The organism is Erwinia sp. MYb375 (assembly GCF_037479175.1).
GTDB classification, from domain to species: Bacteria; Pseudomonadota; Gammaproteobacteria; order Enterobacterales; family Enterobacteriaceae; genus Erwinia; species Erwinia rhapontici.
The window spans coordinates 627,176-683,392 of sequence record NZ_JBBGZS010000014.1; the positions used below are offsets into that span (position 1 = coordinate 627,176).

The 56,217-nt window shown below is 53.4% G+C and carries 57 protein-coding genes, 1 tRNA gene and 3 pseudogenes (2 of these 61 only partly in view); 26 read left to right on the top strand and 35 right to left on the bottom strand.

What is annotated here, in order from left to right; all coding sequences use genetic code 11:
• A protein-coding gene (locus WH279_RS09555; RefSeq protein ID WP_200641612.1) for an inosine/guanosine kinase crosses the window boundary here: on the top strand, positions 1-1,175 show its 3' portion. 130 nt of this gene lie to the left of the window's left edge; only the last 1,175 of its 1,305 coding nucleotides appear in the window; its start codon lies beyond the left edge, outside the window; it ends in the stop codon at positions 1,173-1,175.
• A gap of 69 nt (positions 1,176-1,244) precedes the next feature.
• On the opposite strand, the gene ybaL is transcribed toward WH279_RS09555, so the two are convergent.
• Positions 1,245-2,927, bottom strand: a complete 1,683-nt coding sequence (ybaL, locus tag WH279_RS09560) for a YbaL family putative K(+) efflux transporter (RefSeq protein WP_200641398.1) — start codon at positions 2,925-2,927, stop codon at positions 1,245-1,247.
• A 335-nt stretch (positions 2,928-3,262) separates the two neighbouring features.
• On the bottom strand, positions 3,263-4,462 hold the full coding sequence (locus tag WH279_RS09565; protein WP_200641399.1) for an MFS transporter: 1,200 nt from the start codon (positions 4,460-4,462) through the stop codon (positions 3,263-3,265).
• Positions 4,463-4,654: 192 nt separating this feature from the next.
• Here WH279_RS09565 and ushA point away from each other — a divergent pair, with 192 nt between their 5' ends.
• Entirely contained in the window at positions 4,655-6,406 is a 1,752-nt protein-coding gene (ushA, locus tag WH279_RS09570; protein ID WP_421507898.1) for a bifunctional UDP-sugar hydrolase/5'-nucleotidase UshA, read from the top strand.
• Between the two features lie 87 nt (positions 6,407-6,493).
• Here ushA and WH279_RS09575 read toward each other — a convergent pair whose 3' ends face one another.
• Entirely contained in the window at positions 6,494-6,943 is a 450-nt protein-coding gene (locus WH279_RS09575; RefSeq protein WP_339456092.1) for a multidrug/biocide efflux PACE transporter, read from the bottom strand.
• Between the two features lie 88 nt (positions 6,944-7,031).
• Between WH279_RS09575 and WH279_RS09580 the strand changes: the two genes are divergently transcribed.
• Positions 7,032-7,898 (top strand): LysR family transcriptional regulator, encoded by an 867-nt coding sequence (locus WH279_RS09580; protein WP_339456094.1) that lies wholly within the window; start codon positions 7,032-7,034, stop codon positions 7,896-7,898.
• 7 nt (positions 7,899-7,905) lie between these two features.
• Here the strand turns inward: WH279_RS09580 and ybaK are convergent, their stop codons facing one another.
• From ybaK to copA, 3 genes are all read right to left on the bottom strand, one after another.
• A complete protein-coding gene (gene ybaK / locus WH279_RS09585; protein ID WP_200641403.1) occupies positions 7,906-8,388 on the bottom strand; it encodes a Cys-tRNA(Pro)/Cys-tRNA(Cys) deacylase YbaK in 483 nt (160 codons plus the stop codon).
• A 177-nt stretch (positions 8,389-8,565) separates the two neighbouring features.
• On the bottom strand, positions 8,566-9,369 hold the full coding sequence (locus WH279_RS09590) for a TraB/GumN family protein (protein ID WP_339456096.1): 804 nt from the start codon (positions 9,367-9,369) through the stop codon (positions 8,566-8,568).
• 87 nt (positions 9,370-9,456) lie between these two features.
• The gene (gene copA, locus WH279_RS09595; protein WP_339456098.1) at positions 9,457-11,979 is read right to left on the bottom strand and encodes a copper-exporting P-type ATPase CopA; all 2,523 of its coding nucleotides are present in this window, start codon (positions 11,977-11,979) and stop codon (positions 9,457-9,459) included.
• 219 nt (positions 11,980-12,198) lie between these two features.
• Here copA and WH279_RS09600 point away from each other — a divergent pair, with 219 nt between their 5' ends.
• The gene (locus tag WH279_RS09600; RefSeq protein ID WP_339456100.1) at positions 12,199-12,834 is read left to right on the top strand and encodes an OB-fold-containig protein; all 636 of its coding nucleotides are present in this window, start codon (positions 12,199-12,201) and stop codon (positions 12,832-12,834) included.
• 38 nt (positions 12,835-12,872) lie between these two features.
• Positions 12,873-14,510: pseudogene (locus WH279_RS09605) on the top strand (flotillin family protein); the annotation flags it as partial.
• Positions 14,511-14,685: 175 nt separating this feature from the next.
• On the opposite strand, the gene WH279_RS09610 reads toward WH279_RS09605, so the two are convergent.
• A complete protein-coding gene (locus WH279_RS09610) occupies positions 14,686-15,165 on the bottom strand; it encodes a DUF2938 domain-containing protein (RefSeq protein ID WP_227535806.1) in 480 nt (159 codons plus the stop codon).
• 186 nt (positions 15,166-15,351) lie between these two features.
• Between WH279_RS09610 and cueR the strand changes: the two genes are divergently transcribed.
• On the top strand, positions 15,352-15,762 hold the full coding sequence (gene cueR, locus WH279_RS09615; RefSeq protein WP_171148773.1) for a Cu(I)-responsive transcriptional regulator: 411 nt from the start codon (positions 15,352-15,354) through the stop codon (positions 15,760-15,762).
• On the opposite strand, the gene WH279_RS09620 is transcribed toward cueR, so the two are convergent.
• The 8 genes from WH279_RS09620 to tesA form a co-directional block, all read right to left on the bottom strand.
• The gene (locus WH279_RS09620) at positions 15,759-16,211 is read right to left on the bottom strand and encodes an NfeD family protein (protein ID WP_339456106.1); all 453 of its coding nucleotides are present in this window, start codon (positions 16,209-16,211) and stop codon (positions 15,759-15,761) included. The two genes, cueR and WH279_RS09620, sit on opposite strands and share 4 nt — an antisense overlap.
• Entirely contained in the window at positions 16,208-17,125 is a 918-nt protein-coding gene (locus tag WH279_RS09625) for an SPFH domain-containing protein (RefSeq protein ID WP_133845719.1), read from the bottom strand. Before WH279_RS09625 ends, WH279_RS09620 begins: the two co-directional genes overlap by 4 nt.
• 176 nt (positions 17,126-17,301) lie before the next feature.
• Complete coding sequence (locus WH279_RS09630) at positions 17,302-18,165, bottom strand: hypothetical protein (RefSeq protein WP_339456109.1); 864 nt, start codon at positions 18,163-18,165, stop codon at positions 17,302-17,304.
• A gap of 124 nt (positions 18,166-18,289) precedes the next feature.
• Positions 18,290-18,535, bottom strand: coding sequence for a hypothetical protein (locus WH279_RS09635; RefSeq protein WP_339456111.1), 246 nt, complete (start codon positions 18,533-18,535; stop codon positions 18,290-18,292).
• Between the two features lie 338 nt (positions 18,536-18,873).
• Positions 18,874-19,440 (bottom strand): hypothetical protein, encoded by a 567-nt coding sequence (locus WH279_RS09640; protein WP_339456113.1) that lies wholly within the window; start codon positions 19,438-19,440, stop codon positions 18,874-18,876.
• 509 nt (positions 19,441-19,949) lie between these two features.
• Positions 19,950-20,807, bottom strand: a complete 858-nt coding sequence (locus tag WH279_RS09645) for a co-chaperone YbbN (RefSeq protein ID WP_200641410.1) — start codon at positions 20,805-20,807, stop codon at positions 19,950-19,952.
• A gap of 69 nt (positions 20,808-20,876) precedes the next feature.
• Entirely contained in the window at positions 20,877-21,647 is a 771-nt protein-coding gene (locus WH279_RS09650; protein ID WP_339456116.1) for an SDR family oxidoreductase, read from the bottom strand.
• A gap of 31 nt (positions 21,648-21,678) precedes the next feature.
• Positions 21,679-22,302: a multifunctional acyl-CoA thioesterase I/protease I/lysophospholipase L1 gene (gene tesA / locus WH279_RS09655; protein WP_200641412.1), complete on the bottom strand. Its 624-nt coding sequence runs from the start codon at positions 22,300-22,302 to the stop codon at positions 21,679-21,681.
• Here tesA and ybbA point away from each other — a divergent pair.
• Positions 22,273-22,959: a putative ABC transporter ATP-binding protein YbbA gene (ybbA, locus tag WH279_RS09660; RefSeq protein ID WP_339456118.1), complete on the top strand. Its 687-nt coding sequence runs from the start codon at positions 22,273-22,275 to the stop codon at positions 22,957-22,959. The genes tesA and ybbA overlap by 30 nt on opposite strands.
• Positions 22,956-25,373 carry a putative ABC transporter permease subunit YbbP gene (gene ybbP, locus WH279_RS09665; protein WP_339456120.1) on the top strand — a complete coding sequence of 806 codons (2,418 nt, stop codon included), beginning with the start codon at positions 22,956-22,958 and terminating at the stop codon, positions 25,371-25,373. Before ybbA ends, ybbP begins: the two co-directional genes overlap by 4 nt.
• A 41-nt stretch (positions 25,374-25,414) precedes the next feature.
• On the opposite strand, the gene WH279_RS09670 is transcribed toward ybbP, so the two are convergent.
• From WH279_RS09670 to ppiB, 5 genes are all read right to left on the bottom strand, one after another.
• Positions 25,415-26,167 carry a helix-turn-helix transcriptional regulator gene (locus tag WH279_RS09670; RefSeq protein WP_339456122.1) on the bottom strand — a complete coding sequence of 251 codons (753 nt, stop codon included), beginning with the start codon at positions 26,165-26,167 and terminating at the stop codon, positions 25,415-25,417.
• Positions 26,168-26,537: 370 nt separating this feature from the next.
• Entirely contained in the window at positions 26,538-27,605 is a 1,068-nt protein-coding gene (purK, locus tag WH279_RS09675) for a 5-(carboxyamino)imidazole ribonucleotide synthase (protein ID WP_339456124.1), read from the bottom strand.
• Entirely contained in the window at positions 27,602-28,111 is a 510-nt protein-coding gene (gene purE / locus WH279_RS09680; protein ID WP_339456126.1) for a 5-(carboxyamino)imidazole ribonucleotide mutase, read from the bottom strand. Before purE ends, purK begins: the two co-directional genes overlap by 4 nt.
• Before the next feature lie 148 nt (positions 28,112-28,259).
• Positions 28,260-28,976 carry a UDP-2,3-diacylglucosamine diphosphatase gene (gene lpxH, locus WH279_RS09685; protein WP_339456128.1) on the bottom strand — a complete coding sequence of 239 codons (717 nt, stop codon included), beginning with the start codon at positions 28,974-28,976 and terminating at the stop codon, positions 28,260-28,262.
• Positions 28,976-29,470 (bottom strand): peptidylprolyl isomerase B, encoded by a 495-nt coding sequence (ppiB, locus tag WH279_RS09690; RefSeq protein ID WP_200641421.1) that lies wholly within the window; start codon positions 29,468-29,470, stop codon positions 28,976-28,978. Before ppiB ends, lpxH begins: the two co-directional genes overlap by 1 nt.
• Positions 29,471-29,705: 235 nt before the next feature.
• Between ppiB and cysS the strand changes: the two genes are divergently transcribed.
• Positions 29,706-31,094 (top strand): cysteine--tRNA ligase, encoded by a 1,389-nt coding sequence (cysS, locus tag WH279_RS09695; RefSeq protein ID WP_339456131.1) that lies wholly within the window; start codon positions 29,706-29,708, stop codon positions 31,092-31,094.
• Positions 31,095-31,179: 85 nt separating this feature from the next.
• Here the strand turns inward: cysS and ybcJ are convergent, their stop codons facing one another.
• Positions 31,180-31,392 carry a ribosome-associated protein YbcJ gene (gene ybcJ / locus WH279_RS09700; protein WP_133845703.1) on the bottom strand — a complete coding sequence of 71 codons (213 nt, stop codon included), beginning with the start codon at positions 31,390-31,392 and terminating at the stop codon, positions 31,180-31,182.
• Positions 31,392-32,258: pseudogene (gene folD / locus WH279_RS09705) on the bottom strand (bifunctional methylenetetrahydrofolate dehydrogenase/methenyltetrahydrofolate cyclohydrolase FolD). Before folD ends, ybcJ begins: the two are co-directional and overlap by 1 nt.
• A 244-nt stretch (positions 32,259-32,502) precedes the next feature.
• On the opposite strand from folD, the gene WH279_RS09710 reads away from it, so the two are divergent.
• From WH279_RS09710 to WH279_RS09720, 3 genes are all read left to right on the top strand, one after another.
• A complete protein-coding gene (locus WH279_RS09710) occupies positions 32,503-32,820 on the top strand; it encodes a hypothetical protein (protein ID WP_200641423.1) in 318 nt (105 codons plus the stop codon).
• Between the two features lie 234 nt (positions 32,821-33,054).
• Positions 33,055-33,131: transfer RNA gene (locus WH279_RS09715), tRNA-Arg, on the top strand.
• A gap of 706 nt (positions 33,132-33,837) precedes the next feature.
• Complete coding sequence (locus WH279_RS09720) at positions 33,838-34,002, top strand: YdcA family protein (protein ID WP_339456133.1); 165 nt, start codon at positions 33,838-33,840, stop codon at positions 34,000-34,002.
• Between the two features lie 102 nt (positions 34,003-34,104).
• Here WH279_RS09720 and WH279_RS09725 read toward each other — a convergent pair.
• From WH279_RS09725 to WH279_RS09765, 9 genes and pseudogenes are all read right to left on the bottom strand, one after another.
• A pseudogene (locus tag WH279_RS09725) lies at positions 34,105-34,218 on the bottom strand (IS3 family transposase); the annotation flags it as partial.
• A 957-nt stretch (positions 34,219-35,175) separates the two neighbouring features.
• Positions 35,176-35,520, bottom strand: coding sequence for a DUF1294 domain-containing protein (locus tag WH279_RS09730; RefSeq protein WP_339456135.1), 345 nt, complete (start codon positions 35,518-35,520; stop codon positions 35,176-35,178).
• 136 nt (positions 35,521-35,656) lie between these two features.
• Complete coding sequence (locus WH279_RS09735; protein WP_339456137.1) at positions 35,657-37,762, bottom strand: flagellar biosynthesis protein FlhA; 2,106 nt, start codon at positions 37,760-37,762, stop codon at positions 35,657-35,659.
• On the bottom strand, positions 37,749-38,882 hold the full coding sequence (gene flhB, locus WH279_RS09740) for a flagellar biosynthesis protein FlhB (protein ID WP_339456139.1): 1,134 nt from the start codon (positions 38,880-38,882) through the stop codon (positions 37,749-37,751). The genes WH279_RS09735 and flhB overlap by 14 nt, the downstream gene beginning before the upstream one ends.
• A complete protein-coding gene (fliR, locus tag WH279_RS09745) occupies positions 38,882-39,655 on the bottom strand; it encodes a flagellar biosynthetic protein FliR (protein ID WP_200641443.1) in 774 nt (257 codons plus the stop codon). The genes flhB and fliR overlap by 1 nt, the downstream gene beginning before the upstream one ends.
• 2 nt (positions 39,656-39,657) lie before the next feature.
• Positions 39,658-39,930 (bottom strand): flagellar biosynthesis protein FliQ, encoded by a 273-nt coding sequence (fliQ, locus tag WH279_RS09750; RefSeq protein ID WP_200641444.1) that lies wholly within the window; start codon positions 39,928-39,930, stop codon positions 39,658-39,660.
• Entirely contained in the window at positions 39,927-40,694 is a 768-nt protein-coding gene (fliP, locus tag WH279_RS09755; protein WP_339456144.1) for a flagellar type III secretion system pore protein FliP, read from the bottom strand. Before fliP ends, fliQ begins: the two co-directional genes overlap by 4 nt.
• On the bottom strand, positions 40,691-41,071 hold the full coding sequence (fliN, locus tag WH279_RS09760) for a flagellar motor switch protein FliN (RefSeq protein ID WP_339456146.1): 381 nt from the start codon (positions 41,069-41,071) through the stop codon (positions 40,691-40,693). Before fliN ends, fliP begins: the two co-directional genes overlap by 4 nt.
• Entirely contained in the window at positions 41,064-41,939 is an 876-nt protein-coding gene (locus WH279_RS09765; protein WP_339456148.1) for a FliM/FliN family flagellar motor switch protein, read from the bottom strand. Before WH279_RS09765 ends, fliN begins: the two co-directional genes overlap by 8 nt.
• 510 nt (positions 41,940-42,449) lie before the next feature.
• Here WH279_RS09765 and WH279_RS09770 point away from each other — a divergent pair.
• The 10 genes from WH279_RS09770 to WH279_RS09815 are packed head-to-tail and all read left to right on the top strand — an operon-like array spanning position 42,450 to position 51,746.
• Entirely contained in the window at positions 42,450-43,439 is a 990-nt protein-coding gene (locus WH279_RS09770) for a sigma-54 interaction domain-containing protein (protein ID WP_339456274.1), read from the top strand.
• Positions 43,440-43,463: 24 nt separating this feature from the next.
• Positions 43,464-43,823 carry a flagellar hook-basal body complex protein FliE gene (locus WH279_RS09775; protein ID WP_339456150.1) on the top strand — a complete coding sequence of 120 codons (360 nt, stop codon included), beginning with the start codon at positions 43,464-43,466 and terminating at the stop codon, positions 43,821-43,823.
• Between the two features lie 20 nt (positions 43,824-43,843).
• Positions 43,844-45,466: a flagellar basal-body MS-ring/collar protein FliF gene (gene fliF, locus WH279_RS09780; protein ID WP_445235241.1), complete on the top strand. Its 1,623-nt coding sequence runs from the start codon at positions 43,844-43,846 to the stop codon at positions 45,464-45,466.
• Positions 45,435-46,481, top strand: a complete 1,047-nt coding sequence (locus WH279_RS09785; RefSeq protein ID WP_339456154.1) for a flagellar motor switch protein FliG — start codon at positions 45,435-45,437, stop codon at positions 46,479-46,481. Before fliF ends, WH279_RS09785 begins: the two co-directional genes overlap by 32 nt.
• Positions 46,482-46,485: 4 nt before the next feature.
• Positions 46,486-47,205, top strand: a complete 720-nt coding sequence (gene fliH, locus WH279_RS09790) for a flagellar assembly protein FliH (RefSeq protein WP_339456156.1) — start codon at positions 46,486-46,488, stop codon at positions 47,203-47,205.
• Positions 47,202-48,521 carry a flagellar protein export ATPase FliI gene (gene fliI, locus WH279_RS09795; protein ID WP_339456158.1) on the top strand — a complete coding sequence of 440 codons (1,320 nt, stop codon included), beginning with the start codon at positions 47,202-47,204 and terminating at the stop codon, positions 48,519-48,521. Before fliH ends, fliI begins: the two co-directional genes overlap by 4 nt.
• Positions 48,522-48,559: 38 nt before the next feature.
• Positions 48,560-49,003 carry a flagellar export protein FliJ gene (locus WH279_RS09800; protein WP_339456160.1) on the top strand — a complete coding sequence of 148 codons (444 nt, stop codon included), beginning with the start codon at positions 48,560-48,562 and terminating at the stop codon, positions 49,001-49,003.
• Positions 49,004-49,013: 10 nt separating this feature from the next.
• The gene (locus WH279_RS09805; RefSeq protein ID WP_339456162.1) at positions 49,014-50,420 is read left to right on the top strand and encodes a glycosyltransferase family 2 protein; all 1,407 of its coding nucleotides are present in this window, start codon (positions 49,014-49,016) and stop codon (positions 50,418-50,420) included.
• An 18-nt stretch (positions 50,421-50,438) separates the two neighbouring features.
• Entirely contained in the window at positions 50,439-51,338 is a 900-nt protein-coding gene (locus WH279_RS09810) for a hypothetical protein (protein ID WP_339456164.1), read from the top strand.
• 6 nt (positions 51,339-51,344) lie between these two features.
• Positions 51,345-51,746, top strand: coding sequence for a pantoate--beta-alanine ligase (locus WH279_RS09815; protein ID WP_339456166.1), 402 nt, complete (start codon positions 51,345-51,347; stop codon positions 51,744-51,746).
• On the opposite strand, the gene WH279_RS09820 is transcribed toward WH279_RS09815, so the two are convergent.
• The 4 genes from WH279_RS09820 to flgA form a co-directional block, all read right to left on the bottom strand.
• Entirely contained in the window at positions 51,712-52,839 is a 1,128-nt protein-coding gene (locus WH279_RS09820; protein ID WP_339456168.1) for a CDP-glycerol glycerophosphotransferase family protein, read from the bottom strand. The genes WH279_RS09815 and WH279_RS09820 overlap by 35 nt on opposite strands.
• Positions 52,840-52,877: 38 nt before the next feature.
• Positions 52,878-53,309, bottom strand: a complete 432-nt coding sequence (locus tag WH279_RS09825; RefSeq protein ID WP_339456170.1) for a flagellar protein FlgN — start codon at positions 53,307-53,309, stop codon at positions 52,878-52,880.
• Complete coding sequence (flgM, locus tag WH279_RS09830; protein ID WP_339456172.1) at positions 53,306-53,569, bottom strand: flagellar biosynthesis anti-sigma factor FlgM; 264 nt, start codon at positions 53,567-53,569, stop codon at positions 53,306-53,308. Before flgM ends, WH279_RS09825 begins: the two co-directional genes overlap by 4 nt.
• 140 nt (positions 53,570-53,709) lie before the next feature.
• Positions 53,710-54,453: a flagellar basal body P-ring formation chaperone FlgA gene (gene flgA / locus WH279_RS09835; protein ID WP_339456174.1), complete on the bottom strand. Its 744-nt coding sequence runs from the start codon at positions 54,451-54,453 to the stop codon at positions 53,710-53,712.
• Between the two features lie 95 nt (positions 54,454-54,548).
• Between flgA and flgB the strand changes: the two genes are divergently transcribed.
• The 4 genes in view from flgB to flgE are tightly spaced (at most 9 nt apart) and all read left to right on the top strand, a layout consistent with a single transcriptional unit that may run on beyond the window.
• A complete protein-coding gene (gene flgB, locus WH279_RS09840) occupies positions 54,549-54,899 on the top strand; it encodes a flagellar basal body rod protein FlgB (protein WP_339456176.1) in 351 nt (116 codons plus the stop codon).
• Between the two features lie 2 nt (positions 54,900-54,901).
• Positions 54,902-55,327, top strand: coding sequence for a flagellar basal body rod protein FlgC (gene flgC / locus WH279_RS09845; RefSeq protein WP_339456178.1), 426 nt, complete (start codon positions 54,902-54,904; stop codon positions 55,325-55,327).
• The gene (gene flgD / locus WH279_RS09850; RefSeq protein WP_200641463.1) at positions 55,327-56,001 is read left to right on the top strand and encodes a flagellar hook assembly protein FlgD; all 675 of its coding nucleotides are present in this window, start codon (positions 55,327-55,329) and stop codon (positions 55,999-56,001) included. Before flgC ends, flgD begins: the two co-directional genes overlap by 1 nt.
• Before the next feature lie 9 nt (positions 56,002-56,010).
• Positions 56,011-56,217 carry the 5' portion of a flagellar hook protein FlgE gene (gene flgE / locus WH279_RS09855; RefSeq protein WP_339456181.1) on the top strand. Its footprint extends 987 nt past the window's final position, so 207 of the gene's 1,194 nt are visible here — the first part of the coding sequence; it begins with the start codon at positions 56,011-56,013; the stop codon falls past the right edge of the window.

Genomic DNA, 56,217 nt, shown 5'->3' on the forward strand with positions numbered 1-56,217 from the left:
TTGATATTGAAGCCAAAGTGGATGATGGCTTCGTGGCACGTTATGGCCTGAGCCTCGGGCATTCGCTGGTGATTGAGGATGATGTCGCCGAGGCGCTGTATGCCGAGCTGGTTGATAATAACCTGATTACCCATCAGTTTGCCGGTGGCACGATTGGCAATACGCTGCACAACTATTCGGTACTGGCGGATGACCGCTCAGTACTGCTGGGCGTGATGTGTAATAACGTGCAGATTGGCGGTTACGCTTACCGCTACCTGTGTAATACCTCCAGCCGAACCGATTTGAACTATTTGCAGGGCGTGGACGGGGCGATCGGCCGCTGTTTCACACTGATCGGCGATAACGGTGAACGTACCTTCGCCATCAGCCCGGGAATGATGAACCAGCTACGCCCACAAAGCATTCCCGAAGAGGTAATTGCCGGGGCATCTGCGCTGGTGCTGACTTCTTATCTGGTGCGCTGCAAGCCGGGTGAACCGATGCCGGAAGCGACCATGCAGGCAATCCACTGGGCGAAGAAACATAACGTCCCGGTGGTGCTGACGCTGGGAACCAAGTATGTGATTGCCGATAATCCGCAGTTCTGGCGTGATTTCCTGCGTGACCATGTCTCTGTGGTGGCCATGAATGAAGATGAAGCTTTCGAGCTGACCGGTGAGCGCGATCCGTTGCAGGCGGCGAATATTGCCCTCGACTGGGTGGATCTGGTCCTGTGTACTGCCGGACCAAACGGCCTGTATATGGCGGCCTTTACTGAGGAGTCTGGTAAGCGTACCACGCAGCATCCGCTGTTGCCGGGGGCGATCCCGGAGTTTAACCAGTATGAGTTCAGCCGCGCCATGCGCCATCAGGACTGCACCCAGCCGCTGCGTATTTTTTCCCATATCGCACCTTATATGGGCGGGCCGGAAAAGATCATGAATACCAATGGGGCAGGGGATGGCGCACTGGCGGCGCTGCTGCACGATATTACCGCCAACAATTTCCATCGTTCGAACGTACCGAACTCCAGCAAGCATGGACGGAGTTATCTTACCTACTCCTCGCTGGCACAGGTGTGTAAGTACGCTAATCGGGTGAGTTATCAGGTACTGAATCAGCATGCACCGCGTTTAACCCGTGGGTTGCCGGAGCGGGAAGACAGTCTGGAAGAGTCATACTGGGAACGATAAGGGAAGGGGAATACGCGTCACCGTATTATCGTCAGGGGCCGACCTGATTTCTCGGTCGGCCCTTAGCGTTTAAATCGGGCACTCAGCCGGGGTTTCCACCGGGCTCAACAGCAGCAAATTCAGCATACTGTTGGCAATTTCCCGCTCGCCCATCACCACACGGTCCGCGCCACGCTCCATAATATAATCCACCTCGTCGTCATAATGCGCCCGGGCGATAATCTCAATATTCGGGCGCGTCTCGCGAGCAGCAATGACAATCTCTCCGGCTTCATAGCCGTTAGGAATGGTCAGCAACAGCCAGCGTGCACAGTCCAGACGGGCCAGTTCCATAATATCGCCGCGCGCGGCATTGCCCAGTACCGCTTTGATTCCCTGCTCGCGCAATGCCTCGACGCGTGGGCGGCTGTTCTCCACCACCACAATCGGAATACCGGCTTCCATCAGGCGGCTGCCCAGCAGGCTGCCCACGCGACCAAAGCCAACAATGACCGCGTGATTACACAGATCCACCGGGATCTGCTTCTCTTCTTCGATGGCTTCTTCCATCGTCTGTTCTTCGATGGTCTCGGTTTTTTTCAGGTAGCGTTCCAGCAGCACAAACAGAATCGGATTCAGCATAATCGACAGGATTGCCCCTGCCAGCACCAGATTGCGCCCGCTGTCCGGCAGCAGGTTGAGGGAGATACCCAGACCGGCAAGAATAAAGGCGAATTCACCGATCTGCGCCAGGCTGACGGAGATGGTCAGCGCGGTGCGCTTGGAGTGACCGAACAGCATCACCAGGAACAGCGCCACTAATGACTTGCCTAAGACGATAATCGCCAGTGCACCCAGCACCGCCAGCGGCTGCTGGATCAGGATCATCGGGTCAAACAGCATGCCGACGGACACGAAGAACAGCACAGCGAAAGCGTCACGCAGGGGCAACGTGTCGTGCGCGGCCCGGTGGCTCAGTTCCGACTCGTTCAGCACCATACCGGCAAAGAAAGCCCCAAGCGCAAAGGAGACATCAAAGAACTCGACGGCACCGAAGGCAATACCCAGCGCCAGCGCCAGCACGGAAAGAGTGAACAGTTCGCGTGAACCGGTCGCAGCACTGCGCGCAAGGATCCACGGCACCACGCGTTTCCCCACCACCATCATCAGCACCATAAACGCCGCCACCTTGCCGATGGTAATCAGCAGGTCGAACAGCACCATCGTGACGCTGGCTTTACCTTCTTCAAACAGCCCGGCAATCGCAGGCAGCAGCACCAGTGCCAGCACCATCATCAGGTCTTCCACGATCAGCCAGCCGATAGCAATCTGCCCGCGCTGACTGTCAATTAACTGTCGCTCTTCCAACGCACGCAGCAGCACCACGGTACTGGCGGTTGAAAGGCAGAGTCCGAATACCAGACCCGTCATCATTGGCCACCCCAGTGCCCACGACAGCCCCATGCCTAAGAGTGTGGCAGCGGCGATTTGTGCAACGGCACCCGGGATGGCGATGGACTTTACAGCCATCAGATCTTTCAGGGAGAAGTGCAGACCCACACCGAACATCAGCAGGATCACACCCAGTTCGGCCAGTTCCGGTGCCAGATTGGTATCAGCAACAAAACCTGGGGTAAAGGGCCCGGCGAGCACGCCAGCTAACAGATAACCGACAAGAGGAGAGATGCGCAGGCGGTTAGCCAGCATACCGAAGAGGAAGGCCAGAACTAAGCCTCCTACAATGGTGGTGATAAGCGGGGTGGTGTGGTGCATGCCTGTCTCCTTTTGTGTGCATACTCAAGAGACTTCAAGTTGTAACGACGTTGGCAGTGCCGGCTCACAGGACTGACTATGCTCCAGGAGACCCGCAGGCTTGCCGTTTTTCAGCAACTTAAATTATCCAGAGTGTAAATGTGTCCAGTTGTAAGTTTTCAGTGTATGGCATATTACAGGATGACGCTTGTCATTATTGGTTATAACGGCAAAAAATCTGAATCATTGAGAGAAAGTTCGCACAGAGTGCGATTTTAGACAGTTATCAGTGTGCAGGTCAGACGTTACAAGCAGGTGACCCGGTGCCAATTGCATTGATTCGCACCGGGATGGGACTATTTATGTCGGTTATCAGGCAGGAAAGCCGTCAGAATTCCAAGAAGTGGCAGATAAGCGCAGATTTGATAGACCAGTTCAATGCCCTGATGATCGGCGACCACACCCAATACGGCGGCACCCAGCCCACCCATGCCAAAGGAAAAACCAAAAAATAGCCCGGAAACCATACCGATACGGCCCGGCATCAATTCCTGGGCGTAGACCAGAATGGCAGAAAACGCCGAAGCCAGTACAAAGCCAATCACGACTGACAGCGCACCGGTCCACCACAAGTTGGCATAAGGTAACATCAACGTGAAGGGGGCAACGCCAAGAATAGACACCCAAATCACTCTTTTTCGACCGATTTTATCGCCAATTGGGCCGCCAATGACCGTGCCCGCCGCGACGGCAAACAGGAAGATAAACAGATGTAGCTGGGCATTCTGCACGGAAAGCCCGAATTTATGCATCAGATAGAAGGTGTAGTAGCTGCTCAGGCTGGTGAGATAGAAATATTTTGAGAAAACCAGCACCAGCAAAATCGTGATGGCAAAGGCCACCTGACGACGCGGCAGCAGGCTCACTGCCGGGGCAGTCTGACTTTTGGCAACGCGGTTCTGGTTCTGATACCAGCGGCTAATTTGCAACAGTACGACAATCCCCAGCAGGGCGGCCAGCGAGAACCAGGCGACATTACCGCGACCATAAGGGGCGATAATCAATGCAGCCAGCAGCGGCCCAAGAGAACTGCCAAAGTTACCGCCTACCTGAAACAGTGACTGTGCAAGCCCATGGCGTCCACCGGAGGCCATTCTTGCCACGCGCGAAGATTCTGGATGGAACACCGAGGAGCCAGTGCCAACCAGCGCTGCTGCCACCAGGATCATCGGGAAAGTACTGGCCATCGACAGCAGCACCAGCCCACAAAGGGTGAATCCCATACCCACAGGCAACGACCAGGGTTGCGGGTGTTTATCGGTAAAGTGGCCAATCAGTGGCTGTAGCAGCGAGGCTGTCATTTGATAGGTCAGGGTGATCATACCGATCTGCACAAAACTGAGCGAAAAGTCTTCGCGTAACAGAGGATAAATCGCCAGAATCAATGACTGAATCATATCATTAAGCAAATGGGCCACGCTGATCGCGCCAAGTATGCCAAATGCGGTACGCCGGACCGGCGTTTTTGAGGATGAAAGGGTGTGATCGCTTGCCATTAAGTTAACCTGTCATTGTCATGTGTTTTTATAGGGTGCAGAAAGCCCTTAGCTTGCTAATAACATAAGGTACAGTAAATATCTTTTAGCGTTAAGCCTGCGGCATAATCATACCCGTCAACCATTTTGGGTATCAGCCATTCATTTTTCTGTTGTCAGAGTTGTTCAACAAGGAGGGTCACAGTGCCATTATTGAAAAGAAGTCTCGCCAGCGTGCTGACGGTGGCGTTATTAAGCACCCCATTGATAGCTCAGGCGTGGGTGAAAGACCGGACTTATAAGTTCACGGTGCTTCACACCAACGATCATCACGGGCGTTTCTGGAATAACGAACAGGGCGAATATGGGCTGGCGGCGCAAAAAACCATGATGGACCAGATCCGTTATGACGTGCAGGCGCACGGCGGTGCTGTCCTGATCCTCTCCGGCGGCGACATTAATACTGGCGTGCCGGAGTCTGATTTGCAGGACGCGGAACCCGATTTCCGCGGGATGAATCTGATTGGCTATGACGCCATGGCGATTGGAAACCATGAGTTCGATAATCCGCTCTCCGTGCTGCGTCAGCAGCAGAAATGGGCTAAATTCCCGCTGCTCTCCGCCAATATTTATCAGAAAAGCACCGGAAAGCGACTGTTCCAGCCTTACGCTCTGTTTAACCGGATGGGGCTGAAAATTGCCGTTATTGGCCTCACCACCGACGATACGGCGAAAATCGGCAATCCGGAAAACTTTACCGACATCCTGTTCCATAAACCGGCAACCGAAGCAAAAGCGGTGGTTGAACAGCTGCGGGCCAAAGAGAAGCCTGATGTGATTATTGCGGCCACACATATGGGCCATTACGACAACGGTCATCACGGATCGAATGCGCCGGGTGATGTGGAAATGGCGCGTGAACTGCCAGCCGGTTACCTCGATATGATCGTGGGAGGGCACTCGCAGGATCCGGTGTGCATGGCGAAAGAGAATGTGAAGCAGGCTGACTATGTGCCCGGAACACCCTGTACGCCCGATCGCCAGAACGGTACCTGGATTGTCCAGGCTCACGAGTGGGGGAAATACATCGGCCGTGCGGACTTCACCTTCCTGAACGGCAAGCTGACGCTGGACCACTATGAGCTGGTGCCGATTAACCTGAAGCATAAAGTGAAGAATGCTGACGGCAGCACCACCTGGGTCAATTACACTCCCGAGATCGCGAAAAACCCGGCCATGCAAAAACTGCTCACCCCGTTCCAGAAAAAAGGTGAGGCGCAACTGGGCGTGAAAATCGGCAGTGTTAACGGACGACTGGAGGGCGATCGCAGCAAAGTGCGTTTTGTGCAGACCAGCATGGCGCGTCTGATTCTTGAAGGGCAGATCGAACGCACCAAAGCTGACTTTGCGATCATGAGCGGCGGCGGTGTACGTGATTCTATTGAGAGCGGTGCCATCACTTATAAAGATGTCCTGAAAGTGCAGCCTTTTGGTAATACGCTGGTGTATGTCGATATGAAAGGCAGTGAAGTCGAGAAGTATCTCGCAGTGGTAGCCAATAAACAGGTTGATTCAGGCGCCTATGCACAGTTCGCGCGCGTCAGCCTGACGGCAGATGGCACTGGCGTTAGTCATATCCTCATCAACGGTAAACCGCTGGAAGCGGATAAAACCTATCGCATGGCAACCCTGAGTTTTAATGCGACGGGCGGTGATGGCTATCCGCTGGTGGATAAGCTGCCTGGCTATGTGAATACCGGTTTTGTGGATGCCGAAGTGCTGAAACAGTACATCCAGAGTCACTCTCCGCTCGATGTGGCGAAGTATCAGCCAGCCGGGGAAATTGTCTATCAGAAAGCAGAAGCGAAATCAGAAGAGAAGGCACCGGAGAAAGCAGCAGATAGCGAGAAACCGGCAGACCCTAAGCAGTGGCGTCCGGCGAAACTGGATACGGCGAAGCAATAACGGTGTTACCCATGGGGTCGACTATTTTTCTGGTCGACCCCAGCAACTTTTCCGGTCGACCCCAGCAACAACGCCTGCACAGTGCCGTTAACCATGTTTGTTCACTGGCTGTGGCTGGCGTGAATTCACTATGCGTTCACGGACTTTGTCATACACCCAGTTATACGCCATGGTGTACGGCAGGAAGAACAGGAAGAAGGCGATTTCAATCATCAGTGCCTGCCACAGACTGATGCCCAGCATCCACGCTGCCAGCGGCAGACCGATCAGAATAAAGCCGCCTTCAAAGCCCAGCGCATGCAGAATACGCAGTCCGATACCGCGAGTCACTTTTTCGCGCGGCCACAGACGGTCAAATCCGGCGTTATAAATCATGTTCCATATCATGGCTACCGTCGACAGCATGATGGCCAGCGCACCCATCTGAAACAGGGGTTTGTCCATAATCCACGCGGCTAAAGGTGACACCAGTGCAATCGCCAGCACTTCGAAACCTGCGGCATGGAAAAAACGTTCTTTTAGCGTACGACCAGACATACATCCTCCTTAATTTTCTATGGACGCTATTTTCCACGTTTTATTTGCTAAGATAAAATGACTATCCATCGATAAAAGCGATACATCTTTGCGTTACTCACCGGAATCACTGGAAGCTTTTGTGCAAACCGTGGAAAGCGGGTCCTTCTCGGCGGCGGCGCGTGCGCTGCGCAAAAGCCAGTCAACCATCAGTACGGCGATAGCGAATCTTGAAAACGATCTGGGCTTTACACTGTTCAGCCGTGAGCTACGTAACCCGGTATTGACTGAAAACGGGCAGCGTGCGCTGGCGCAGGTCAAAGAGATCCTCAATGCATCAGCAAAATTGGACGAGCTGGCTATTCGGCTTTCCGGTGAGATCGAACCTTGTCTGCGGCTGGCGATCTCCGATTTTTGGCAGGCTGATTATCATGAGTCACTGCTACAACGCTTTGATCGTCGCTATCCGGATATTGAATTCGAATGCATGATCGCCGAAGATGCCGACGTGATTGACCTGTTACACAGCCAGCGAGCCCATATTGGCGTGGTGCGGGTACAGGATCATTATCCGTCTGATATCTGCGTGAAGCGCCTGCAAGTGGAGGCACAAATGGCGATTTTCCTCCATAAGGATCACCTGCTGGCGCAGCAGGACAAGGTGACTGAAGAGGAGCTGAAAGCGCTGCGTCAGCTGCGGCTGAATACGTGGGTGGAGCGCACGCCTGCACCGACCGGAAAAGTGTGGCTGGCGCAGTCTTATCTGTTACTGCTGGAAATGGCTGAGCAGGGATTCGGCTGGAGTATTCTGCCGCGCTGGCTGACCCAGCAGTTTGGCCACCAGACACTGCGCGAACTGCCGGTGGACGGCTGGCCGCAGAGTATTCAGGTTGATGTGATCTGGTCACGCCGCACGCCACCCGGCCCGGCAGGGCGCTGGATGATCGATCAGTTGCTGGCCCAGCGCTCCGCGTAAAGAAGCGTTAATCGCCGCGTTTAGCGATATCGGCAAAGCTGGCATTAAGCAGCTGCGCCAGATCCTGCGGCTTCAGTTCAATATCCAGCCCGCGCTTGCCGCCGGAGACGAAGATGGTAGCAAACGGCTGCGCAAGGTGGTCAATCACCGTTGGCAGCCGCTTCTTTTGCCCTAATGGACTGATGCCGCCCAGCAGATAACCGGTGCTGCGCTGGGCAAACAGCGGGTCAGCCATCTCGACCTTTTTCGCCCCCAGCGCTTTGGCGACTTTCTTCAAATCGAGCTGCCCGGCAACCGGTGTCACTGCCACAGCCAGCGTTTTATTATCGCCATTCAGCGCGACCAGCAGGGTTTTATACACCTGATCCGCATCCAGGTTTAGCTTGCGCACCGCTTCGTCTCCGAAGTGGGTTTCGCTGCTGTCATGCTCATAAGGATGCAGCGTAAAGGCGACGTTTTGTTTTTCCAGCAGTTTTACAGCAGGTGTCATACCCCTAACCCTCTGTCGTATTTTCCATGAATGATTGAACAATTGATGAACAAAAATGCTGGCGAAATATTACGCTTTGAGCGACAATCCTGCCCGCGTCAGCGTAACCGCTGAGACGATAACAAAAATCATAAATATGTCCTTATTGACGGGCCGATAGAGATATCGGCCTTTTTTTTATCGCTGAATCAGCAGGCCCGGCAGATTTCCCTCGCCGTAAAGGTGCAGGGCACCCACCGCAACCACATAGCGCCCGGGTGGCAGCTGGCGTAAAAACTGGCTCCACTGTTGATTACGCTGATGCATTAACAGGTCATTCAGACTACTGCTGAACGTGCTGGGCAATGCCAGCTTTCCGATGCTGCCCGGCGGGGCTTCCAGCCACCAGCTCACCATGGTTTGCAGCAGGCGTGCATTGGTTTGCCAGTGTTGTAGCGTATCTTCGAGCAACGGCAGGCCGTTGTCCGGCAGCGATTTCAGCAGTGCCAGCTGGGTTTCCGGCCCTTCCAGCTCAATCACTTTTTTTTGCCGTTCACGCGCCGCCTGCAACAGCTGGTAGTCGATACCGCAGTCGGCGCGTAGTCCAAGACGTTGTGCCTGCTGCGCCTGAAGCATCAGTGCAACCTGCCAGGCGGGCAGCGTATCGACACGCTCCGGATCAATGCTTAACTCTTCACAGCGGCGTTGCAGTTGTGACCACTGCTCCGCGGAGAGCCGTTCAGCCAGTGGCGGACAATTCTCACTTTCACTGAAGGGGGATGCCCCGCCGGTGATATCTGCCTCAACAATCAGAGCATCGGCCTGTTGTAGCCGTTCATACAGCACCGCTGGCAGGGGCATCATATTGCGGGTACCCATATGAATGCTGCCCACCAGATGCAGATGTCGCTGACCCAACGTGATATCGAGGGCCGGGTAGCGGTAACTTACCGACCACAGCCTGCGCCACAACATCTGAAATCTGTGCAAAAGATTTGCCATCGTTTTCTGCCTCATGCTGTCAATCACACTATGCTAGCGTGATAAGTCGCTGACGGACAGGGCAAAACGCAGCACTCATTAGCCGACTTACGATTGCGGCGGCCGGTAGCGGATCAGACGATTAGCATTACTCACCACGGTAATCGATGAAAGTGCCATCGCCGCGCCCGCCACCACAGGACTGAGCAGGGTCCCCGTCAGGGGATACAGCACCCCGGCTGCAATCGGGATGCCACAGGCGTTATAAATAAATGCTCCGAGCAGATTTTGTTTCATATTGCGTAGTGTCGCCTGGGAAATCGCCAGGGCATCGGCCACCGCATTCAGATCCTGACGCATCAATGTAATCGCCGCTGTCTCGATGGCCACATCGCTGCCGCCCCCCATTGCGATCCCCACATCAGCCTGCGCAAGGGCCGGAGCATCATTGATGCCATCACCAATCATCGCCACCTGCTGGCCCTGTTGTTGCAGGGCGCGGATCGCATCGGCTTTGCCTTCCGGCAACACCCCGGCAATCACACGATCGATACCAGCTTCACGCGCAATGGCATTGGCCGTAATGGCGTTATCGCCTGTCAGCATCACCAGCTGATAACCGCGTTTATGCAACCGTTGCAGCGCACTGATGCTCTCTTTACGCAGAGGATCACGGATGGCAAACAGGGCGACAATTTCCCCTCCGGCTGCCAGCAGTACTGGGGTAGCGCCGCTTGCAGCCTGCTGTTCCACCTGCTGAGTGATCGCCCCGGTCGCAATTTGTTGCTGCGCCATCAGCGGTGGATTACCCAGCAGCAGCGGAGTGCCAGCGAGTATGCCGCTGACCCCCAGCCCCGGTATTGTACGAAATTGCTCAATCTCGGGCAGCGTCGCCAGAGCGGCGTACTCAATGATGGCGCGTGCCAGCGGATGGCTGGAACCCAGCTCAAGGGCCGCAGCCTGGCGCAGCACGGTTTGCCGGTCAGCCCCGTTAAACAGCAGGACTTCAACGACACGCGGTGCACCTTCGGTCAGGGTGCCTGTTTTATCAAAGACTAAGGTGCTCAGGGTGCTGGCGCGTTGCAGGGCATCGGCATCACGCACCAGGACACCAAACTCGGCGGCACGACCAACGCCAGCAATAATCGACATCGGCGTAGCCAGCCCCAGTGCACAAGGGCAGGCAATGATCAGTACGGTAGTGGCAATCACCAGGGTGTAGACGATCTGCGGTGCCGGGCCGACCAGATACCAGACGGCAGCGCTGAACAGGGCTATTGCCACCACCAGCGGGACAAACACCGCTGAAATTTTATCCGCCAGTTGGCCGATTTCCGGCTTACTGCTTTGCGCCTGGCGGACTAACTGAATAATGCGCGACAGGGTGGTATTTTTACCGATGGCGGTGGCGCTGAACAGCACACTGCCGTCCTGCAATACCGTCCCGGCATGCAGCGCATCACCCGATGACTTCTGCTGAGGGATGGCTTCGCCGGTCAGCATGGCTTCATCCAGCCAGGCTTCACCGCGCAGGATCGTGCCGTCGACCGGTACCCGATCGCCGGTGGTGACGCGCAGCGTCATCCCCAACTGCACGTCACTCAGCGGCAGGATCTGCTCACCGTTTTCCGTGACAACACGCGCCGTGGGCGGGGTCAGATCCAGCAATTTTTCCAGCGCTTTTGACGAGCGCTGACGGGCGCGCTGCTCCAGCATATGGCCAAGATTAATCAGGCCGATAATCATCGCACTGGCTTCGTAATAAAGATGGCGTGCCGCCATCGGGAACAGATCGGGCCACAGATTCACGGTGATGGAGTAAAGCCAGGCGGCGGCAGTACCCAGTGCGACCAGCGTATCCATAGTGGCGCTACGATTCAGCAGGCTGCGCCATGCGCTGCGGTAAAAATGCCCCCCGGCGACGATCATGACCAGCAGGGTCAGTACGCCCACGACCAGCCATCCGCTGCGGTTGTCGGCGGTCAGCATCATATTGTCGCCGATCATTCCCCATCCCATCAGCGGGATACCCAGCGCCAGCGCCAGGATCGCCTGCCAGCGAAAACGTTTTACCGCAGACTGCGCGGTTTGCTGCTGTTTTTCCCGACGTTTCACGTCATCTTCAATGATTTCCGCACCGTATCCTGCGCGGCTCACGGCGTCGATGAGCGCGGAGGGGGAAGCCGAACCCAGCACCAGCGCGCTGCGTTCGGCAAGGTTAACCCGCGCCTGGCTGACGCCAGCGACATTTTGCAGCGCACTCTGTACGCGGCTAACGCAGCTGGCGCAGCTCATGCCGTCAATCAACAGCTGGTAGCTGTCGGAATCGGAAGCGGGCGTCGTCGCCGGAAGCTCTGGCAGGGACGCTGTCAGCGCTTCCGGCTGAGGTTCTGATTCTGTCAGCGTATCAGGCTTTGGGTGAGAAGCCCCTTCTGGCAGGCTGGCGTGATAACCCGCCTGTTCGACGGCGGCAATCAGCGCATCGGCGCTGGCGTCACCGGTAATGCGCGCTTCCGTCACCGTGACGTCCGCCTGCTCCACGTCGTCACGCTGCTCCAGCGCTTCTTTAACCCGTTTAACACAGTGGCCACAGGTCAGTCCGTCCAGCGCCAGTAAAGTCGTGTGTGTCATGATTTTCTCCTGAGTGAATATGTCACCGAAGCTCAGGTTAAACCTTCCCGCAAGGGTAAGGTCAAGCCAGTGTAACGATATTTATCCCCAGGCCTGAGGGCATAAATAACCGGATTTACATCTGGATCTGCCTTTCCCGAGCACGTAAACTGTTTCAGCTTATTACTCAGGCGCAGCGTCACCTTTAGCCGGGTATTATCAGACAGGGAGGCGTCTGCAATGAATTTTATATTTCTACCTGAAAATGCCCTTTTCCTTATCACCTTCGCGCTGATCCTGTTATTTGGTCTGGTGGAAATTCTTGCCATGATATTTGGCATGAGTGTTTTCTCACATGCTGACACTTGGCTATCTCCACATATCTATGCCGGTGATTCTCTATTTTCTCAGGGACTGGACTGGCTAAATATTGGCAAAGTCCCTTTACTTATTCTGTTTATTCTCTTGCTGTCCTGCTTTTCTATCAGCGGAATGGTTTTACAGTGGGGACTGCTGTACGCGCTGGGCAAACCTCTTGCGGGCGGGCTGGTGGCATTACCAGCGGGCGTAATCTCTGTGCTTTTCGTGCGAAAAATAAGCGCCGTCCTTGCGCGTTTTTTACCACAATACGAAAGCAGCGCACTGTCTGAAGAGAGTTTTATTGGCTGTATGGCGACCGTGGTGGGAGGAACGGCCAGCATGGGGCATCCTGCCCAGTGTCGGCTGGTCGATAAGTTTCAGCAAACGCATTATTTACGCGTACAGCCAGACAGCGAGGATGACATTTTCTCCCCTGGCGAGACCATTATCATTACGGCGCGTCTCACCTCATCTTTATTCGAAGGGATGTCTCATCCCTGGTCTGAACATCGGTAACACGGCCTCACACGTCTATTTTTAACTAAGGGATTGTAATGGAAGAAGTGACAAACATTGATAGTTGGTATTTCTGGGGTGAAATTGCATTAGCCGTTTTTGTCGTCCTTATTATTGTGGGGATTATATTCTCCCGGCTGTATAAAAAAGCCTCTGCGGAACAATCCTTTGTCAGAACCGGCCTGGGAGGACTAAAAGTGGTTCTTAGCGGCGGTTCCATTGTTCTGCCGGTATTTCATGAAATTATTCTGATTAACATGAATACGCTAAAACTGGAGGTGAGCCGTTCTAAAGTGGACAGCCTGATCACCAAAGATCGCATGCGTGTTGATGTGGTTGTCGCTTTTTTTGTGCGGGTAAAACCGACGGTGGAAGGTATTTCAACCGCAGCTCAGACGCTGGGGCAACGGACGTTATCCCCCGAGGATCTGCGCATCCTGGTGGAAGATAAATTTGTTGATGCGCTGCGTTCGACCGCGTCACAGATGACGATGCAGGATTTGCAGGATACCCGTGAAAAATTTGTCCAGGGGGTACAAAACACGGTGGCGGAAGATCTGAGCAAAAATGGTCTTGAGCTGGAAAGCGTTTCTCTGACCAATTTTAACCAGACCTCGAAGGAGTTTTTCGATCCTAATAACGCCTTTGACGCCGAGGGGCTGACCAAGCTGACGCAGGAAACGGAGCGCAGACGCCGCGAACGCAACGAAGTTGAGCAGGATGTTGAAGTTGCCGTGCGTGAAAAAAACCGTGATGCCCTGGCGCGCAAGCTGGAAATTGAACAGCAGGAATCTTTCATGTCTTTAGATCAGGAACAGCAGATCAAGACACGTAGCGCTGAACAGTCCTCGAAAATTGCGACCTATGAGGCCGAACGCCGCCGCGAAGCAGAGCAGAGCCGGATCATGTCCGAACGTCAGATCCAGGAAGCGGAAATTGAAAGTAAGCAGGTGCTGAAAACCCGCGAAGTGGAAGCCAGCCGCGACGTTCAGGTCAAAGAGATTGAACAAACCCGTGTCACTGAAATTGCACAGCAGGATAAAGCCATTGCGATTGCGGCAAAATCTGAACAGCAATCTCAGGCCCAGGCGCAGGCTAACCTTGCGCTGTCAGAAGCCGTAAAAGCCGAACAAAACGTGGTGACCACCCGTGAAACCGCGGAGGCCGATCGTGCCAAACAGGTTGCCCTGATCGAGGCCACTCAGGACGCTGAAACCAAAGCGGTACAGTTAACCCTGAGTGCCCGGGCAGAGAAGGAAGCCGCAGAATTGCAGGCGGCGGCCATTATTCAGCTGGCAGAAGCAACGCGCAGAAAAGGCCTGGCGGAAGCGGAAGCCCAGCGTGCGCTGAATGATGCCGTTAATATGCTCTCCAGCGACCAGACCAGCCTGAAATTTAAACTTGCTCTCCTACAGGCGCTGCCAGCGGTTATTGAAAAATCCGTGGAGCCGATGAAAGCCATAGAAGGCATTAAAATCATCCAGGTGGATTGTTTAAATCGCACCTCAGGTGGGGCTTCCTCGGGGACTGCCACGATGGCCGGGGGAAATCTGGCGGAACAGGCGCTGTCTGCTGCACTCTCTTATCGTGCCCATGCGCCCATTCTGGACTCATTGCTGAAGGAAGTGGGTCTGGCAGGAGGATCGCTCAACGATCTGACGGCGGGACTAGTGGCGGCCCAGGCGAGTGACAGCGATCAACCCGCAGCAAACGATGAGGCACCTTCTTCGCCTGCCAGTGCGGAGGTTGCCGTTCCTGTGGCTTCCTCACCTCCCGTCGAATCACTGACATCCGCGAAATTTACCCCCCTTATCTGACCTCAATCCTCCTGGTCACCCACCAGGGGGATTGTTAACTCTGACTCATTAGTAATGCTGTCAGCCAGATGCCAATGCCAAAGGAGGTATGGGCGACCAGGCTGCGCCAGCGTACGGTCCAGGGGGCAGGGGTGTTGGCCGCCGCAAAGCCGAAGCCAAACGCAGGCTGCATCAGGCAATACGGTGCGACTACGCTGACTATCCCCATCAGCAACGCGGGCAGGAACGTTGGCGCCGACAGCCATTGTGGGCCGACGAGGGCAATCAGCAGCGCAGAGAACATTATCCCCGTCAAATAGTGAGCTCCCCAGCCGACGGCCACTTCCCCCCTGACCGGAGTGGCTTGCAAAATGGTGTAGTGGCTAAACGTCCCATGACGCATATGCCCCAGCCAGCGCCCGACCAGCCGATAGTCCAGAGAGGGGATTTTGAATAACTGCTTTTGCAATAATGCCCAGAGATCCATCACCAGTGTTGCGCCGGTTCCCAACAAAACAGCTTGCCCTGCCAGCATTAAACTCTCCTGCATCGTGCCGTCCTCTTCACGTGTTTATTTTGTCGACTGTCTGTGATTGGCATGCAGGATGTCAAAGTAAACGGCAGCAACCTGTACCAAAGTAGAGGGGACGAAGACCTGTTGTTTGACTGGGGCAGAAAATTGGATTAGTTATGGATCCTGCTTAAGCCGCCCGGAGGAATAATGAATATCAGCGACGTGGCAAAGAAAACCGGATTAACCAGCAAAGCGATCCGTTTTTATGAAGAGAAAGGGCTGGTGACGCCGCCGCTGCGTACGGAAAATGGCTATCGCAGCTACAGTGCCAGACACCTGGAGGAGCTGACGCTGCTGCGCCAGGCCCGCCAGGTCGGGTTTAATCTGGATGAGTGCCGCGAGATGGTCAGCCTGTTTAACGATCCTGAACGCCACAGCGCCGATGTGAAGGCGAGGACGCTCAGCAAAGTGCGGGAGATCGAAGTTCATATCAGTGAACTCCAGCTAATGCGCCAGAAGTTGCTCGATCTCGCCGCCAGTTGCCCGGGCGATGACAGCGCCGAGTGCCCGATCATTAATCACCTGGCCGGATGCTGCCACAGCGCCAAGCAGGGTTAAACGTCGCGACGGACAACGCGTAGCGTGATCCCTTCGACCGCTACCACGGTGATCTGGGTGCCGGCGGGCAAATCTTCCTCTGCCTGGACGCGCCAGTTACCATCACCAATACGCACATGCCCGAAGCCATTGACCAGCCCGGCATCCAGCGTCAGCTGGCGGCCGATCATCTGCTGACCCCGCTGATTCAACGTCGAAGGAGGATTTCGGCGGTCGCGGTGCTTAAGCCAGCGATACCACCACAATGCAGCGAGAATGGTCAGTACGGCAAAACTCAGCCCCTGCCACTCCCACGGCATCGGCACCAGCCACACCAGCAGGCTGACCAGCACGGCAGCAATGCCGCTCCACAGCAGATAACCACTGGCACCCAGCATCTCCGCCGCCAGCAGCAGGCCGCCGAAGGTCAGCCACAGCCACCACGGGTTGGCGAGCAGTTCATCGATCATCGGCGGTTACGCTCCGCTTTGCTTTCGCCCAGCAGTTCGCTGATCCCGGCAATGGATCCCATCAGGCTGCTGGCTTCCAGCGGCATCATCACCACTTTACTGTTGCTGGAGGAGCCGATGTTTTGCAGAGCATCGGTATATTTCTGCGCAACAAAGTAGTTAATCGCCTGAATATCCCCGGCGGCAATCGCTTCAGACACCATTTTTGTTGCCTGGGCTTCGGCTTCTGCACTACGTTCTCGCGCTTCTGCAGCAAGGAATGCAGATTGACGTTCACCTTCCGCTTTGAGGATTTGCGACTGTTTTTCCCCTTCAGCACGCAGGATCGCGGCCTGACGAACCCCTTCCGCTTCCAGAATATCGGCGCGTTTGGTTCGTTCGGCTTTCATCTGTGCGTTCATCGAGGCGATCAGTTCAGCCGGAGGGCGAACATCGCGGATCTCAATACGGGTAATTTTGATGCCCCACGGGTTGGTCGCTTCATCAACAATATGCAGCAGGCGAGTATTGATGTTATCGCGTTGCGACAGCATTTCATCCAGCTCCATCGATCCCAGTACGGTACGCATATTGGTCATCGTCAGGTTGATGATCGCCAGTTCAAGATTGCTGACCTCATAGGCGGCACGCGCCGGATCAACCACCTGAATAAAGCACACCGCATCAATGGTAACGCTGGCGTTATCTTTAGAGATGATCTCCTGCGAGGGGATATCCAGCACCTGCTCCATCATATTGATTTTACGGCCAACGCGATCCATAAACGGGATCACCAGATTCAGACCCGGCTGGAGTGTGTTGGTATAGCGACCGAAGCGTTCAACGGTCCATTGAAAACCTTGTGGGACGATTTTGATACCTGACCAGACGAGGATCAGGGCCAGAATGATAATGACGGGAATCACAGCCAACATAAAATAACCTCCAGATTGTTATTATTCATCACTTTACTGGGCGACACTTTAGCCCGAACGCCCCTTCGACACGCGAATCAGTACACCAGAGCACTGCGCTACCGGGTTGCACCTTATCTGATGATATTGTAACACCCATGGCCGCGCCATCCCGCTGTTGTTGGTAATGTTAGCGCTTAACGCTTTTGTCTGGAGAAATCGAAAGAGAAATCAGCAATGTAGCTGCCTTCGGCCTGCGCGATCGCTTTTGACAATGCCAGGTAATAGGGCTCAAGCCCAATCGCTTCAATCTCCGCAATTTTGTCGCGAATGGGGGCGCAGAACAGGGCCGGATTGCCTGCGGCCTGGCGCTTATTATTGACGGGCAACTCGTTAGTGACTGCTTTCATCGCGGTACGCAGCGCCTGGCGATAGCTGCCTGGCACGTTATTCACATTCTCTGATGCCGTCAATACGTTGAGGGTGGGGAACTCATCTGCCATTACCGCAGACTTAAGCCTGTCAAAGAACTGCTGAAACAGCTGGAATGACCCCAGATCGGTGACTTTGGGTTTGGTTGATTTACCGCGGGTGTTTCCCACCATCCTGGTGGCTTCCTGATGAGGCGAGGTTATCTTGTGCAGTTGAAGGTCAAAAAGGTAATCCGCGTGCTTTCTGCGCTCCTGCAAATCCGGGAACTTCTCATTGAAGGCTTTGATGAACTCAGGAGCAGGCAGATCGGCCAGCGCATGATTATCCAGCCAGTCGGAGCGGGCAAACAGGGCGGGTTTAATAAACCAGGCGGGGACAGGTTCAGAGAAACGCACCGACTGGCCTTTGCGATCAAATTCGACGAACTCTGCGCCTTTTTCGAAAGCGAAGCAGCAGTTTTTAAAGCTGATAATGGTGTCGTTAATGATCAGCGCATCTTTGACAAACTTTGCCACCTCAGCACTCATCACAAATGCTGTTTTTTTGTCACTATCACGAAGGACATAGTTCAAATCGGCCACTGACTTCACGCCAGGCTCAAGATCAAACTCAAAGAAAATATGTGACATATTATTAACTTCCTGTTTCCCGGGGGGAAGTCATAATATCATATCTTCGAGTGTGAAAGTCAGCGGCCTGAGAGCGAAGAACAGGGCAACGCAGTGCAAAGACTTTTCTATAGACTAACGTTCGTTAAAACCCGATTTTAAGGTCAATTCCTGTGCTGTCACGTTTCATCGTGAGCTTTGCATCATCCCGGGCAACAACGCTGACGACCACTGACTTCATATCATCCATACTCAACGTCATCAGACGGGCATTCAGTAACAGAATCGTCCTTAACATTTCATCCCCGAACTCTGATGAGATGTGATCCATCATTCGGTGATGTTTCTCAATGTTTACCTTCTCTTCAATGGCCTGTGAAAATCGGGTCATTGTGTTACCCCCAGGGATAATTTCGTTAACGTTGCCTGACAGGCCCGCACAGAGACCATCTGTCGTTCAAGCAATTCTGCATAATTAATCTGTTCTGCAGCAGACCCTCGCTCCAGTTTTATCGTAAGCGAGAGTGCATGGCTCGCTGCCTGTGAAAGTTGCAGGCAGGCTGACAGGTGTTCTTTACGGCACAGCTCGCTCTGGGAGAGCGCTTTTAACAGGATTGAACGCGCTTCTGCTATAAGCGCCAGGTGCTCCGGTGTCATTTGAGTCACTCTCCGATAGCGTTGTGAAAAGATCAGGTGGTTACCTGGCCCATTGGCAGCGTTTCCGATCGTTTAGTGGAAGTGAGAATGACCACCAAAACCTTCAGAACGTGAGTTGTCGTGGCCATAACCGTGACCACCGAACGCAGCGCTGTGGGCATTATCGCCACCGCGATTGCCAGAACCGCCGTGTGAAGCATGGCCGCCCTGACCACCGGCGTTACCTTTGCCGGTAGCGAACGTAATTTTCGATGTCACTGCAGGCTTATTCATGATGACGGAAGGGACTGACTGCACAGGGGTTTTTACGCCAATACGATTGATGATGTTCTGCTGCTGTTGTTGTACCTGATTGCGATACGTTGTTCCGTTGACTTCTCTCTGCGTAGCCCGACGGTCGGCACGGATCTTGTCACCTTGTATTGCTAAAGAGTCATTGAAAGATCCATCGGCGTTAAAGCGACCTGTTCCATCCCTGCTGTCCGTTTCGTTGTAATGTGCCCGATTGTCTTTTTCTTGATCCTGCAACTGATGCAGACCAGACACTGCATCATTAAAGGCGTGGGACTGATCTTCAGCAGATGTATTAAAAGAGGAGAGAACGGCCAGGACAGTAAGCGCGATCATCGTGCGTTTCATGATTTTTTCCAGTAGATATGAAGGGTTAATAACGTTGCGATACCAGAGTTCTGATACTGACCACGCAGATTTAACTGTCATTATCCTTTTGACTTCATTGTGGCTTTTTGTTCTATGGTATGTCACTCGTTGTGACTTTGCTATGTGAGTAATGCTAGTCTTGTTGTTGTCTCTGTGAATTGACTTTAGTCAATATTTTGACGGTATTTTTAATCAGCAATAAGTCTTAATTGTGAGTATTTGATTTAATTAGTCTTTGTTTAGTCTGTTGAGGCAGAGGCGCTGGCTACTCTTCGCGGGTTAGGTGAATCAAGATCAGCGTATGGCAGGTAAATTGTGAGACTCAACAATCAGGTCCAGGTATCCGTTTTAACAGAGATAAATTTTCGTTCAGACTGGATTAAGACTAATGATGGTGGGGAGTGCTACAGAGTACGAACAGGGGAGGGGTAGCCGTGATGTTATTGATATACAGCAGGCCGATGGGTGTGCCACCGGCCTGCTGTGTTTTAGTAGAGCAGAGAGTAGAGCTGACGACGGTATTTCGCCGCCAGCGCATCGCCGGTACCCAGCGCGGCGAGAATGTCCTGCAAAATTTTACGCGCCTGACCGTTGGCCGCGGCGAGATCTTTCTTCAGATGAGAGAACAGCAGTTCCAGCGCTTCTTCGTTGCGCCCGACCTGGTGGTATTGTAATGCCAGCTGGGTAGCCAGTTCGGCATTGTCCGGATCCGCGTCGATCTGCTGTTGCAGTTGCTGGATTTCGGGTGTGTCTGCCGCCTGCTTCAGCAGCTCGATCTGTGCCACCAGGCCCTGGTAGCGTGTATCCTGATCCTGCAAAGGCACCACTTTCAGCACCGCTTCGGCCTCTTCGCTGCGGTTCAGCCCGATCAGCACTTCGGCCAGCAGGAAACCGATGTCGCTGCGCTGGTTGCTCAGTGCCCACGCCTCTTTCAGCAGCGGCAGGGCTTCAATCAGTTTGCCTTCATCCATCAGCTGCATCGCCTGCTGGGCTTTCAGCTCTTCTTCTTTCGGCAGCACTTTCTCTAAAAGGGCACGCACGGCTTCTTCCGGCTGCGGACCCTGGAAACCGTCGACCGGCTGACCATTCTGGAACAGGTAGACCGTCGGGATGGAACGCAGTCCAAACTGCTGCGCAACCGCCGGTTCCGCGTCACAGTCCAGCCTTGCCAGAACAAACTGCCCGGCGTACTCCTGCGCCAGACGATCCAGCAACGGCGTCAGATGCTGACAGTGCTGGCTGCGTTCAGACCAGAAGTAAAACAGCACCGGGATCTGCATCGACTGTTCCAGCGTCTGTTGCAGGTTGGTTTCATTAATTTCGACAATTGCGGCTTGTGGTGACATGAATTCGTCTCTTTTAACGTAAGTTTCTTACTGTATTGGGGCGAGAGGCGGTGCTTCAAGGCCCGGCGCCTAATTCTGGCGTAAAAACCGATCCATCATCCAGCCTGGCAGCAAACGGCGCAACAGGGTAATGGCATGGGTCACCATCGTCACAGGATAGCGCAAACGCGGGTGGCGGCTCTCCAGCGCATGCCGCAGCTTCGGCAGAATCGCCTCCGGCGGCAACGTAAAGCGGGCGGCGATCCCGGGATTTTTCACCGGTTTATCCTGCTGCGCCTGCCGGACGTTATCGGTAAAGCGGGTATGAATCGGTCCCGGTTCAATCAGGCTGACGCGCACGCCGCTGCTGTGCAGCTCCATCCGCAGGGCATCGGACCAGGCCTCCAGCGCGTATTTACTGGCGGCATAGGCACCACGCCCGGGTGTTGAGATCAGCCCCATCACCGAGCTGGTATTCACAATGCGCCCGTTAGCGGCGATCAGCGCAGGCAGCAGCAGTATAGTGAGCTGGTGGGTACCGAACAGATTGGTGGCAAACTGCTGTTCTAGCTGCTGACGCGATACCGACTGCAAAGGACCATAAACGCCGAAGCCCCCATTATTGAACAGGCCTGCCAGGCGGCCATCACACAGCGCCAGGATCTCCCCGGCAGCATGCTCGACGCTGGTGGCGTCATCCAGGTCCAGCAAGACACCGCTAAAACCCAGTTCGTTCATGCGTTCCACATCCTGCGGTTTACGGCAGGCCGCGATAACATGGTAGCCACGGCGCAACAGATCGTTGGCGGCCACCAGGCCAATGCCGCTGGAACTGCCCGTAATAACAATACTTTTTTGCATAACTTTACCTGTCACGGCACTCAGAGCCGGGTCACTCATGCTTAACTAGGGGAGCCAGATTTTTGGCCATCAGATCGGCGATAAATGGCTGTGCCGCAGGGTTAGGATGAATGCCATCGTCCTGCATCCATTCCGGTTTCAGATAAACCTGTTCCATAAAGAACGGCAGCAGCGGAATGGCGTGTTCCTGAGCCAGCCTGGGGTAAATGGCTGCGAAGGATTCGCTATAACGCTTGCCGTAGTTTGGCGGTATACGTATCTGCATCAGAATCGGCTGCGCTTTGGCGGCCAGCGCCAGTTTAATCGCCTGATCCAGGTCCTGCTCCACCTGCTGTGGGGCAAAACCGCGTAATGCATCATTGCCACCCAGTTCAATCAGTACCCAGCGCGGCTGATGTTGTTTCAGCAGTGCAGGAAGACGAGCCAGCCCCTGCGTCGCGGTGTCACCGCTTATGCTACCGTTAATAATGGTGGGGGATTTTTTCCATTTATCATTGAGTAACGCAGGCCATGCGGCACTGGCAGACATGCGGTAACCGGCGCTCAGACTGTCGCCGAGTACCAGCAGCGTATCTGCCGCCGTTGCGCGCAGCGTCATAAAAGCCAATAAGAACAGGAAAGGGTAATGCCAGCGGAAAACATTCTTGAAGTTCATCGTCTTAGTAAGTCCGTCGGTCAGGGTGAGCATCAGCTTTCCATCCTTACCGGAGTTGAGCTGGTTGTCAAACCGGCTGAGACACTCGCCCTGATCGGCGAATCGGGATCGGGCAAGTCGACGCTGCTCGGGATTCTGGCCGGGCTGGATGACGGCAGTGAAGGAGAGGTGATGATGCTCGGCCAGCCGCTGCACACGATGAACGAGGAGCAGCGGGCTGAATTACGGGCGAAGAATGTCGGCTTTGTTTTCCAGTCGTTTATGCTGGTACCGACCCTGAATGCTCAGGAGAATGTCCAGCTTCCGGCACTGCTGCGTGGTGAAAGCGATCGTCAGAGCCGTGAGCAGGCAGCCGCACTGCTGGCGCAACTTGGGCTGGGCGAGCGTCTTACCCATCTTCCCGCTCAGCTTTCTGGTGGTGAGCAGCAGCGCGTGGCGCTGGCCCGCGCCTTTAATGGCCGCCCGGCGCTGCTGTTTGCCGATGAACCAACCGGTAACCTTGATCGCAAAACGGGCGATCGTATTGCCGACCTGCTGTTTACGATGAACCGTGATTATGCCACCACGCTGATCCTCGTCACTCACGATGAACAACTGGCCGCGCGCTGCGATCGTCGGCTGCGGCTGCGTGATGGCAAGCTGTGGGAGGAAGCATGATTTGGCGCTGGTTCTGGCGTGAGTGGAAATCGCCCTCGCTGCTGATTGTCTGGCTGGCGTTAACGCTGGCAGTGGCCTGCGTGCTGGCATTGGGCTCACTCAGTGACCGTATGGAAAAAGGCTTAAGCCAGCAGAGCCGTGACTTTATGGCGGGTGACCGCACGCTGCGCAGCAGCAAAGCCGTGCCTGATGAATGGCTGGCGCAGGCGCGTGCAGACGGATTGCAGGTAGGGCGTCAGCTCAGCTTTATGACCATGACGTTTGCCGGAGAGACCCCGCAGCTGGCATCGGTGAAGGCGGTGGACGACCTCTATCCGATGTTCGGCCAACTGACGACCGCACCCGTCGGGCTGAAACCCGCAGCGGGTACCGTGCTGGCTGCACCGCGCCTGCTGGCATTGCTGGAGCGTAAAGCCGGGGACCCACTGGACGTGGGGGATACCACCCTGCGTATCGGGGGGGAGGTGATCCAGGAGCCGGACGCGGGCTTTAACCCGTTCCAGACCGCACCGCGTCTGCTGATGAACCTGGCCGATGTGGAGAAAACCGGGGCTATCCAGCCCGGAAGCCGCATCACCTGGCGCTATAAATTCTCCGGCACTCCGGCGCAACTGGCGCGTTATGACCGCTATATCGAAGAGCGGCTTACACCCGACCAGCGCTGGATCAGTGTGGAAAACAGTGAGGATGCGCTGGGGAAATCCATGCAGCGCGCCCAGCAATTCCTGCTGCTGTCAGCCCTGCTGACGCTGATGCTGGCGATTGCCGCCGTGGCCGTGGCGATGAGCCATTACTGTCGCAGCCGCTACGATCTGGTGGCGGTACTGAAAACGCTCGGGGCTAACCGCACCGCACTGCGTAAATTGATTATCGGCCAGTGGCTGGCAGTGCTGCTGCTGGCGGCGGTGGTGGGCAGTGCCATTGGGCTGGGCTTTGAAGCACTGCTGCTGCGGATGCTGCGCCCGGTGTTGCCCGGTGAGCTTCCGGCTGCCAGTGCCTGGCCGTGGCTGTGGGCGGTGGGATCGCTGTTTGTCATCTCGCTGCTGGTCGGGTTACGCCCTTACCGCTTACTGCTGGCGACCCAACCGCTGCGCGTCCTGCGCCGCGATGCCGTGGCGAATATCTGGCCGCTGAAGCTGTATCTGCCTGCGATGGCGGTGGTGGTGATTGGCCTGCTGGCTCTGCTGGTGGGGGGCAGCAAACTGCTGTGGGCGCTGGTGGCAGGGATTGTGCTGTTGTCGCTGCTGTTGGGTGCCATTGGCTGGGGCGGCCTGCTGCTGCTGCGCCGTCTGACGTTGCGTAATCTTGCCTTTCGTCTGGCGGTGAACCGACTGCTGCGTCAGCCCTGGACCACACTCAGCCAGCTGGCGGCGTTTTCGCTGTCGTTTTTGTTTCTGGCATTTCTGCTGGTGATGCGTGGCGATCTGCTGGATCGCTGGCAGCAGCAACTGCCGCCGGGCAGCCCGAATTACTTCCTGTTAAATATTACCGAGCCGCAGGTGCCACAGGTGCAGGCCTTCCTGCAACAGCATCAGGTGAAGGCGGAAACCTTCTATCCGGTGGCACGTGTTCGTCTGACCGGCATCAACCAGCAGCCTGCCGATCCGGCGCAGGATGAATCCCTGAACCGCGAGCTGAACCTGACCTGGCTGAAGGATCTGCCGGATCACAACCCGATGACGGCGGGGAGCTGGCCGCCAAAAAATGGGGAGGTCTCCATTGAGCAGGAGCTGGCAAATCGTCTGGGCGTGAAGCTGGGAGATACGCTGACCTTTACCGGTGATACCCAGGAGTTCAGTGCAAAAATCAGTAGTATGCGTAAAGTCGACTGGGAAAGCCTGAAGCCGAATTTCTTCTTTATCTTCCCTCCGGGCGCGCTTGATGGGCAGCCGCAAACGTGGCTGACCAGCTTCCGTATGGATAATGACAATGCCACGCTGGCACAGCTTAATCGTCAGTTCCCGACTCTCAGCCTGCTGGATATTGGCAGCATTCTGAAGCAGATAGGTCAGGTGCTGGCGCAGGTCAGCCAGGCGCTGGAGATTATGGTGATCCTGGTGACCGCCTGCGGCGTGCTGCTGTTACTGGCGCAAATCCAGGTGGGCATGCGTCAGCGACGTCAGGAGCTGGTGGTCTACCGTACGCTGGGTGCCAGTAAAAAACTGCTGCGCGGTACGTTGTGGTGCGAGTTTGCGCTACTTGGTGTGGTGTCCGGTGTTGCAGCGGCTATTGGTGCCGAAGCGGCGCTGTGGGGGTTGCAACGCAAAGTGTTCGACTTCCCGTGGCAGCCTGATTTCGTGCTGTGGCTGGTACTGCCGCTGACCGGCGCGCTGCTGCTCTCATTGTGCGGCGGCTGGTTAGGCGTGCGCTTACTGAAAGGGAAAGCGCTGTTCAGAGGGTATTACGCAGGATAGTGAAAGGAGGCCGGTGAAAGCCGGCCTCTTTACTTTTGAGCTTAACTATTATCGTTTTTGTCAGGGAATACAGGGCGGATAAGTTTCATCTCTACGCCAAGACGGATGGCATGCTTCGCGTTGTTCACGCCTAATTTTTTCACAGCGTTGGCGATATGATATTTCACTGTTGTCAGTTTTACTCCGGTAATAATCGCTATCTCCTGATAGGACTTCCCCACACTGACCCAATATATGATTTCATTTTCACGATGAGAAAATATATTTCTATTGTTCATTTTTTCGAAATCGCTGTCAATCTGCCGTTTCTGGTACAGATACATTGTTTTTTCATGGGTTGTTATCAAAAGCATGTGAAGCTTGTTTTTGTTTTTCAGGATAATGTCTTCGATGTTATTGTTACATTCATTCTCTGAAAAAATGGAGAGCATAACCAGATTATTGTATTGGTCGTGGAGTACAAAAGTATAACCATTGATAATGTCATGATTACGTGCCATGTCAAAAAAACTGAGTGATTTTATTCCCTGACTGAGCAAGAAGTTCTCATCCCACGAAAAAGGAGTAATGCGGTTTAATGCCGTAATGACAACCGGATCAATAAACTGAAAGTTGTTTTGTTTATAGATGCGGAACCATTCTTGTCGGTTAGAAATGATAGCAACATCGACAGGATTACTTTTACTCATGATCGCGTAAACATATTTTATGTCACTAAAAGTCGACAGCTCTTTTTCAAAGTGACGTTTTATAATGGAATTAATAGTTGAATTGTTAAAAAATTCAGCGCGCATATTATACTCTCCCTGTAAAATTACTTATCCTTAATTTACTTTGAAGATATTACCATGGTTGTTGTTATCCGGCTAATCTGGGGGTATTACGAAGAGTGAGATTTTCATTGAAGGTGAAAGCTATATCAAAAAGTAAAGGAAACCCTATAAACGGGTTCCCTGGTGTGGACAAAGTATGCGGCTAAAGACTGAAAAGGGACTAGATGTGTACTATTTTTTATAGCAGGGAGCATAGACCATAAGCGCCGAGGATGTAGCTGTACTTTAGTACAGTCAGGCACTCGCCATTTTCAGAATTTAGCATTTATTAATGGGGCAGGTGGCTGTAGGGGCTGACCTTCTGTTTCAGTCAGCCCGTAAGGCAAAGGGATTAACTCAGCTTCTCAACCGCCCAGGCAATCCCGCTGGCGTATTCTTCCGGCAGCAGCGGCACCAGCGCGTTCAGCGCATGGCTGAGGGCCTGTGGGCTGACGTCGGACAGATTCAGGTGGCCCACTTTACGCCCGGCACGCACTTCCTTCTCATACCAGTGCAGGTGCACCAGCGGCTGCTCCAGCCACGCCAGATTGACGTCAGTGCCAATCAGGTTGACCATCACCGAGGGTGTGCTGACGACAGGCGTTGGCAGTGGAAGGTCGAGAATAGCCCGCAGATGCAGCTCAAACTGGCTGATGGATGCGCCGTTCTGCGTCCAGTGACCGCTGTTGTGTACGCGTGGCGCCAGCTCGTTGATCAGCAAACCTTCCGGTACCACGAAACACTCCATCGCCATCACACCAACGTAGTTCAGCTCGTTCATGATGGCGGAGAGCATACGCTCGGCCTGCTGCTGATGCTGCGCATCCACATCCGGCAATACTACGCTGGTGCGCAGAATACCGTCCTGATGCAGGTTGTGCGTCAGCGGGTAGAACACCGTGCGGCCATCGTGGCCACGTGCGCCGACCAGCGACATTTCGCCAGAGAAGTTAATTCCCTGCTCAACAATACACTCGCCGTAGCAATCAGCAGGCAGTGATGCGGTTTCATCTGCATGCAGGCGCCACTGGCCGCGCCCGTCATAGCCGCCGGTGCGGCGCTTAACGATGGCAAGGGAACCGAGTGTGGTGAACACCTGCGCCCACTCATCTGCACTGGAGAGCAACTGCCACGGCGCGGTTGCCAGACCCAGTCGGTCCAGCAGTTGCTTCTGGGTCAGACGGTCGGCCAGCAGCGGGAAGATATCGCGGTTCACAAAGGCGTTATGGCTGGCCAGTTCACGGGTTAATGCCGTTTCAGGCCAGCGCTCGATTTCGGCAGTGATCACGCTCTGCGCAATGGGCAGGGAGTCGGGTTCCGCATCCAGGCCCACCGGATAGACGGCAATACCCAGCGGCTCACCCGCCTGGCGCAGCATCCGTCCCAGCTGACCGTTACCTAATACACAGACCGGCTTCATGCATCCACCCGTGGGTCCGGGTTATTCAGCACTTCATCGGTCTGGGTCTGACGCCAGTGATTCAGGCGAGCGGCCAGTTCGGCATCGTGCAGTGCGAGGATCTGTGCGGCCAGCAGGGCGGCATTGGCGGCACCGGCTTTGCCAATCGCCAGCGTGCCCACAGGAATGCCGCGTGGCATCTGCACAATAGAATACAGGCTGTCGACACCGCTCAGTGCGGCACTCTGCACGGGCACGCCCAGTACCGGAACCAGCGTTTTTGCTGCCAGCATACCCGGCAAGTGCGCCGCGCCGCCTGCACCTGCGATAATCACCTGATAGCCATTATCCGCTGCCTGTTCGGCAAAGCTGAACAGTTTGTCCGGCGTGCGGTGTGCAGATACCACTTCGCAGTGAAACGGAACGTCAAGGCTGGTGAGAACTTCCGCGGTAAATTGCATGGTTGCCCAGTCACTTTTGGAACCCATAACAATAGCAATGCGGGCCGGTGCGGCGTTGGATGACATGCGGGTCTGACTCCTGTGATTGTGATACTTCACCTGAATGGCGCTGTGGGCTTACCAGGTGGGAAGGGCACAGAGAATATCACGACTGAGCGGCAAGGAAAACGGTTGCGTGGCGCGAAATAGCGCCGGGTTTCGCCAGGTTTTTGAATCAGAACGGGAAGGAAATCAGGCTTATTTCATCGCTACTGACTTTGATCATCGAGCCTTCTTCATGCCAGGCCCCCAGAACCAGACGTTCAGCCGCTTTGCCGTTGATCAGCAGAGGATGCACCGCAGGGCGATGAGTATGACCGTGGATCAGCCACTGCACCTGATGGCGGGCCATCACGTTCACAACGGCCTGCTGATTCACATCCATGATCGACTGGGATTTACTGCTATTAGCCTGGCGGCTTCCGGCGCGCATTTTCAGCGCAATGCGCTGGCGCACAAACAGGGGAAGGGCGAGGAACAGGGTTTGTAACCAACGTTGCTGTACTTTGGCGCGAAAGCGCAGATAGCCTTCGTCATCAGTACACAGCGTGTCACCGTGCATGATCAGCACCTGCCTGCCATACAGATCCAGCACCTGCTCTTCCGGCAGCAGCGTCATGCCGCAGGCTGTTGCAAAGCGCTTGCCCACCAGGAAGTCACGATTGCCGTGAATAAAGTAGCAGGGGATAGCCAACTGGCGCAGAGCCGTCGCGACCTCCGCATGCAGCGGATTAGGGTCATCGTCGCCGATCCAGGCTTCAAACAGGTCACCGAGAATATACAGCGCGTCAGCATGCTGTGCTTCACGGCGTAAAAAATGCAGAAAACCGGCAGTGATTGCCGGTTCTTCAGTACACAGATGGAGATCTGCGATAAACAGCGTGTGCGACATTATTCGCTGACGGTGACTTTCTGGATGATCACGTCGTCTTTTGGTACGTCCTGGTGCATGCCGCTGCGGCCGGTAGACACGCCTTTGATTTTCTCAACAACGTCCATACCTTCAACTACTTCGGCGAACACGCAGTAACCGAAGCCCTGCAGGCTTTCATCACGGAAGTTCAGGAAGTCGTTGTCAGCCACGTTGATGAAGAACTGGGCGGTAGCAGAGTGTGGCGCCTGGGTACGAGCCATTGCCAGGGTGCCTTTGGTGTTCTTCAGGCCATTGCTGGCTTCGTTGCGGATCTCGTCTTTGGTGTCTTTCTGCTTCATGCCCGGTTCAAAACCACCGCCCTGGATCATAAAACCGTTGATCACACGGTGGAAGATGGTGTTGTCGTAAAAACCTTCGCGGCAATATTCAAGGAAGTTTTTAACGGTAGCCGGTGCTTTATCATCGAAAGTCTTGATGACGATATCGCCATGATTAGTCTGGAAAGTGACCATATTCTCATCCTGTCAGGGTTGGAGTATTTAACATTGGGCGCCGGAAACTGAGACTCACGTCTGTTCCGTGCGACAGACGGCTCTTATATCACAAAATGTGATGGCTCGTCAGCCCTGCTGCATAAAGGAAGTGTGGATAACCTTGCTTTGCGTAGCGCTGAGGGTAAAAATACGTCAGAATGATCAATTCATCATTTTTTCGCTAATCCCGCACACGCTAAAACGGAATGTCTCAATGCTAAAGATTTTCAATACCCTGAGTCGTCAAAAAGAGGAATTTAAACCTATCCATGCCGGTAAAATCGGTATGTACGTGTGTGGCATTACCGTTTACGACCTCTGTCATATCGGACACGGCAGAACCTTCGCGGCATTTGATGTGGTCGCGCGTTACCTGCGTTACAGCGGCTATGAGCTGAACTATGTGCGTAACATCACCGATATTGATGACAAAATCATCAAACGTGCGAATGAAAACGGTGAGACCATTGAGCAACTGACCAATCGTATGATTGCCGAGATGCACAAGGATTTCGCCGCGCTGAATATCCTGCCGCCGGATCTGGAACCGCGTGCAACACGCCATATTCCTGAGATTATCGAGCTGGTCAGCAAACTGATCGCCCGTGAACATGCTTATGTTGCCAGCAACGGCGACGTGATGTTCTCCGTCGACAGCGATCCTAATTACGGTTCGTTATCACGCCAGGATCTGGAACAGCTCCAGGCCGGTGCGCGTGTGGAAGTGGCGGTTGACGTTAAACGCAACCCGATGGACTTCGTGCTGTGGAAGATGTCGAAAGCGGATGAACCCGGCTGGGAATCTCCATGGGGAATGGGGCGCCCGGGCTGGCACATTGAGTGCTCGGCGATGAACTGCAAACAGCTGGGTGAGCACTTTGACATCCACGGCGGCGGTTCTGACCTGATGTTCCCGCATCACGAAAACGAAATTGCCCAGTCCACCTGTGCCCACGATGGCCCGTATGTGAACGTCTGGATGCACTCCGGCATGGTGATGATTGATCGCGAGAAGATGTCCAAATCGCTGAACAACTTCTTTACCGTGCGTGATGTGCTGGAGCATTACGATGCGGAAACTGTGCGTTACTTCCTGATGTCCGGTCACTATCGTAGCCAGCTGAACTATGGCGAAGATAACCTGAATCAGGCGCGTTCCGCGCTTGAGCGCCTCTATATTGCTATCCGTAACACCGATGCCAGCGCTGAAGTAGCGGGTGGGGAAGAGTTTGAAGCCCGCTTCCGCGCCGCGATGGATGATGACTTCAATACGCCGGAAGCCTACTCGGCGCTGTTTGACCTGGCGCGTGAAGTCAACCGCCTGAAAGATACGGATAAAGCGGCGGCGAACGGCCTGGCTGCGCGCTTGCGTACGCTGGCTGGCGTGCTGGGCCTGCTGGAGCAGGATCCGGAGCAGTTCCTGCAAAGCGGTGTGAACATCAACGATGAAGAAGTGGCGCAGATTGAAGCGCTGATCCAGATGCGTATTGATGCTCGTGCGGCAAAGAACTGGGCGCAGGCCGATGTGGCACGCGACAAACTCAATGATATGGGTATCGTGCTGGAAGATGCCGCAGGCGGCACCAGCTGGCGCCGTAAGTAATCTGCCGACGGGCCGCAGGCCCGTTGCGGATGCACAAAAAAAAACCGCGACCCGCGGGTCGCCTTTTTATTTCACAGCCGGAAAATCAGGCCGTCACGGTGACGCTTTCACCGTCAAACTCAACCTTCTGACCCGCCACAATTTTGCAGCGCTTACGGGTTTCCTTGACGCCATTTACCGTCACATGACCGCCAGAGATCATGATTTTCGCCATTGCGCCGCTTTCTACCCAGCCTTCCAGTTTCATCAGGTCGCACAGGTCGACATGGGGATGATCGCCCAGAGAGAAGTTTGCCATTATGCTGTTGCTCCATTGTCGTTGTTTTCGCAGGCCTGCAGGGTGTTCTGGATCAGGGTGGCAACCGTCATCGGCCCCACGCCGCCCGGCACGGGCGTAATGTAAGAGGCACGCTCAGATGCCACATCAAACTCCACGTCACCCACCACTTTGCCGCTTTCCAGACGGTTAATACCGACATCAATCACGATCGCACCTGGCTTGATCCACTCACCGGGGATAAAGCCAGGTTTACCGACGGCCACCACCAGTAAATCGGCGTGTTCGATATGGTGACGCAGATTTTTGGTGAAACGGTGGGTCACGGTGGTGGTGCAACCGGCCAGCAGCAGTTCCATACTCATCGGACGGCCAACAATGTTGGAAGCACCGACGACAACGGCATTCAGGCCGAAGGTATCAATGTTATAGCGCTCAAGCAGCGTAACAATACCGCGCGGCGTGCACGGGCGTAGTTTCGGTGCGCGCTGACACAGGCGGCCCACGTTATACGGGTGGAAGCCATCGACGTCTTTTTATGGCGCGATGTGCTCCAGGACTTTCACGTTGTCGATGCCCGCAGGCAACGGAAGCTGCACCAGAATGCCGTCGATTTCTGCGTCGTTATTCAGTTTGGTAATCAGGTCGAGCAGTTCCGCTTCGCTGGTGGTGGCGGGAAGGTCGTAAGAACGTGAGAGGAAACCGACCTCTTCGCAGGCACGACGCTTGCTGCCAACATAAATCTGCGAAGCCGGGTTTTCGCCCACCAAAACCACGGCCAGACCAGGCGCACGTTTACCTGCTGCGAGACGTTGCTGAACACGTTCTGCAACCTCTTGTCGCACCTGCTGCGCAATCGTTTTACCGTCAATAATTTTTGCTGCCATCAGAGAGGGGATCCATCTGTTTTGAGTTAAATCGGGGATTGCGCCTATTTTGTCAGAAGCGCGCCCCGCTGTCAGGCAGAGATTCAATCGTTGAGGTGCATTCATCCAGCGACTGAGGTGTTCCACTAAGCCACAACCACACTTACCGGGTCATTCCCGGTTTATTCCTAAATCTTTCTGGTACTGACTGTGCCAGGATGACTTTGTAACACGGCAAATCATCTAAAAAGAGAAAGAGGGAATAATGAAAAAGACTATTATTGCACTGTCTGCTTTGCTGCTGGCTTCTCCGGTTTTCGCCGCAACGACCACCGATAACACCGTTGCTGAAGCGCATAAAGGTGCTGATACCGCCAAAGAGAAGCTGCATAAGTCCCAGAATGAGGGGGCCGAGATGAAGCTGAAGGCCAAACATGCCGCAGAAGGTGAGAGCAACTCAACCAGCAGCAAGGTTTCTGAAGGCAGCCAGAAGGCCTGGAACAAAACTAAAGAAGGCACCGAAAAAGGCTGGGATAAAACCAAGCAGGGTGCAGAAGAGTTGAAAAACAAAGCGACCAACTAAGGCGCTCTGTTCAGTCACTCAGAAGATAAGCCCACCGTCAGGTGGGTTTTTTTATGGGCGCCTTATTGCTTCTGCCTCTGTGGCGACAGACAAAACGCATACCGCTTACCCTGATTGCCTGCCCGTAATGAGATAAAGCTTAGATACTGTTCATAACTTCAGCATTAGGGAGCACCAGGCGGTAAAAACGTTGACTCAGCAGGATCCCACCGTATAATTCGACGCAATCACAATGCGCCCTTAGCTCAGTTGGATAGAGCACCGGCCTTCTAAGCCGTAGGTCACAGGTTCGAATCCTGTAGGGCGTACCAATTCCTCCCCCCCCCCAGAATTATCCCCCCAGATCGTTAAATTTCTTATAAATCAGCCAATCAGATCAAATTCTCTATTTTTACGTTGTTTTCCAATCAAACCCGTCCTTTACGGCAGGTCATTACGCGGCCAGGGTCGATCACCAGCAAAGCTTAAAACAGCATACCCATCAGGAATATTTTCCCGAATAAGATGCATGCATGATTCGCAATTTTTGAAAACGATCCCGATTTGCGATAAGGCGGGAATGCTGACGACACCCACCCAGCGACAGGGGCTACCAGAGCAAGTCACCCCGTATTAAGGGTCGACAAATCCGGGTATATGTACTGAATTTCCTGCCTGAAAATGGCCAGCCAGATTAGAGGATTCTCCTACATTCGTAGTTAAGGTATGGGTTCCTTGGTTTGGTTGTCTCAGTGATTAATGTTAATTTATTTTAAAGTGTTTTATCTTTGAATCTGAATCAGTACTTAACCAACAAAGGGTTGTTTTGAGTCAATATCTGGTTTGTTGAATATCTTCCACCTGGTTCACTGCGGAACAAAATAACTACGGAATGTTTGATATAGCCTGAGAATTGCAGGCTTTTTTTTAGGTAGCGTTGATCAAAAGCGGATTGTTCTGATATAAATTTGCAGGCGTCTATGGGACGCAGTAGACACTAAAAGCATCATAATATTGGGACATTCGAAGGGGCGATACATGAAAAAAATTGTTTTAGTGACAATCCTGTCACTCTTTGCACTCACAGCAACCGCAGCAAACAAGCCTTGTTCTGGAAAGAAGGGCGGGATTTCTCACTGTTCCGGCGAAAAGTTCGTTTGTAATGATGGTTCAATCAGTAAGTCGAAGAAGATGTGCCGATAGACTGGAAAATGATTAGCGGTACTCTCGCTTCTTGTCGGTATTTACTGAGGCTTTTGCATTTGAGGTGTGGAGTGACCCCGAGCCCGTAGACAGTTTCTGTCCTCACGGCGAGGCCTTTTCGAAGGCCTCCGGACTGACGCCACCGAGATGGCTGTGACGTCGGGTACGGTTGTAGAACTCTTCAATGTAATCGAAAATATCTGCCCGGGCCACAGCGCCGTGTTTTTGTATCGTGACGGCATAAGTAACTTATCATCTGCAAATCTCATGTTATTGCCTCAAGACCAGTTGGTCACTCACATATAAGGCCCGCATAAATTACCTATATCTTATCTATAGGCAGAAGTGGTGTGTTCTGACTATGTTATGGCAGACGTCGCGTGATTTGCCTATATGGCGTACTTCCCCTCCCTCTACGCGATATGAGCTCCACCAGCACTTGCTCAAGTATTATACCGTCTGCGTGAAGGAGGGCGGTTACCAGTGATATTTAGGCCTCAGCATACGTCCCCTTAAGCCCCCATGCTTTCAGCAGTAGCGTCCTTATCGTGATACGAAAACCTGAGTGATAGGGTGACTGCCAACAACCTAAAAGCCTTCAATTTGAGAGGACCATGGTGAAGATTAAAGTTCAAGTAGCAAGTTTTCCATACCTGGAGATAAACGCCACGGGAGGTTCTATTGTCATTAAAATTGGCGCATTAGCCGGGCAATTAGGGGTTCTGACCGGATCAATTTAAGGTGGCAATAAAAACAGGTCACGTTCGTCGCAGAACTGGATGAAGGTAGGAACTTGATGGGAACGACGGACAATAAAAACCCTCCCTGGACTTAAGGCCGTAGTGATGAAGTTTTGAGGCACTGATGGAAAGCGTTTCCCCTAAAATTTGATGAAGTAAGCGAATCAATACGATCGAATAACTGCTTTATTTATCTCAGGCCATAAAACCTGAAGCCTGTAATGTGTGATCTTTTCCGTGCACCGCGTCATGCACCGTACTAAAGCCATTGCATATTATTTAGCGTCATATTCTTTACGTCTTTGCTTCAGGTAGGCAGATAGCCAGGAGAGGAAATCGACTAAGGTAGGAGGATAATCAGCGCAGTCACCATGCCGTTTTTCAGTGATGATATTTATTGCCGTTACGGCGAGATCATTTGTTGGGAATTCTTTTAAAAACTTATCAAACTCACTGACCAGTGCATCATCAATACCGCCATAATATTCACTATCACACTGAGGAAGAAGTACGTTTTAAACGGCTGTTTTTGCGTTTTATGGCGAAAGAGTTGTTGGCCGAGAATGGCGCCAGGCCAGCCACCGACAACACCCAATATCAGCAAGGTGGACTCAGGGACTCTGCGCCAGGCTTTGCGGGCCGCCATTTTGTCCATGCCATAAACCATCAGCGTCAGCGCGCTGGCGAGCAGGGCCCACGTTATAAAGGGATGTAGAGAGAACGCACTGCCCGCAGCAGCCAGAATCAGAATAAAATAACAAAAGCGATTGAGGGTCATACCATTAGCCACTGCGGCACTCAGCCAGAAAAGAGGTGCACTATACCCGATTCAGGTCTTCGGGTCGTGGACGGCTGAGTGCCTGATACAACGAACACAGCATGATGGGAAAAGCCCATACAGCCTCTTTTCTTCCTCAGCTCACCGTGCCGACAATACGTAAATCCACTTCATCAGGCACTTCGTTATAGGAAAGCACATGCAGCCCGGCAGCAAACAGGCGGCTGTAGCGGGCGATGAGTGGGCGCAGCTGTGGCGTCACCAACAGCACTGACGTCAGATTCTGTGCTTTCAACTGCTCCAGCACCACTGGCAGTGTCGATTGCAGCTGGGTGAGAATATTGGGGTCCACCGGGAAGCTGTCCAGACTCACTTTTCCGGCCTGTTGTGCCTGGTTCAGTGAACCCAGCAGCAGGTTTTCCAGCTGGTTATCCAGCGTATAGGCGGAGAGCGGTTTACTGTCTGGCGCGATAGCCGCCACCATTGCCCGGCGCAGCGCAAAGCGCACGTCGGAGGCCAGCAGAATGGCATCCTTGGTGACCGCAGCACTCTCAACCAGCGTTGTGGCAATAGTGGCGATGTCCTTCAGCGACACCTGATCCTGTAGTAACAGTCGATACACCTTCAACTGCTGACTGAAATTCAACGCATTGTTCAGATCGTCTGCCAGTTTAGGGGCCACGCCAGCCAGGCGCAGGTTCAGCTGAGTGATATCGTCATAGTTAAACAGTTCGGGTAAACGTTCACGTGTCACCCGGTTAATATGCGTGGCGATGACACTGGCACAGTCAACCACTTGATAGCCCAGGTTCAGTGCCTGGGGTTTCATATCCGGGGTGATCCAGGTAACAGCCATTCCGTAAGCCGGATCGGTATCCAGAACCCCATCTATTTCACCGTACTGTTCAGCGCCGGGGATGGCCATCAGACGATCGGGATGTACTTCACCGACCGCCGTGCGTACGCCATTCACCTTAATGGCATACTGCGCAGGCTTCAGGCGAAAATCTTCGCGGATAGAGATTTCCGGCAGGAGTACCCCGCTGGTTTCAGAGACAACCTGACGTACCCCACGTACGCGCTGGGTCAGTAAATTGCCTTTCGCTTTATCGACCAGCGTGACCAGTTTATAACCGAGGTTTAGCCCCAGAGGTTCAATCATGGGAATGCTTTGCCAGCAGATGTTAATACTGTCGCTGTCTTCCAGTGCGTTGCTCAATGCCGCCATATCTTGCTCATTTTTGGCGGGTTTCTCGACCTGTCGGCTTTGACGCCAGGCCGTAAACAGCAGCAACGCGGTGAAGGCCAGGAAGACCAGATGCGGCATCCCTGGAACCACGGCCAGAATAAACATGACAAAGGCAGCGGTATAAAGGGTACCGGGTTTCGCCAGCAGCTGACGCTGAATGTCATCGGAAATACCCGCACTGTCATCGTCGCTGACGCGGGTGACGATAATGGCGGCTGCCGTGGCCAGCAGCAGGGAAGGGATCTGTGCCACCAGACCATCACCGATGGTGAGGAGGACGTACTGATCGAAGGCCTGCCCTGCATCCAGATTATATTTGAAGATACCGATCAGAATACCGCCGACCACGTTGATCAGCAGGATCATGATCCCGGCAATCGCATCGCCGCGTACAAACTTGGAAGCACCATCCATGGCGCCATAGAAATCGGCCTCACTGGCAACGTCTTTGCGGCGTGCGCGCGCCTGTTCCTGAGTAATCAACCCGGCATTCATATCCGCATCGATCGCCATCTGTTTGCCGGGCAGGGCGTCCAGGGTGAAGCGTGCCGAGACTTCGGAAATACGTTCGGCTCCCTTGGTGACCACCACGAAGTTGATGATCATCAGGATCACAAACACCACGAAGCCGACGACAAAGTTGCCGCCGATGACCACGTTACCGAAGGATTCAATCACCTTACCGGCGGCACCCACGCCCTCATGGCCGTTCAGTAACACCACGCGCGTCGAGGCGACGTTCAGTGTCAGGCGCATCAGTGTGGTCACCAGTAAAATCGTCGGGAAAACTGCGAAGTCCAGCGGCCGTGTACTGTTGACGCTGGCCAGCAATACCGTGATGGATAGCACGATATTGAAGGTGAACAACACATCCAGCACGATCGGCGGCAACGGTAAAATAACCATTGCCAGCACACTGAGCAGCAGCAACGGCACACTGATTTGACTGTTGCGCAGCAGGGCTTTTAGCGAGTTTACATTAAACGTTGCCATGATTTTTTAACTCATTTTCAGGAAGAGGAATATGCAGATCGAGATGCGGTTTTTCACCTTGCCCGGTACGCCAGGATTTTAGCTGCATAACGTATGTCAGCACCTGAGCGATAGCCCGGTAAAGTGACGTGGGGATCTGCTGGTTAACACGTGTACTGTAATAAACAGAGCGAGCGAGAGGAGGAAACTCCACGATTTCAATCTGGTGTTTGCTGGCTACGCTGCGGATATGCAATGCGACGTCATCCAGTCCTTTCGCCACAATATACGGGGCGGCAGCCTTATCGGGCGCGTATTTCAGGGCAACGGCATAGTGCGTTGGGTTAACGATCACCACATCCGCTTGTGGCACTTGCCGATTAATTTGTCCCATGGCCATTTGGTGTTGCAGCTGGCGAATACGTCCTTTTATCTGAGGGTTACCGTCCTGGTTTTTATGCTCATCACGCACTTCTTTTTTAGTCATGCGCATTTTTTTAGTGAAGAAAAATTGACTCAGTGGCACATCAATAAAGGCAAAAATGGCAATAGTGATAATAAAGACCTTCATGACCCCGGCGTAGTGAGCTAATCCGGTGTAGATAGCCTCATGCAAAAAGTGTGTCTGTAATGTCATGATCACGGGCAGTTCGTGCTGAATGCTGGACCACAGCAGCGCCAGTAACACGGCACATTTAAGGATCATCTTTAGCACATCGATGAGGTGCTGTTTGCTGACCAGCCGCTTCAGGCCAGAGATCGGATTGAGTTTTTTAAAGTCCGGTTTAATGCGGTTGGGGACAAAAACCCAGCCGCCTGGAACCAGCGTAGCAAGGCAGGCCGCCAGAGAGATCGGCACCAGTGTTGCAAGAACCTTTAAAATAATCAGCACCTGAGTCAGCATGAACTGGTGCAGGGCACCGTCATCATGAATGCGTGGGCCCATCTGGCTTACCGCCGTGAATGACGCCTGAACCTGGTCACGATAAAACGGAAAGAAGGCGCTGACCGTGAACAAGCTAGCCACAAGCCCTGCGGCCATCGTCACGTCTTTTGAGCGTGGAATATCCCCTTTTTTGCGTGATTTATTCAGCTTCGTGGAGGACGGTTTTTCAGTTTTATCACCGCTATTGGCAGACATCAGTGGTTCCTTAGCTGGTCAAACTGGGCTAAAACCTGATTAGTGAGTGCCAGATAATGCTGCGGAATACTGTTACTGAGTAGCACCAGGCAGAACAAACCAAACAGCATGCTGATAGGAAAACCGAGCGCAAACAGGTTCAGCGTGGGTGAGATGCGGTTTAACAGACCGAAAACCCCCTGCACCAGCAGCATGATAAACACCGTCGGTAACGCCAACAGCAGCGCACTGGCCAGCAGCCAGCCAGCACCGGTGGTGAAGGTACGCAGGGTTAACGCGTTAATCGCCTGGCCAATCGGCCAGTAGGCGAATCCCTTATACAGGATGGTGATCAGCAGCAGGTGGCCGTCCATAATGAAAAACAGCAGGACGGCAAACACGAAAACAATTTGTGAGATCACCATGGTTGAGCTGCCGTTACCCGGATCGTTCATCACTGCCATGCCCAGTCCCATATTCATCGACAGTATCGCCCCTGCGGCTTGCAGCGCGGCAAATACCCAGTTCAGCATCTGGCCGAAGAGTAATCCCCAGAGGAGCTGCTCGCCGGTCAACAACAGGGTCTGCACCGTCATCAGCTCACTCAACACCACGTTATTGTCCAGCATCGGGGTCATCACGATGCTTAACAGCAGCGCCAGCCCGGCCTTGGCTTTGCGTGGAAACGCCCGATGTTCAAAAATGGGGCAGAAATGGAAAAAGGCGGCAATACGCACAAACGGCAGCCACAGCGCCAGCAGCGGGTCAATCAGTTGGTGAATCGGGATGCCCATGATCAGCCTACCAGGGTCGAGGCCTGTTCAAAAATCAACAGGGTATAATCGATCAGCTGCGTCAGCATCCATTTACCGGCGAACACCAGCACCAGCATGGTCATCACCAGGCGAGGAAGAAAGCTCAACGTCTGCTCATTAATCTGCGTGGTGGCCTGAAATATGCTCACTATCAGGCCGGTCATCAGGCTGGGCAGGATCGCCACCACCGAAATCATCAACACCAGTTTCAGCCCCTGGGCAATGATGTCACCGGCGACATCAATCGTCATCATGGTGACAGCCCTTGTACGCTTTGCGTCAATGTACCGACGACCAGCGACCAGCCGTCGCAGAGAACGAAAAGGATCAGTTTGAACGGCAGTGAAACGATCAGCGGTGACAGCATCATCATCCCCATTGCCATCAAAATACTGGCGACAATCAGGTCAATCACCAGGAAAGGGATGTAGATCATAAAGCCGATCTTAAACGCGGTTTTCAATTCACTCAGGACAAATGCCGGTGCCACAATCGTCAGATCTTGCGTTTCAGGTTCACCGCTGGCATTTGCAATCGTCATGATTTGTGCCAGCGATGTTGAGCTGGTCTGCGATAGCATAAATTTTTTCAGCGGTACTTCACCTGTAGCCAGCGCCTGCTTCAGCGTGATCTGATCGGCCTGATAAGGCAGCACCGCATCCTGGTAAATCTGAGTCCATACCGGGCGCATCACCAGAATGGTCAGCACCAGAGCAATCCCGGTCAGGATTTTGTTAGGCGGACTCTGCTGTAACCCGATCGCCTGTCGAAGCAGTGCCAGCACGATGATAAAACGGGTAAAACAGGTCATCATCAGCAGCATGATGGGCAGCAGACCGAGCAGCGTCATCAGGATCAGGATTTCAACTTTTACGCTGTAATCCTGGCTGCCATCGGGCAGGGTGGTGGCGCTGAACAGCGCCAGCCCGTTGTTTTCGGCTATTGCCAGCAGCGGGGTCAGCAGCAGACCGCATGTCAGCATGACCCGCCCAGACCGGCTCCAGAATAGGCGGTTCATCGTGCCAGTTCGCTCAGTTCTTTATTGTTGAATTCGATAATTCGCAGTCCGTATTTATCGTTAATCACGACCACTTCGGCCTTGCCTAGCAGAATACCGTTAACTTTTACATCCAACGGGTCACCTGCCATTTTGTCCAGTTCCAGCACCGAATCGTTGTTAACGTTGATCAACTCAGCCAGTGAGATCTCTACGGAAGCAACTTCCAGCGTCAGCGTGACCGGGATGCGGCTGAACAGGGACAAATGGCGCTGTTTTTCGCGCATTATCGCGTCCTGGCCTGTATTTTCACCCGCCTGAGTGCCTTCCGATGCGACATCATCCAGAGAAAAATCAAAATCGAGCTTACTCTCCGTCTGTCCATTTACTTCAGTCATAAGATTTCTCGTTGTTTAACTCGTTAAATTCTGAAAAAAATAATTTTCCGTGATCTTCTGCAATGACCGCGTTGAACAGCAACTGCTTACCAATAAACAGCGGAGTACGATCGCCAAGTGTCATCGGCAGGATGTCACCGCTTTTAAGCTGGAGTAGTTCAGCCACCGTGAGGGGAATACTGACCAGTTTTCCAGTTAAGCGAACGGGTAGCGTCATAAAGGAGGTTTGTAAATTCGCTGCCGGCGTCTCAGGGTGGGTCAGTGGGCAGCGCGCTGCTTGTTGACGCAAATTCACCAGTAAACTATCGACATGCGCATTATCCAGTAGCAGAGAAAACTCACCCTCATAGCCTTCCAGAGTAAAATTGATGCGGTAGGACCATTGTGTAATCAGTGATGCCGGATCAGTTTTAATGTTCAATGCATTGCCAAATAAACCCTCGCCGGTAATCAATGTGACCAGTTCCTGAGCGAGTTTGTTTTTTAGCCTCTCCTCTGTTTTTGTTACGGGGGAATCCTGTAAGGCAATACTATCCTGACGCTCTTTGTTGAGTCCGTAATAATCATGAAGAATACTGAGTAACAGCTTTCTCTCGATGTCAAACGCAAGGTTCCCAATATCGCTGGAAAGAACCTTTGTCTGTTTTTGCCAGGCGTCCATTTCAAAACTCATGGTTTTTAGTGTGACGTTAACACGGTATTTTTTAAGGAAATAGGTGTTAATTTTCGCATCTAAACTGTCATGCATATCGTTAAATATTTTTGGTATTTTATGATATGGCCGGCCAAGCTTATTGACTTCTAATTTCATCAGTTCTGGATGATTGCCAGCGTGATGAATTTTTACCTGGCTACAGGTCTGTCTCATTGGTTTTATTCCGATGGATTATGATCTCACTTCCATGGCTAATTTTTCCAGGGGGGAGATTTTTCTGTCAGGGGTAAGTGCATTTAACTTTTGGTTTTTCCAGTCGCCTTTACCCTATATCAGGATGTTTTATCACTGCTTGATTTTTCAGGTGGAGATTAGAGCAATAACAAATTCATATGGCAATGAAAAAATCATTATTAATACTTCAATTATCTTTTTTGTTTTTACTTATTATTTACTTTTTATGAGCTGGGTTAATTGTTAGTTATTGAATTTAAAGGATAATATTTTTTTAATGTCAATTAATGTGACCTTGATTGGCATTATACGTATACTCGCTGAAAAATTTGGTTGTGGTGAGGGTTTTCTGTGTGATTTTTTCTAACTCTCAGGTTCTGTATATTCCACTCCGTTTTTTTTCAATTGTAATTACAAGAGGCCAATTAGCCTTTTCACTGTGGTGAATAGGTGATTCTTGTTGTGGGGAATTCAGCGGGAGGTTGTGAAATGGAAGGTTTAGGATTTGTTGCTCATGCGGAATCAAGTGTTAAACTGCTTTCTCTTGCCCGACGCGTTGCAAAGCATAATGTTCCTGTTCTTATTACCGGTGAAACGGGTACGGGAAAGGAGTGTGTGGCGAAATATATTCATCATCATGCTTTCGACAGGCCCGCTCCCTATGTTGGTGTGAACTGTGCAGCGATACCGGAAAGTATGTTAGAAGCAATACTGTTCGGTTATGAGAAGGGTGCGTTTACCGGCGCGGTGACCAGTCAGCCAGGGAAGTTTGAGCAGGCAAACGGCGGGACATTACTGTTGGATGAAATTGGTGATATGCCAATGGCGCTGCAGGTGAAACTGTTACGTGTATTACAGGAACAGGAAGTTGAGCGACTGGGGAGTCATCAGAGTATTCAGCTGGATATCCGCTTGATTGCGTCTACCAATAAAAATCTTGAGGTTGAAATTGCTGAAGGGCGTTTCAGACAAGACCTTTATTATCGACTTTCCGTGGTGCCCGTGCATATTCTCCCTCTAAGAAATCGTCAGCAGGATATTATTCCTCTGACCGAACTCTTTATAAAAAAATATCAGGGATACTCGGTGTCCCGCCCGACATTAACTGCCGAAGCGCGCAGCTGGCTGCAACACTATGCCTGGCCCGGCAATGTGCGTGAACTGGAAAATGCGATACAGCGCGGACTGATTATGTGCAGCGACGGTGTACTCAATGCTGAGTGTTTTGGCCTCGGAATGCCGACATCGGATTCCCAAATCCCCTCCCTTCACGATGTGTTACCGCCAGAGCTGGCGGGTGACCGCCCCATTAAGCAACATGGGCGTCTGGCGGAATATCAATACATCTTCGATTTGCTGAGATGTCACAAGGGCAACAAGTCGAAGACGGCGGCTTTTCTCGGCATCACGCCACGCGCGCTGCGTTATCGATTGGCTTCTATGCGTCAGCAGGGATTTGACCCCAGTGTTATGCCTTAATTCTTTAACCAGGAAGACTATTAAATGATCGAAAAAATAACCGCCAATGCGTTTTCTGCCGGACATGCGCAGATGGTCGCGGAAATGGAACAGATGCGCGCACAGGCGACGGGCAGCAAGGTAACCTCTGCAATGGAACTGTCGCAAACGGCTTCGTTATCCATTCCTTCCTTTAATTCTGTGCTTGAACAGACCATCAGGCATGTCGACAACCTGCAGCATGTGGCAACAGAAAAACAGCGCGCGGTAGACATGGGAACCAGTGATGACCTGATGGGCGCGATGCTGGAGAGCCAGAAGGCCAGCGTCGCGTTTTACGCCATGATGCAGGTGCGTAATAAGCTCAACACTGCCTTCGATGAAGTCATCAATATCTCAATTTAGGGTGCAGCGTGGGCGAGAAAATGAAATCGCTGCTGGCAGGTTTGCCGGTAGAAAAAATCAAAAAAGTGTGGCGACCCGTCGTGGGGGCATTGGCGGCAACGGCGATCATTGTTGCCCTGCTGTGGCAGAACAATAGCCATTACACCCTGCTTTTCGGTGCTCAACAGAACATTCCCATCGAGCAGGTGGTTGAGGTTCTGGGCGGCGAGCAGATCCCCTATCGTGTTGAGCCGCAGAGCGGCAGCCTGATGGTGCGTGAAAGCGATCTGCCGAAGGCCCGCATGGCGCTGGCAGCGAAAGGTATTCGTGCTCAGACACCTGCCGGCTACGAGCTGATGGATAAAGAAGAGATGCTGGGTAGTAGCCAGTTTATCCAGAATGTCCGTTTAAAACGCAGCCTTGAAGGTGAGCTGGCCCAGAGCATTATGGCGCTGGATGCCGTGGAGTTTGCTCGTGTACATCTGGGCATCAGCGAAACCAGCTCTTTTGTCCTGAGTAATAAGCCGGACAGCAGTGCCTCAGTCGTTCTGCGGCTACGCTACGGCAGGGATCTGACTGATGACCAGGTGGCCGCCATTGTGAACCTGGTCGCTGGCAGCATGCCGGGAATGAAAACTCAGCAGGTACGGCTTGTTGATCAGCACGGCACGCTGCTGTCCCTGGGGCTGGATGAGCAGAATCACCGGCAGGAGGGTAAATCAGGAAGCGAAGCGATTCAGCGTTTGCGCCGCGACACCGAACGAAATCTGGCGAATGTGTTGTTACCGGTGATCGGCAGTGAAAACTTCCGTATCAGCGTCGTACCACGCCTTAACTTCAGCCAGATTGAAGAAACACAGGAACGGTTCATCGGTGATCCTCGTACGGCCAGTGAAAGCCTGATGCGGGAAAATACCTCCGAGCAACTGGCACTCGGTATTCCAGGTTCCCTGAGCAACCGCCCGGCGAATCAGCCAGTGAATACGCCTGGGAATAATAATGCCTCTCCGCAGGCCATGCGAAACCAGTCACAGCGCCAGTATAACTATGATCGCGATGTCCGCCATATTCGTTATCCGGGCTTCCAACTGGAGAAACTGTCAGTGGCGGTGGTACTTAATCAGAACGCTCCAACCGTCAAAGCGTGGACGAAAGAACACCAGCAGCAGGTTGAAAATATGCTGATCCAGGCGGCAGGTATTGATGCCGGACGCGGTGATGCCCTGACCCTGAGCCTGCTCAGCTTCAATGATATTCAGCCCTATGTTGAGACAGAGGTTCCCTGGTGGGAGCGTCAGACGGTGATCGACTGGATTAAACGCGGTGGGATCGCGCTATTGATTGCGGTGATTACCTTGTTTGGATTGTTGCCGATGATGCGCCGCGTGGGACGTCGGGCAGAAACCTCTGCGGCTAAAGACATCTCCGCTCTCGGCCTGTCCGAGAGTGGAAGTGATGAGGGTGATGAGGTCGATGGGCACGCATCATCTCTGCCTGTCGGTTCGTTCCAGGGCGATGAACACCTTCCTACTCAAAGTTCCGGTCTGGAAACCAAGATCGCCTACTTACAAACTCTGGCCCAAAACGAAACCGATCGCGTGGCTGAAGTGATTAAACAGTGGATTAGCAGCAATGAGCGAAGCAGCAGCAGCAGTAGAAAATAATAGCAGCAAAAGCAGCAACACTGACAGTCAGCCTCCCCGACTTGAGCAGGCAGCCATTGTATTACTGAGCATTGGGGAAGAGGCTGCCGCGACAGTAATGAGTAAATTCTCCCGCGAGGAGGTGCTGCGATTGAGCGAAACCATGGCGCGCCTGCACGGCATCAAGCTGTCTCAGGCGCGGGATGCAATGAACAGCTTCTTCCTGGACTATCGCGAGTTGAGTGGTATCAACGGCGCGTCACGCAGCTATCTGCGCAACATACTTGAACGGGCACTGGGCGGCGAGATTGCACGCAGCGTGATTAACGGCATCTACGGCGACGAGATCCGTTATCGCATGGCCCGTCTGCAGTGGGTGGATACTCCGCAGCTGGCCGCATTGATCGACCAGGAGCATTTGCAATTGCAGGCGGTATTTCTCGCCTTTTTACCGCCCGATGTGGCCGCCACCGTGCTCACTCATCTGGATGCGACGCGGCAGGATGAAATTCTCTATCGTATCGCCAGGCTGGATGACATCAATCGCGATGTGGTGGATGAACTGGACCGTCTGATTGAGCGTGGTGTGGCCGTTCTGTCCGAGCATGGTTCCAAAGTGCAGGGGATTAAACAGGCAGCGAATATCGTTAATCGCATTCCCGGTAGTCAGCAGATGCTGCTGGACCAGTTACATGCGCGTGACGAAAACGTGGTGGACGAGCTGAAAACAGAAATGTACGAATTCTATATTCTTAGCCGCCAGAATGAAGCCACGATACAGCGTCTGTTGGAAGAGATCCCGATGGAACAGTGGGCTATTGCACTGAAGGGAACCGAAGCCGTGCTGAGTCAGGCGATCTACTCAGTCATGCCAAAACGTCAGGTCCAGTTGCTGCAAAGTACGATCTCACGCCTGGGATCGCTGCCTGTCAGCCGTATCGAACAGGTACGCAAAGAGATTATGACTCGCGTACGTGAACTGGCTGAAGACGATGAGATCCAGGTGCAGCTGTTCAGCGAACAGACCGTGGAGTAGGTGAATGAGCGGAAAAAACGATAACTCAAACAATAACAGCGTACGTCGTCACCCGTTTCCGCCACTGCGCAAGGCGTGGTCACAGGGTAAAAATCAGGCGCAGCCAGAGGATACGGGCGTGTATCAGCAACAGCTGATGGCGGGTTTCCAGCAGGGCGTCAGTGATGGCTTTGAACAGGGGATGGCGCAGGGGAAAGAACAAGGCTATCAGGATGGGCTGGCCAGAGGGAGCGAAGAGGGGATGCGCCTGGGGCGGGAAGACGGTAAACGCATTGCCCATACCGAATTCATGCTGGCGGCGCGGCCGCTGGAGAATCTGGTTGCACAGATGCAGAGTGCACTGGATGAACACGAAGAGCGTCGGCGTAATGAACTGCTACAGCTGGTGGAGAAAGTCACGCGTCAGGTGATCCGCTGTGAGCTGGCGCTTCAGCCAGGACAGCTGCTGGCACTTGTCGAAGAAGCATTGGGCAGTCTGCCGGAAGCACCGAAGCGGCTGCGTGTGTTGCTCAACCCGGAAGAGTTTGCCCGCATTAGCGAGAGTGAAGCCAGCAAAGTCAAAGAGTGGGGGCTCACGGCTGATCCGGATATGGCGGCAGGAGAGTGCAAAATTATCACCGAGTCGGCGGAAATGGATGTCGGCTGCGCCCATCGGCTTGAGCAGTGTATGGACGTTCTGTCTCAGAGTCTGTCTCAGTCGCAGGATGAGTCAGACCAGCCATGAGTATTCCATCGTCTTTTGATAAGGCCCTGAAATCGATCGAAAACATCAGCCTTGCCCGCGTCGCCGGAAGGCTGGTTCGTGCTAACGGTCTGCTGCTGGAGTCTCTGGGATGCCAGCTGGCGATAGGGCAGCGCTGCCAAATAGAGAGCCGCGCCGGCGAACTGATTGACGCTCAGGCGGTTGGCTTCGATCGGGATGTGACTTATCTGATGCCGTTCAAACAACCACAGGGTCTGATGGCTGGCGCCCGCGTATTCCCGGCGGAGAAACAAAGCGAAATACTGATTGGCGACGGCTGGCTGGGCCGGGTGATTAACGGTGTGGGTGAACCGATTGACGGGCGCGGAAAACTCGAGGGAGACACGGTATTACAGCAGCAGATCCCACAGATCCATCCGCTGACCCGTAAGCCTGTGGACAGTCCGCTGGACGTTGGCGTGAAGGCCATCAACGGTTTGCTGACCATCGGTAAAGGGCAGCGTGTCGGGTTGATGGCCGGATCGGGCGTGGGGAAGAGCGTACTGCTGGGTATGATCACCCGCTGTACCCGTGCTGATGTGGTGGTGGTCGGGCTGATCGGAGAACGCGGCCGCGAAGTGAAAGAGTTTATTGAACAGGCGTTGCAGGCCGCAGGAATGGCAAAATCGGTGGTGGTGGCAGCGCCAGCGGATGAATCACCGCTGATGAGAATCAAAGCCACTGAACTTTGTCATGCCATCGCGACTCACTACCGCGATCGTGGCAAAGACGTTCTGTTGTTAGTGGATTCACTAACACGTTATGCGATGGCGCAGCGTGAAATTGCGCTGTCACTGGGGGAGCCTCCGGCGACCAAAGGCTATCCTCCCTCGGCGTTTGGCATTATTCCCAGGCTGGTGGAAACAGCAGGAAACGCTGAAGGGGAGGGAACGATGACCGCTATCTATACCGTGCTGGCTGAAGGTGATGACCAGCAGGATCCCATTGTTGACTGTGCCAGGGCGGTGCTGGACGGACACATTGTTTTGTCCCGCCATCTGGCTGAAGCCGGCCACTACCCGGCGATTGATATCGGGCAGAGTATCAGCCGCTGTATGAATCAAGTGACAGAGAAATCGCACCAGCAGGCGGCCCGTGGGCTTAAACAGCTGTATGCCGACTATGTGGCCATTAAGCCTCTGCTTCCCCTCGGGGGCTACGTTGCAGGCGTGGATGCCGGGGCGGATCGCGCGGTTCGTCTCTTCCCTGCGGTAGAAAATTTTTTACGTCAGCAGGTGGACGAATGTCGCTCTCTGGAAAGCAGTTTTAGTGACCTCGAGACGCTGGCAAAGGCCTGACGTCGAAAATATAAAAAAAATCATAAGGATATGATCTCATGAGCCGCGAGCCGGAAAGCCTTCGTATATTGGAAATGCTGTATCAGATGCGTCAACGCGATGTGGAAAAAACCACTGGCAAGCTTATGCAGCAAAAGCAGGTCTGCCAGCGTTATAGCAACAACATTGAAGCCTTGAGTGCACTCAGCGACAGCAGCAGTGGGATGGCTGCCGGTGCTGCTCAGATGAATAACCAGGCGCGATTCAAAGCCACCATTCAGCGTGTCATCGGCTGGCAGGAGCAGGAGAAAGCGCTGGCCGTTATTGAGCATATGGCGATCCAGCGTGAGCTGATAGAGCAGGCCCGGCGTGAGATGGCGATCAACACCGTGATGGAACAGCAAAGAGTCGCGCTCAGGCAGGTGTTAGAGCGCGACCAGCAAAAAATAACCGATGCTCAGGCGATACAGAGTTGGATGCGCAAGCAGGGAATCACCAGGTAGCGACAACAAGATGAAAAATAAGCGTAATGTGACTCAATTGCCTTCAGAGAAGAGGTCTCCTCTTCCTTTTGTCAGCGTAGTGACACCCACATGGAACCGCAGGACTTTTTTGCCCTATCTACTGTATATGTTCCAGTACCAGGACTATCCCGCCGATCGGCGGGAGTTGGTGATTCTGGATGACTCGGCCTGTAGCAATGCTGACCTGATTGAGAGCATGAAAAAGTATGCTGCCTGTCCGCACCTGATCCGCTACTACTCTTTGCCAGAGCGCCTGACGATTGGGGCGAAGCGTAACCGTCTCAACGCGTTAGCAAAGGGAGAGTACATTATCTGTATGGATGATGATGACTATTATCCGGCAGATAAAATCAGCTATACCATTGCGGAAATGCAGCATCATAAGGCGCAATTTGCGGGCTGCGACAGGATCCCCATCTGGTACAGCCATATTGACCGCATCTATCTGAGCCATGCATGGGGACCCCAACATGCACTGAATGGCACATTTGCCTTTCACCGCTCATATCTTAAACATCATCGCTATGATGATGATGCCACGCTGGCAGAAGAGAGCCATTTTCTGAATGGCTTCACGACGCCTGTCCTGCAACTGGCACCCGAGCGCAGCATTCTCTGCATCTCACATAACGCCAATACCTTCGATAAAGATTTTGTTATGGGCAGCGCAGAGCGCGACACAAAGCATCTGGGTGATTATGTCACTGATGCGCATCTGCGTAAGTTCTATCAGCGATTACAGCACGCGCCGGTCAATACACACATTGACTGGACCTTTTTCGACCGTGTGATGGTTAACGCCTGTTCCAGGGATGAAACACAGCTGGCGGGTTATATCCGCAGTCTGTATGCGCAGGGTGTCCAGCGGACACAGCTGGAGATTATCTGTCCGCAGCCGGGAGAACCACTGGCATCCAGCCATTTACAGGCGGTTGAAAAAGCGCAGGCGGCGGGCTGGCGGAACTATCTGATACTTGACGATCGTACCTGCTTTGTACGGCAGGAAAAGACGGTACAAAACCTCAACCAGCTGCTGTCTGCCTGTCGTGAAATCCAATGGGATGTGCTGTTGCTGGGATGCGAGCTGAAAAACGGGCAGCCGCTGAAATCCTTGCCCGCGGCACTCAGGGCGACCCGGGTCACCCGGCCAGTGGCTTATGCCGTGCATCAGGATCGCTATGCCGATTTTATTTCCATGCTGAAAACGGCACAGCGTGAGCAGCGTGCGGCACCTGATGATCTGTACGGCCAGCAAAATTTGCCGTGGCACGAACTGTGTCTGAGCGGGCGCTGGTTTGCCCTTTACCCCAGTTACATCTATCAGGACAGCGATGAGGCGGGTGACCCGCTGGCCCATCATTTCTTCCGTAAGTTAGCCACCTTAAACAAACATTAACCCCGCCCCGGAGCGATTGTGAATACGATTGAAAGTTACACTCCTGAATTCGTTCTGCGACTGGAGCAGAACGCCGACCCTTGTCACTGCCCATGTTGCCAGCGTCAGCCGTCGACGGTGATACTTCGCTGGCAGGATCAAATCCGCCACAGCGCCTTACTGGATTGTGACCGTGCGGCACGTGAAATCCTGTGCCGTGAAGATGCGTTTATCCTGCACAGTGGCCGCTCAGAAAAACCGAACGCCAGACCCCTCGATCCGCGCCTGCAGGCGCTAAATCAGGCGGCGATTAACCTGGCTATCTCCGGCGATGCGTCTCCTGAGCAGGTACTCTACACGCTGGGTGTTCTGATCAGTAAAAGCAGCCAACTGTCCGAACCTCAGCAAATTGAAGCCCTCGGTGATGAACTGATCGGGCTGATGCAGCAGGGGATGATGGCGCAGGCTTTTGAGCAACTTCCGGTGATTGATACGTCAAAGCTTGCCGCGCTAAAGGCATTGAGCCGCTGCGAGCTGGATGCCAGCCTGGATCCACTGACCGGCATGACGCTGATACTGAAGCTGAACGACATTAACGTGATGACTTCCGACTATTTGCAGGACACTCTGCAAGAACTGGAGCAGGCGTCGCAGCTGGCGGAATTCATGCAGTTACACCGCAGTGTATTCCTCAATGCGTTGCTGTATGCGTTTTACCATGATGTTTTTCCTGGTGAGAATGAGAGTGCTTGGGAGCAGCAGTTCTACCGTCTGTGTCAGCACTTTTTCAGTGTGAAAATGCTGTGCGCCATTTTTATCCACAGTGAAATGATGCTGGATGATGAGACGATTGCTGCGCTGTTTGCCGCATGGCAACGTGTCCCTGAGGGTGCCGCTAGCGATAATCCGCTGTTGGCCGGGATCAGCCTGCTGAGATAAGCGCGAATGAAGACAGTGATTACTTTTGGCACCTTCGATATTTTTCATATCGGGCATCTGAATATTCTGCGCCGGGCCAGTGACATGGGGGATCGTCTGGTGGTGGGGATATCCTCCGATCGGCTTAATTTCAGCAAAAAGCAGCGCCATCCCGTGTATCCTCAGCAGCAGCGGATGACCATTGTGAGCCAGATAAAAGGGGTGGATGAAGTCTTTCTGGAAGAATCACTGGAGATGAAAGCCGAGTATATCCGGCAGTTTTCTGCCCGCGTACTGGTGATGGGGGATGACTGGCTGGGTCGTTTCGATCATCTTCAGACAGTGTGTGACGTCTGTTACCTTCCAAGGACGCCGTCGATATCGACGACGTCAATTATTGAAGTGACCCGCAGCCAGGTGAGGGTGTAAACAGCTTCTCGCGCAGAGTCTCCAGGTAAAAATTCTTCGGTGTGTTTGCAGGGGGGGCCATCAGCTGAGTGATCGCGGTCGCCGCGCGGCACCCCGCCTGGCCATCCTGATACCGATCGCAATAATGTGTACGGAACGCCTCTATTCCGGGGTGGGAAGAGGGGGGATCGGCGCTCAGCAGGGTTTGCAGTTCTGTCAGCGAGCTGGCGGTGTCAATGTACTGGCGTGCTGTCTGTTCTGCACTGCTGGTGTCGCTCAAGGTTTCGTTACCCTGCAGCACGTCCTCTAAACCTGCCCATTCCAGTAGCACGGTAGGTTTTCCCGCATGGATGGCATCGAAAATAAAACCGCTGTTATCGGTCAGCACCCGATCGGCCGCATCGAGCAAAGCAAAAGAGGAGAGACTGTTAACAATATTTTTGCGAAAGTATTTTTCCATCATTTGCAGCGAAGCGGTTTCAGAGGGGTTGATCCGGGTGCCATGATGCAGTTTGACCAGTAATGTACAGCTCTGCTGCAAGATGTTAAGCCGTTCGGCCCAATGAGGGATTGAACTGAGATCGCCAAACGTCGGCGCATAAAGGACGATCGGTTTGGATTGATTCCGCGTCAGTGCATTGACCAACTGGCGATTGTAACCGCGGTTGTGCCAGTCATCGAAGCGTGGGTTACCCACGGTCACCGCGCTGCCCGCAATATTCAGTTTTTCCTGCGAATGGTTGCCGTAGCAAAGGATCAGGTCGTAAAACGCATTCCACCAGGCGTGGCCCCAGCGATCTTTCGCCAGACCATACATCGCCCGGACGTGCCAGCGGGCGGTTCCGTTCAACAGCGGGGTGTAATAGGGGCTGACCATGGTTTCCAGCACTGTCCGCTGTGCCCGCATTTTCGACAACAGCATGACGCCCAGATTGTCATGGCGTAACGTTTTTATCTGTGCCGCCATGTCCAGCACAAACGCCCTCTCGCAGACATCCGCAATCACCAGAGTACAAGAATGCCCCTGTTTTTGCAGGGCGAAGATGATGTTTTTATACACGTCATAATGAAAAGCGGTTTCCATGTAGAAACCGATAGTAGGGCAGTGGGTCATCAGTGTTACTCAGGTTGAGAACCTATCCCATCAGGCGTTTAGCGGGAATAGATGAAGTCCTGGGGCTCGTGATAAAGCAGCGTGCCCAACACTTCCTGCTGACTGTTTAGCAGCAGGCCGTTGCGCTGATTCAGCTGCTTGCAGAGAAGCGCCTGTTGTTCAAGTTGCTCCCACCAGGCGGTGGCCTGTTGGCAAACGACAGCAGGGAGACGTGAAAACAGAGCCACCAGACCGCGTCCGTCAGGTGACAATGTGAAGCCGGTCAGCGTATCAGCCCGGCGACGCGCGCTATTTTGCAACAGCGGATACAGTGACATCAGCTCGTTGTCGATTTCTGTCGTGCGCCCGGCGTTGCAGGCGAACATGGCTTCGCGCTGCTGTTCCAGCAGTTGCTCCAGTCGCTGATAATGTTCCGTGTCCTGTTTCAAATCCTGTAGCAGGGCCTTAACACGTTCTGTCTGGCTGCTCATCGGCGGTAATAGTCCATCATCGAGCGCGAAAGTGAGTCCGCATCAAGATCCAACTCGCCGTTGCGGATAGCGGCTTTCAGGTCCGCCACTCGCTGGGTATCCACGTCCGGCATTTCACGCAGTGTCTGCTGGGCCTGGCTGATAGGGCCTGTGGGTTCAGAAGACGGTACAGCAGACGTTTTTGCACTCTCTGCGCCCACGTTTTTGAGCTGGGGTCGCACGGTCATGCCTGCTACTAAAGAATGTGAGGTAATTTTCATCACGGGTTTACCCTCTGAGTTCTGTTTTAAACATCGTCTACCTGTATAGAGCGACTCAGGCAGGAAAAAACTTAAATCAGGGCCAAAATATTTCCGCTCAAGTTCGCCTGATCGCATTGTTCTGACATGGACCCATGGCTTTACTGCCCGGGAGCCAGCAGCATATGAACGAGGCCCTGCCCCTCGACAATGGCGCTGACGGTACGTTCACTGGTGAGATTTTTGACTTTAATCACATCACCTTTACGTCCTTTTTTTAACGCCTTGCCGATCATTTTAGCCTGCACACCATCCTGTTCCGCCAGCATTACTACCTGCTGGCCCCGTTCTACCAGTAGGGGTTGATCCAGCATAGAAGGGGAAATGGGCTGCCTATCGCGAATGCGCTTTTTCACCGTGAATCCGACGGCATCATCCGGGTTCACGATGATGCCGTCGCGGAGTCCGGTGATGTTTTTCTTTTTTATCTCGACATCGCTGGCTGCCAGCAATTTTCCGCGTTCAAGCGAATGCCTGGCGACTAAAACGGGCAGATAGATATCAGGCTTGACCGTCACATTGATTTCCCAGCCATCGGGACCTTCACAACGAATATCGTAACGTAACCGGGTGAGATCGGGGCGATCGCTCACCGGCATCGCCACACTCAGTGGGCGTGGACAGCGGCTTAAACGGCTGGCTTCGGTGGGGATGAAAACGTTGATTTTGCTCTGATAGCCTTCCCATTTTTTTAGCCCGGCGACGCGTTTGATATCGGCGTCAGCGCTGGCAACCGCCTGCTGATAAATCTGTTTACGCGCAGTGTGGCCTTCAGGCGAGGCTGCGGAAAAAAAAGTCAGGCCCCACAGCGTCAGAAAGAGGAAGGGCGCTTTCCTTTTTGTCATTACGTTTTTCATAAAAACCTGTTAAATCAATTAATTAAAAGTTGGCACGTATATTGCTATATGCGTGTGATTCATTGATCAACTGAGGTTTTAACGTGGGAATAAGTTTTGACAAATCATTAGGCATTCATCCTGCCGCACTACAGCTTCGACTTTCCCGAGCTGAACTGTTGTCGGCGAACCTGGCCAATGTTGATACCCCCAACTTTCAGGCTAAAGATATTGATTTTGCCGCTGAGATGCAACGTTTTCAGAGCAAAAGCTTACTGAATGGGTCACTTTCAGTGAAATATCGCGTGCCTTATCAGCCATCTACGGATGGCAACACCGTTGCCCTGGATGTAGAGCAGGCAGAATTCGCGAAAAACCAGCTGGATTACCAAACCAGCCTGCAATTTTTGAATTCGAAACTAACCGGGCTTAAGCAGGCCATTGAGGGGAAATAACCATGTCATTTAACGACATTTATCGCGTTTCAGGATCGGCGATGACGGCGCAAACGGTGCGCCTTAATACCATCGCCAGTAACCTGGCAAACGCTGAATCACCGGCGGCCAGCGCTGACGCGACCTATAAGGCGCGCCGTCCGGTATTTGCCGCGATCTATCAGCGTAACCAGCTGATGGATAACGCTGCGCTGGCGGGAGCGCGTGTACAGGTACTGGACGTGGTGGAAACGGGGTCAGCCATTCGTCGTTATGAACCCCACAATCCAGTGGCTAATGCTCAGGGGCATGTGTTTTACCCGGATATCAACACCGTAGAAGAGATGGCGGACATGATGTCGGCATCACGCAATTTCGAAACCAACGTTGAAGTGTTAAACAGCGTGAAAAGCATGCAGCAAAGCCTGCTGAGACTGGGAGAAGCCTGATGAGCGTAAGTCATGTAGCGAGAGATTACGGCAGCGATGACATGAATATATCGGGTGCACCGACGCCTAACGGTGGGACTGATCTGAACAATATGTTTATGAAGCTGCTGGTGGCGCAGATCCAGAATCAGGATCCCCTCAATCCCACCGACGGTACGGAATATGTTGGTCAACTGGCGCAGATGACCCAGGTGCAGTCGATGCAGGATATGACCGGCATGATGCAGAACGCTGCCACGCTGGTAGACAACATTCAGATGCTGGCCATCGGTAACCTGGTCGGGCAACAGATCATGGTGCGTGCTGACACGATTGAAGTGGACGGGCAGCCGATAGATGGGCGTCTGACACTGGCACACCCGTCCAGCAATGTCACGGTGCATATCAAAGATGCCGCCGGCAATGAAACCACGCTGGATCTGGGCAAACAGGAAAAAGGCCTGGTGGACTTCACCCTTGATCCTGAAGTGCTGGGGCTTAAGAAAGGAAAATACACCCTGTCAGTGGTGACGGAAGAAGGGGAAAACACGGTGCCGATTGAAATCTCTGGCTGTGTTAACAGCGTACGAATTGGGCCGGATGGCTCGCCACTGCTCAAGATCCCCGGTCTGGGTGAAATCGCGTTTTTCAATATCAGTCAGTTTGGCGGGAAATCCCCGGCTGAAGAAGCATAAGGATTTTATATGAGTTTTAACATCGCAACCTCCGGGTTAAATGCCATTACCCAGCAGATGAATGCCATCAGTAATAACATCGCCAATAGCGGAACGACCGGCTACAAATCGATGCGTGCTGAATTTGCCGCACTGTACGCCGGGAGTGCACCGCTGGGTGTGGGCGTTAGCAGTATGTCACAGAGTATTTCTACGGGGGGCGGGATCTCAGGTACC

Bases quoted from the DNA above. Each gene is read 5' to 3' on its own strand.
- ybaL (WP_200641398.1), bottom strand. From the start codon at position 2,927: ATGCACCACACCACCCCGCTTATCACCACCATTGTAGGAGGCTTAGTT.
- WH279_RS09565 (WP_200641399.1), bottom strand. From the start codon at position 4,462: ATGGCAAGCGATCACACCCTTTCATCCTCAAAAACGCCGGTCCGGCGT.
- WH279_RS09575 (WP_339456092.1), bottom strand. From the start codon at position 6,943: ATGTCTGGTCGTACGCTAAAAGAACGTTTTTTCCATGCCGCAGGTTTC.
- ybaK (WP_200641403.1), bottom strand. From the start codon at position 8,388: ATGACACCTGCTGTAAAACTGCTGGAAAAACAAAACGTCGCCTTTACG.
- WH279_RS09590 (WP_339456096.1), bottom strand. From the start codon at position 9,369: ATGGCAAATCTTTTGCACAGATTTCAGATGTTGTGGCGCAGGCTGTGG.
- copA (WP_339456098.1), bottom strand. From the start codon at position 11,979: ATGACACACACGACTTTACTGGCGCTGGACGGACTGACCTGTGGCCAC.
- WH279_RS09600 (WP_339456100.1), top strand. From the start codon at position 12,199: ATGAATTTTATATTTCTACCTGAAAATGCCCTTTTCCTTATCACCTTC.
- WH279_RS09610 (WP_227535806.1), bottom strand. From the start codon at position 15,165: ATGCTGGCAGGGCAAGCTGTTTTGTTGGGAACCGGCGCAACACTGGTG.
- cueR (WP_171148773.1), top strand. From the start codon at position 15,352: ATGAATATCAGCGACGTGGCAAAGAAAACCGGATTAACCAGCAAAGCG.
- WH279_RS09620 (WP_339456106.1), bottom strand. From the start codon at position 16,211: ATGATCGATGAACTGCTCGCCAACCCGTGGTGGCTGTGGCTGACCTTC.
- WH279_RS09625 (WP_133845719.1), bottom strand. From the start codon at position 17,125: ATGTTGGCTGTGATTCCCGTCATTATCATTCTGGCCCTGATCCTCGTC.
- WH279_RS09630 (WP_339456109.1), bottom strand. From the start codon at position 18,165: ATGTCACATATTTTCTTTGAGTTTGATCTTGAGCCTGGCGTGAAGTCA.
- WH279_RS09635 (WP_339456111.1), bottom strand. From the start codon at position 18,535: ATGACCCGATTTTCACAGGCCATTGAAGAGAAGGTAAACATTGAGAAA.
- WH279_RS09640 (WP_339456113.1), bottom strand. From the start codon at position 19,440: ATGAAACGCACGATGATCGCGCTTACTGTCCTGGCCGTTCTCTCCTCT.
- WH279_RS09645 (WP_200641410.1), bottom strand. From the start codon at position 20,807: ATGTCACCACAAGCCGCAATTGTCGAAATTAATGAAACCAACCTGCAA.
- WH279_RS09650 (WP_339456116.1), bottom strand. From the start codon at position 21,647: ATGCAAAAAAGTATTGTTATTACGGGCAGTTCCAGCGGCATTGGCCTG.
- ybbA (WP_339456118.1), top strand. From the start codon at position 22,273: ATGCCAGCGGAAAACATTCTTGAAGTTCATCGTCTTAGTAAGTCCGTC.
- tesA (WP_200641412.1), bottom strand. From the start codon at position 22,302: ATGAACTTCAAGAATGTTTTCCGCTGGCATTACCCTTTCCTGTTCTTA.
- ybbP (WP_339456120.1), top strand. From the start codon at position 22,956: ATGATTTGGCGCTGGTTCTGGCGTGAGTGGAAATCGCCCTCGCTGCTG.
- WH279_RS09670 (WP_339456122.1), bottom strand. From the start codon at position 26,167: ATGCGCGCTGAATTTTTTAACAATTCAACTATTAATTCCATTATAAAA.
- purK (WP_339456124.1), bottom strand. From the start codon at position 27,605: ATGAAGCCGGTCTGTGTATTAGGTAACGGTCAGCTGGGACGGATGCTG.
- purE (WP_339456126.1), bottom strand. From the start codon at position 28,111: ATGTCATCCAACGCCGCACCGGCCCGCATTGCTATTGTTATGGGTTCC.
- lpxH (WP_339456128.1), bottom strand. From the start codon at position 28,976: ATGTCGCACACGCTGTTTATCGCAGATCTCCATCTGTGTACTGAAGAA.
- ppiB (WP_200641421.1), bottom strand. From the start codon at position 29,470: ATGGTCACTTTCCAGACTAATCATGGCGATATCGTCATCAAGACTTTC.
- cysS (WP_339456131.1), top strand. From the start codon at position 29,706: ATGCTAAAGATTTTCAATACCCTGAGTCGTCAAAAAGAGGAATTTAAA.
- ybcJ (WP_133845703.1), bottom strand. From the start codon at position 31,392: ATGGCAAACTTCTCTCTGGGCGATCATCCCCATGTCGACCTGTGCGAC.
- WH279_RS09710 (WP_200641423.1), top strand. From the start codon at position 32,503: ATGAAAAAGACTATTATTGCACTGTCTGCTTTGCTGCTGGCTTCTCCG.
- WH279_RS09720 (WP_339456133.1), top strand. From the start codon at position 33,838: ATGAAAAAAATTGTTTTAGTGACAATCCTGTCACTCTTTGCACTCACA.
- WH279_RS09730 (WP_339456135.1), bottom strand. From the start codon at position 35,520: ATGACCCTCAATCGCTTTTGTTATTTTATTCTGATTCTGGCTGCTGCG.
- WH279_RS09735 (WP_339456137.1), bottom strand. From the start codon at position 37,762: ATGGCAACGTTTAATGTAAACTCGCTAAAAGCCCTGCTGCGCAACAGT.
- flhB (WP_339456139.1), bottom strand. From the start codon at position 38,882: ATGTCTGCCAATAGCGGTGATAAAACTGAAAAACCGTCCTCCACGAAG.
- fliR (WP_200641443.1), bottom strand. From the start codon at position 39,655: ATGGGCATCCCGATTCACCAACTGATTGACCCGCTGCTGGCGCTGTGG.
- fliQ (WP_200641444.1), bottom strand. From the start codon at position 39,930: ATGATGACGATTGATGTCGCCGGTGACATCATTGCCCAGGGGCTGAAA.
- fliP (WP_339456144.1), bottom strand. From the start codon at position 40,694: ATGAACCGCCTATTCTGGAGCCGGTCTGGGCGGGTCATGCTGACATGC.
- fliN (WP_339456146.1), bottom strand. From the start codon at position 41,071: ATGACTGAAGTAAATGGACAGACGGAGAGTAAGCTCGATTTTGATTTT.
- WH279_RS09765 (WP_339456148.1), bottom strand. From the start codon at position 41,939: ATGAGACAGACCTGTAGCCAGGTAAAAATTCATCACGCTGGCAATCAT.
- WH279_RS09770 (WP_339456274.1), top strand. From the start codon at position 42,450: ATGGAAGGTTTAGGATTTGTTGCTCATGCGGAATCAAGTGTTAAACTG.
- WH279_RS09775 (WP_339456150.1), top strand. From the start codon at position 43,464: ATGATCGAAAAAATAACCGCCAATGCGTTTTCTGCCGGACATGCGCAG.
- fliF (WP_445235241.1), top strand. From the start codon at position 43,844: ATGAAATCGCTGCTGGCAGGTTTGCCGGTAGAAAAAATCAAAAAAGTG.
- WH279_RS09785 (WP_339456154.1), top strand. From the start codon at position 45,435: ATGAGCGAAGCAGCAGCAGCAGTAGAAAATAATAGCAGCAAAAGCAGC.
- fliH (WP_339456156.1), top strand. From the start codon at position 46,486: ATGAGCGGAAAAAACGATAACTCAAACAATAACAGCGTACGTCGTCAC.
- fliI (WP_339456158.1), top strand. From the start codon at position 47,202: ATGAGTATTCCATCGTCTTTTGATAAGGCCCTGAAATCGATCGAAAAC.
- WH279_RS09800 (WP_339456160.1), top strand. From the start codon at position 48,560: ATGAGCCGCGAGCCGGAAAGCCTTCGTATATTGGAAATGCTGTATCAG.
- WH279_RS09805 (WP_339456162.1), top strand. From the start codon at position 49,014: ATGAAAAATAAGCGTAATGTGACTCAATTGCCTTCAGAGAAGAGGTCT.
- WH279_RS09815 (WP_339456166.1), top strand. From the start codon at position 51,345: ATGAAGACAGTGATTACTTTTGGCACCTTCGATATTTTTCATATCGGG.
- WH279_RS09820 (WP_339456168.1), bottom strand. From the start codon at position 52,839: ATGACCCACTGCCCTACTATCGGTTTCTACATGGAAACCGCTTTTCAT.
- WH279_RS09825 (WP_339456170.1), bottom strand. From the start codon at position 53,309: ATGAGCAGCCAGACAGAACGTGTTAAGGCCCTGCTACAGGATTTGAAA.
- flgM (WP_339456172.1), bottom strand. From the start codon at position 53,569: ATGAAAATTACCTCACATTCTTTAGTAGCAGGCATGACCGTGCGACCC.
- flgA (WP_339456174.1), bottom strand. From the start codon at position 54,453: ATGACAAAAAGGAAAGCGCCCTTCCTCTTTCTGACGCTGTGGGGCCTG.
- flgC (WP_339456178.1), top strand. From the start codon at position 54,902: ATGTCATTTAACGACATTTATCGCGTTTCAGGATCGGCGATGACGGCG.
- flgD (WP_200641463.1), top strand. From the start codon at position 55,327: ATGAGCGTAAGTCATGTAGCGAGAGATTACGGCAGCGATGACATGAAT.